The sequence below is a fragment of the Streptomyces sp. NPDC046465 genome, from assembly GCF_040646035.1.
Taxonomy (GTDB): Bacteria; Actinomycetota; Actinomycetes; order Streptomycetales; family Streptomycetaceae; genus Streptomyces.
In genome coordinates this window covers 1-57,671 of sequence record NZ_JBEYZK010000003.1, presented here as the reverse complement: position 1 = coordinate 57,671, position 57,671 = coordinate 1, and the positions used below count along the sequence as shown (strand labels likewise).

The 57,671-nt window shown below is 72.3% G+C and carries 39 protein-coding genes and 2 pseudogenes (1 of these 41 running past the window's edge); 22 read left to right on the top strand and 19 right to left on the bottom strand.

What is annotated here, in order from left to right; genetic code table 11:
* The 3 genes in view from ABZ953_RS05640 to ABZ953_RS05630 are tightly spaced (at most 52 nt apart) and all read left to right on the top strand, a layout consistent with a single transcriptional unit that may run on beyond the window.
* A protein-coding gene (locus tag ABZ953_RS05640) for an amino acid adenylation domain-containing protein (RefSeq protein ID WP_361717214.1) crosses the window boundary here: on the top strand, positions 1-1,456 show its end. The gene continues 2,507 nt to the left of window position 1, outside the view; the window shows 1,456 of its 3,963 coding nt (coding positions 2,508-3,963); the start codon falls outside the window, past its left edge; its stop codon occupies positions 1,454-1,456.
* Positions 1,456-10,827 (top strand): amino acid adenylation domain-containing protein, encoded by a 9,372-nt coding sequence (locus ABZ953_RS05635; RefSeq protein ID WP_361717211.1) that lies wholly within the window; start codon positions 1,456-1,458, stop codon positions 10,825-10,827. The genes ABZ953_RS05640 and ABZ953_RS05635 overlap by 1 nt, the downstream gene beginning before the upstream one ends.
* 52 nt (positions 10,828-10,879) lie before the next feature.
* Complete coding sequence (locus ABZ953_RS05630; RefSeq protein ID WP_361717208.1) at positions 10,880-11,749, top strand: TauD/TfdA family dioxygenase; 870 nt, start codon at positions 10,880-10,882, stop codon at positions 11,747-11,749.
* Between the two features lie 45 nt (positions 11,750-11,794).
* Here ABZ953_RS05630 and ABZ953_RS05625 read toward each other — a convergent pair whose 3' ends face one another.
* Entirely contained in the window at positions 11,795-12,556 is a 762-nt protein-coding gene (locus tag ABZ953_RS05625) for a DeoR/GlpR family DNA-binding transcription regulator (RefSeq protein WP_361717205.1), read from the bottom strand.
* A gap of 271 nt (positions 12,557-12,827) precedes the next feature.
* Between ABZ953_RS05625 and ABZ953_RS05620 the strand changes: the two genes are divergently transcribed.
* The 8 genes from ABZ953_RS05620 to ABZ953_RS05585 all read left to right on the top strand — a co-directional run bounded on the left by ABZ953_RS05620 (position 12,828) and on the right by ABZ953_RS05585 (position 21,113).
* Positions 12,828-13,646 (top strand): endo alpha-1,4 polygalactosaminidase, encoded by an 819-nt coding sequence (locus tag ABZ953_RS05620; RefSeq protein WP_361717202.1) that lies wholly within the window; start codon positions 12,828-12,830, stop codon positions 13,644-13,646.
* A gap of 83 nt (positions 13,647-13,729) precedes the next feature.
* Positions 13,730-15,058, top strand: coding sequence for an ABC transporter substrate-binding protein (locus ABZ953_RS05615; protein WP_361717200.1), 1,329 nt, complete (start codon positions 13,730-13,732; stop codon positions 15,056-15,058).
* A gap of 9 nt (positions 15,059-15,067) precedes the next feature.
* Positions 15,068-16,018, top strand: coding sequence for a sugar ABC transporter permease (locus ABZ953_RS05610; RefSeq protein WP_361717197.1), 951 nt, complete (start codon positions 15,068-15,070; stop codon positions 16,016-16,018).
* Positions 16,015-16,902 carry a carbohydrate ABC transporter permease gene (locus tag ABZ953_RS05605; protein ID WP_361717194.1) on the top strand — a complete coding sequence of 296 codons (888 nt, stop codon included), beginning with the start codon at positions 16,015-16,017 and terminating at the stop codon, positions 16,900-16,902. Before ABZ953_RS05610 ends, ABZ953_RS05605 begins: the two co-directional genes overlap by 4 nt.
* A gap of 34 nt (positions 16,903-16,936) precedes the next feature.
* Entirely contained in the window at positions 16,937-17,893 is a 957-nt protein-coding gene (locus ABZ953_RS05600; RefSeq protein WP_361717191.1) for a carbohydrate kinase family protein, read from the top strand.
* A complete protein-coding gene (locus ABZ953_RS05595) occupies positions 17,890-19,203 on the top strand; it encodes an alpha-glucosidase/alpha-galactosidase (protein WP_361717188.1) in 1,314 nt (437 codons plus the stop codon). Before ABZ953_RS05600 ends, ABZ953_RS05595 begins: the two co-directional genes overlap by 4 nt.
* 65 nt (positions 19,204-19,268) lie before the next feature.
* Positions 19,269-20,147: an SIS domain-containing protein gene (locus tag ABZ953_RS05590; protein WP_361717185.1), complete on the top strand. Its 879-nt coding sequence runs from the start codon at positions 19,269-19,271 to the stop codon at positions 20,145-20,147.
* A 120-nt stretch (positions 20,148-20,267) separates the two neighbouring features.
* Positions 20,268-21,113, top strand: a complete 846-nt coding sequence (locus ABZ953_RS05585; RefSeq protein WP_361717182.1) for a class II fructose-bisphosphate aldolase — start codon at positions 20,268-20,270, stop codon at positions 21,111-21,113.
* Between the two features lie 171 nt (positions 21,114-21,284).
* Here the strand turns inward: ABZ953_RS05585 and ABZ953_RS05580 are convergent, their stop codons facing one another.
* Positions 21,285-21,944: a 1,4-alpha-glucan branching protein gene (locus ABZ953_RS05580; protein WP_361717179.1), complete on the bottom strand. Its 660-nt coding sequence runs from the start codon at positions 21,942-21,944 to the stop codon at positions 21,285-21,287.
* Between the two features lie 256 nt (positions 21,945-22,200).
* Between ABZ953_RS05580 and cseB the strand changes: the two genes are divergently transcribed.
* The 4 genes from cseB to ABZ953_RS05560 all read left to right on the top strand — a co-directional run bounded on the left by cseB (position 22,201) and on the right by ABZ953_RS05560 (position 27,810).
* Positions 22,201-22,917 carry a two-component system response regulator CseB gene (cseB, locus tag ABZ953_RS05575; RefSeq protein WP_361717177.1) on the top strand — a complete coding sequence of 239 codons (717 nt, stop codon included), beginning with the start codon at positions 22,201-22,203 and terminating at the stop codon, positions 22,915-22,917.
* Between the two features lie 6 nt (positions 22,918-22,923).
* Entirely contained in the window at positions 22,924-24,195 is a 1,272-nt protein-coding gene (locus ABZ953_RS05570) for a HAMP domain-containing sensor histidine kinase (protein WP_361717174.1), read from the top strand.
* Between the two features lie 159 nt (positions 24,196-24,354).
* Entirely contained in the window at positions 24,355-25,134 is a 780-nt protein-coding gene (locus ABZ953_RS05565) for an ABC transporter ATP-binding protein (protein ID WP_361718232.1), read from the top strand.
* Positions 25,135-25,248: 114 nt separating this feature from the next.
* On the top strand, positions 25,249-27,810 hold the full coding sequence (locus tag ABZ953_RS05560) for an FtsX-like permease family protein (protein ID WP_361717171.1): 2,562 nt from the start codon (positions 25,249-25,251) through the stop codon (positions 27,808-27,810).
* Between the two features lie 22 nt (positions 27,811-27,832).
* On the opposite strand, the gene ABZ953_RS05555 is transcribed toward ABZ953_RS05560, so the two are convergent.
* Together ABZ953_RS05555 and ABZ953_RS05550 are read right to left on the bottom strand one after the other, a co-directional pair.
* A complete protein-coding gene (locus ABZ953_RS05555) occupies positions 27,833-29,704 on the bottom strand; it encodes an RICIN domain-containing protein (protein WP_361717168.1) in 1,872 nt (623 codons plus the stop codon).
* Positions 29,705-29,760: 56 nt separating this feature from the next.
* On the bottom strand, positions 29,761-31,905 hold the full coding sequence (locus tag ABZ953_RS05550; protein ID WP_361717165.1) for a hypothetical protein: 2,145 nt from the start codon (positions 31,903-31,905) through the stop codon (positions 29,761-29,763).
* 143 nt (positions 31,906-32,048) lie between these two features.
* Here ABZ953_RS05550 and ABZ953_RS05545 point away from each other — a divergent pair, with 143 nt between their 5' ends.
* From ABZ953_RS05545 to ABZ953_RS05530, 4 genes are all read left to right on the top strand, one after another.
* Entirely contained in the window at positions 32,049-33,341 is a 1,293-nt protein-coding gene (locus ABZ953_RS05545) for an ROK family transcriptional regulator (RefSeq protein ID WP_361717162.1), read from the top strand.
* Positions 33,342-33,377: 36 nt separating this feature from the next.
* A complete protein-coding gene (locus ABZ953_RS05540) occupies positions 33,378-33,746 on the top strand; it encodes a hypothetical protein (protein ID WP_361717159.1) in 369 nt (122 codons plus the stop codon).
* Positions 33,747-33,929: 183 nt separating this feature from the next.
* On the top strand, positions 33,930-36,317 hold the full coding sequence (locus tag ABZ953_RS05535) for a SpoIIE family protein phosphatase (RefSeq protein WP_361717156.1): 2,388 nt from the start codon (positions 33,930-33,932) through the stop codon (positions 36,315-36,317).
* 265 nt (positions 36,318-36,582) lie between these two features.
* Positions 36,583-37,641 carry a sulfotransferase gene (locus ABZ953_RS05530; RefSeq protein WP_361717153.1) on the top strand — a complete coding sequence of 353 codons (1,059 nt, stop codon included), beginning with the start codon at positions 36,583-36,585 and terminating at the stop codon, positions 37,639-37,641.
* Between the two features lie 46 nt (positions 37,642-37,687).
* Here the strand turns inward: ABZ953_RS05530 and ABZ953_RS05525 are convergent, their stop codons facing one another.
* Both ABZ953_RS05525 and ABZ953_RS05520 read right to left on the bottom strand, forming a co-directional pair.
* A complete protein-coding gene (locus tag ABZ953_RS05525) occupies positions 37,688-38,149 on the bottom strand; it encodes an SPW repeat protein (RefSeq protein ID WP_361718229.1) in 462 nt (153 codons plus the stop codon).
* Between the two features lie 211 nt (positions 38,150-38,360).
* Entirely contained in the window at positions 38,361-39,203 is an 843-nt protein-coding gene (locus tag ABZ953_RS05520) for an AraC family transcriptional regulator (protein WP_361717150.1), read from the bottom strand.
* Positions 39,204-39,252: 49 nt separating this feature from the next.
* On the opposite strand from ABZ953_RS05520, the gene ABZ953_RS05515 reads away from it, so the two are divergent.
* Entirely contained in the window at positions 39,253-39,708 is a 456-nt protein-coding gene (locus ABZ953_RS05515) for a DUF2000 domain-containing protein (RefSeq protein WP_361717147.1), read from the top strand.
* A gap of 135 nt (positions 39,709-39,843) precedes the next feature.
* On the opposite strand, the pseudogene ABZ953_RS05510 reads toward ABZ953_RS05515, so the two are convergent.
* Positions 39,844-40,386 (bottom strand): annotated as a pseudogene (locus tag ABZ953_RS05510) (serine hydrolase domain-containing protein); the annotation flags it as partial.
* A 405-nt stretch (positions 40,387-40,791) separates the two neighbouring features.
* Between ABZ953_RS05510 and ABZ953_RS05505 the strand changes: the two are divergent.
* Positions 40,792-41,940, top strand: a complete 1,149-nt coding sequence (locus ABZ953_RS05505) for a PQQ-dependent sugar dehydrogenase (RefSeq protein WP_361717144.1) — start codon at positions 40,792-40,794, stop codon at positions 41,938-41,940.
* Between the two features lie 109 nt (positions 41,941-42,049).
* Here ABZ953_RS05505 and ABZ953_RS05500 read toward each other — a convergent pair.
* The 4 genes and pseudogenes from ABZ953_RS05500 to ABZ953_RS05485 all read right to left on the bottom strand — a co-directional run bounded on the left by ABZ953_RS05500 (position 42,050) and on the right by ABZ953_RS05485 (position 45,374).
* A pseudogene (locus tag ABZ953_RS05500) lies at positions 42,050-42,955 on the bottom strand (hypothetical protein).
* Positions 42,956-43,012: 57 nt separating this feature from the next.
* Positions 43,013-43,903: a fumarylacetoacetate hydrolase family protein gene (locus ABZ953_RS05495; protein WP_361717141.1), complete on the bottom strand. Its 891-nt coding sequence runs from the start codon at positions 43,901-43,903 to the stop codon at positions 43,013-43,015.
* The gene (locus ABZ953_RS05490; RefSeq protein ID WP_361717138.1) at positions 43,900-44,265 is read right to left on the bottom strand and encodes a hypothetical protein; all 366 of its coding nucleotides are present in this window, start codon (positions 44,263-44,265) and stop codon (positions 43,900-43,902) included. Before ABZ953_RS05490 ends, ABZ953_RS05495 begins: the two co-directional genes overlap by 4 nt.
* Positions 44,265-45,374, bottom strand: a complete 1,110-nt coding sequence (locus ABZ953_RS05485) for an epoxide hydrolase family protein (RefSeq protein WP_361717135.1) — start codon at positions 45,372-45,374, stop codon at positions 44,265-44,267. Before ABZ953_RS05485 ends, ABZ953_RS05490 begins: the two co-directional genes overlap by 1 nt.
* 94 nt (positions 45,375-45,468) lie before the next feature.
* On the opposite strand from ABZ953_RS05485, the gene ABZ953_RS05480 reads away from it, so the two are divergent.
* Positions 45,469-46,395 carry a LysR family transcriptional regulator gene (locus tag ABZ953_RS05480; RefSeq protein ID WP_361717132.1) on the top strand — a complete coding sequence of 309 codons (927 nt, stop codon included), beginning with the start codon at positions 45,469-45,471 and terminating at the stop codon, positions 46,393-46,395.
* 275 nt (positions 46,396-46,670) lie between these two features.
* Here ABZ953_RS05480 and ABZ953_RS05475 read toward each other — a convergent pair whose 3' ends face one another.
* The 8 genes from ABZ953_RS05475 to ABZ953_RS05440 all read right to left on the bottom strand — a co-directional run.
* Positions 46,671-48,137 carry an APC family permease gene (locus ABZ953_RS05475; protein WP_361717130.1) on the bottom strand — a complete coding sequence of 489 codons (1,467 nt, stop codon included), beginning with the start codon at positions 48,135-48,137 and terminating at the stop codon, positions 46,671-46,673.
* Positions 48,134-49,702 (bottom strand): GMC oxidoreductase, encoded by a 1,569-nt coding sequence (locus tag ABZ953_RS05470; protein WP_361717127.1) that lies wholly within the window; start codon positions 49,700-49,702, stop codon positions 48,134-48,136. The genes ABZ953_RS05475 and ABZ953_RS05470 overlap by 4 nt, the downstream gene beginning before the upstream one ends.
* Before the next feature lie 29 nt (positions 49,703-49,731).
* Positions 49,732-51,198, bottom strand: coding sequence for an aldehyde dehydrogenase family protein (locus tag ABZ953_RS05465; protein WP_361717124.1), 1,467 nt, complete (start codon positions 51,196-51,198; stop codon positions 49,732-49,734).
* Positions 51,199-51,363: 165 nt separating this feature from the next.
* Entirely contained in the window at positions 51,364-52,524 is a 1,161-nt protein-coding gene (locus ABZ953_RS05460) for a Vms1/Ankzf1 family peptidyl-tRNA hydrolase (RefSeq protein ID WP_361717121.1), read from the bottom strand.
* 99 nt (positions 52,525-52,623) lie between these two features.
* On the bottom strand, positions 52,624-53,157 hold the full coding sequence (locus tag ABZ953_RS05455; protein ID WP_361717119.1) for a GNAT family N-acetyltransferase: 534 nt from the start codon (positions 53,155-53,157) through the stop codon (positions 52,624-52,626).
* A 73-nt stretch (positions 53,158-53,230) separates the two neighbouring features.
* The gene (gene glgB / locus ABZ953_RS05450; protein ID WP_361718226.1) at positions 53,231-55,390 is read right to left on the bottom strand and encodes a 1,4-alpha-glucan branching enzyme; all 2,160 of its coding nucleotides are present in this window, start codon (positions 55,388-55,390) and stop codon (positions 53,231-53,233) included.
* Between the two features lie 216 nt (positions 55,391-55,606).
* Entirely contained in the window at positions 55,607-56,947 is a 1,341-nt protein-coding gene (locus tag ABZ953_RS05445; protein ID WP_361717116.1) for a maltokinase, read from the bottom strand.
* Positions 56,948-56,960: 13 nt separating this feature from the next.
* The coding region (locus tag ABZ953_RS05440; protein ID WP_361717113.1) for an alpha-glucosidase C-terminal domain-containing protein at positions 56,961-57,671 on the bottom strand (711 nt) is incomplete at its 5' end.

The window sequence follows — 57,671 nt, the reverse complement described above, 5'->3', positions numbered from 1 at the left end:
CGACCCCTTCGTACCGGGTGAGCGGGTCTACCGTACGGGCGACCAGGCACGCCGACTGCCCGACGGCACCTACGAGTTCGTCGGCCGCGTCGACGACCAGGTGAAGCTGCGCGGGTTCCGCATCGAGCCCGGCGAGGTCGCGGCGGCCCTGCGGGAACTGCCGGGCGTCCAGGAGGCCGCGGTCCTCTCCGACCGGGACGAGAGCGGCGAGCTGTGCCTGGTGGCGGGCATCGGCCGGGGTGAGGCCCCGGAGTCCACTCCCGCGCAGTGGCGCGCCGCCCTCGCCGAACGGCTGCCGGACTACATGATTCCGGCGCTCTTCGCTGAGTTCCCGCGGCTCCCGCTGAACCGCAGCGGGAAGCTGGACCGGGCGGAGGTCGTCGAGCGCGCCCGCGCGTCCCGGTCCGACCAGGTCAACACCCTCGCGCCGCGCGACCGGGTCGAGATGGCGGTGTCCCGGATATGGCGGCAGGTGCTCGTGCACCGCGACCTCGGCATCACGGACGACTTCTTCGCGGTGGGCGGCACCTCGCTGTCGGCCATCAAGGTGGCGCATCTGATCCGGGAGGAGTTCGGCCAGACGCTGGCGCCCCGCGACGTCCTGCAGTACCCCACCGTGGAACGGCTCGCCGCGCGGCTGCGCGGGCAGGCACCGGCGGCGCCCGACAACGGCCTCCTGGAGATCAGGGCGGGGCGGGACGGACAGCGGGTCGTCTGCGTCCACCCGGCGGGCGGCACCGCGTTCTGCTACCTCCCGCTGGCCGGGGCCCTGCCGGACGGGATCCGCGCGCAGGGCATCCAGGCGCCGGGCATCGACCCGGGTGAGGAACCGCTGCGCTCGGTGGAGGCGATGGCGGAGCACTATCTGACGTTGCTGCGGCCCGATCCTGACGAGGCCCTGGTGATCTGCGGTCTCTCCTTCGGCGGGCTCGTCGCGCACGAGATGGGGCGGCGGCTCGCGCTGACCGGGCACCGCGGGGTGTCCGTGGTGCTCCTGGACACGCACGGGACGAACGACCCGGCGGAGCGGGAGCGGTTCGCGCCGGTCGACTTCGCCGAGTTCCGCGACAAGCTGGTCCGCTTCAACGGCATGTACCCCGGGATCGACGACGCGCAGATCGACCGGTACTTCCGGATCTACAACCATAACCGGGAGGCCGCCCGCGACTACGTGCCGGGGGCCTCGGGCGCCCCGCTGCTCCTCGTACAGGCCGCCGACGCGGAGGTCGCCGAGGGCGGTGACCCCGTGGCGGCGGGTGAGGCGCTGCGGCGGTTCTGGCGCGACCGCGCCGCCGCCGGGCTCACCGTGGAGATGGTCGACGGCGGCCACTGGGACGTCCTGGAGGGCGAGCGAATACCCCGGATCGCCGGTCTGATAGCGGAGCGGCTCACCCGGCCCGCCGCCACGGCTGCCGCCCCCGCGGCAACCACCGTCACCATCACCACCGAGGACTGATGCGCACCTCATCCCGTTCCGCCGGCCTGGCCCAGGCGGTGCACGAACAGAGCCTGCGGACCCCACAGGCCCCGGCCGTCAGCGACGGCGGCCTGACGTTGAGCCATGCCACGCTCGACGCCTCGGCCGCCGCCGTCGCGGCTGCCCTGCGCGCACGCGGGATCGGGCCCGGCGACGCCGTCGCCGTGGGACTGCCCCGGTCCTGGCAGCTCGTCTGCGTCATGCTCGGCGTGCTCCGGCTCGGCGGCCGGGTCGTGCCCGCCGACCGGCTGAGCCCCGCCGACCGGCTCGCGCACATCCTCACCGACTCCGGCGCCCGGATCCTGGTGCACGACGAGCACGATGAGGACGACGAGAACGACGAGAACGACGCCCGCACCAACGGCACGTTCCCGTACGGCCTGCCCGACGGGGTGGCCGCGCTCCCGGTCGACACCCTGCTCGACGCGCCGGTCCGCACCGCGGACGGGCCCCCGCCCGCGCCTCCCGCACCGGTCTCCTTCGTCTTCTACACCTCGGGCACCACCGGCCGTCCCAAAGGCGTGGAGGTGCGCGACGCCGGGATCATGCGCCTGGCCGACCCGGGGTTCCTCCCAGAGGCGGCGGGCGCCCGCTTCGCCTGCCTGTCGAACCCGGCCTTCGACGCGCTGAGCTTCGAAGTGTGGGTGCCGCTGCTCACCGGCGGATGCTGCGTCGTCATCGGCGACGAGGACGTGCAGTCCCCGGAGCGGCTCGCCGCCGTGCTGCGGCGGGAGCGGGTCCACAGCGCCTTCGTCACCACATCGCTGTTCAACGCCGTGGTGGACACGGAGCCCGGCTGCTTCGCGGGGATGACGGAACTGCTGGTCGGCGGCGAGCACCTCAACGCGCCGCTCGTCAGGCGCTGGTACCGCCACAACCGGGACAGCCACACCCGCATCCATAACGTCTACGGCCCCACCGAATGCACGACGTTCGCGCTGCACCACCCGATCCCGCGGGACTTCGACAACGCTGTCGTGCCGCTCGGCCGCCCCCTGCCCGAGACCGGCGTGGCCCTGCTCGCGCCGGGCACCGACCGCCCTGCCGCCCCCGGCGAAGTAGCCGAACTGCTCCTCTCCGGCACCGGTCTGGCCGCCGGGTACCGCAACCTTCCCGAGGAGACCGCCAGCCGCTTCGTGACCCTCCCGGCCGACGAGGCCGACGAGGCCGACGAGGCCGACAAGACCGACGACGGCACCGTCACCCTCACCGCGTACTACCGCACCGGAGACCTGGTCCGGCGCTCGGCCGACGGCGACCTCACGTACGTCGGCCGCGCCGACCGGCAGGTCAAGGTCCGCGGCTTCCGCATCGAGCCGGGCGAGGTGGAGCGGCACATCGCCGAGCACCCGTCCGTACGGCAGGTACACGTGTGCGCCCGGCGCGACGGCACCGGCGGGCCCGCGGAGTTGCTCGCCTACCTCGTCGCCGAACCCGGTCTGACCTGGGACGAGTTCGAGGAACACCTGGCCGCGGGGCTGCCCGGCTACATGCGCCCGCACCACCTCTACCGCGTCCCCGCGCTGCCGCGCACCGCCAACGGCAAACTCGACGAGGCGGCCCTGCGCGCGAGCGGCGCCGCGCCGTGGCGGCCCGACGCCATGGGCCGCCCGACGGCCGCCGTCCCGGAGCCGGTGGACGAACCGATGCGCGTGGTCCTCGACCTCGCGGGCGAGATCCTGGGCGTGCCGGGGCCCCGGCCCGATGACCGGTGGATCGCGTGCGGCGGCGACTCGTTGAAGGCGCTGCGGCTGCGTTACGGGATCCGGCGCCGCCTGGGCTGTGAGGTGCCCGCGCACCGCGTGCTCCACGGTGACCTCGCCGACGTCGCGGACGCGGTGCGCTCGGCACGCCGTGCCGACGCGCCCGCCCTGCCGGAAGCCACCGCGGCGGGCGGCCTTTCGGGCCCGGCCACCGGCGAGCAGGAACGTCTGTGGTTCCTGCAGCAGCGGTCGCCGGACTCCCGGGCCTACGACGTCCGGCTGGCCTTCGCCCTCACGGGGCCGGTGTCCCGGGACGCCCTGCGGACGGCGCTCACCGCGCTCGTCGCTCAACACCCGGCGCTGCGCACCGCGTTCGCGGCGACGGCCGACGGGCTGCGGCAGCAGGTGGGCGAGGACTACGACCCGTGGGAGGAGACGCCGGGAGAAGCAGCGGAAGCAGCGGAAGCAGCGGGGACAGAGGCGCACGATCCGCATGACGCCTTCTTCGCCGCGCCCACCTTCTTCGCCACGCCCTTCGACCTGTCCCGCCCCAGGATGCTGCGCGCCTGCTGGCTGCCCTCCCGGGACGGCGGCACGCTGCTGCTGCACCTGCACCACGTCGCCGTGGACGGCTGGTCGGTCAACGTGCTGCTGCGCGACCTGTCCGCCGCGTACGCCGCGGCCGTCACCGGCGACGCGGTGCGGAACCCGTCCGCCGGAACACCCACACCCGTTGACTTCGCCGACTGGCAGCACCGCTGGCACGCGAGCCCCGAGTACGCGGCGCAGCGCGACGAGCTGTCGGCCCTCTACGCCACCGACGGCGCCGACGCCGCGAGCAGCGCCGGAGCGCAGCCGCTCCCGCTGCCACGGCCCGGCCGCGACGCCACGGGCCGACTGCTGTGCGACGCGCTCGACGGGACCGACCGCGCGGCCCTGGACCGGCTCTGCGGTGAGCTCGGGCTGACGCGCTTCGAGCTGTTGGCCGCTGTCTACGCCTGGGCGCTGTACGGCGTGACCGGCCGGACCCGGCTGCGCGTCGCGGCGCCGGTCGCCCACCGGCCCGTGCGGGAGTTCACGGACAGCGTGGGCATGTTCGCCAACACGGTGCTCCTCCCGCTGTCCGTGACCCCGAGGGCGACCGTGCGGGACGAAGTGACGCGGACCGCCGCCTCCGTACGGGAGTTGATGGAGCATCAGGATGTGGCGCTCGCCGATGTCCTGGCCGCGCGTTCGCACAGCGCCGCGGACACCTCGCCCTTCGACTTCCTCCTCGTACTGGAGAACACCGACTACGACTCCCTCGCGCTGCCCGGATGCACCGCCCGCCCGCTCTGGCCGGTGCCCGCGGAGGCCAAGTGCCCGGTGACCCTGACGGTCGTCGAGCGCCCCGACGGCCTGGAGTGCCTCTGGGAGTACGCCGACGACCGCCTCGACGCCGATCAGGCCGCCACCCTGGCCGCCCTCTTCCGGCACGGTCTGGCCGCGCTGACCGAGGCCCCGGACACCACCCCGGCGGAGCTCGTCGCGCCCTACCGCGGCTCACTGCCCGAGCCGGGCCGGGGCGCGCCCGCCGAGCTGCCGTGGACTACGGTCGCCGAGGGCTTCGCCCGCCAGGCGACCCGCACCCCGGCGGCTCCGGCGCTGCGGACGGCGGCGGGCACCGTCACCTACGCGGCGCTCGACGGGTACGCCGCCGCGCTCGCGGCGGAGCTGGCCGCGCTGCCGCAGCCGCCCGACGCGGCCGGGCAGAGCCATGTCGCGCTGTTCCTCGAACCGTCCGTCGAGCACGTGGTGGCCCTCCTCGCGCTGGCCCGGCTGAACCTGACGGCGGTGCCGCTCGACCCCTCCTATCCGCCCGCGCTGCTGCGCCAAGTCCTGGCACAGACCGACCCGTTGTGCGTGCTGCTCCCGCCGGGCGACGGGACGGCGTTCGACGCGGTGGACCCCGGCGGCACGCCCCGCCTGCACGTCACACTGTCCGACGCCGCCCCCGACGCGCCGCCGGTCCCCCCGCACCGGGGCACGCGCCCCCTGTACACCCTCTTCACGTCCGGCTCGACGGGTCGGCCGAAGGGCGTGCGGGTCTTCGACCGCACGCTGTGCAACCTGCTGCACTGGCAGGCGGGCCCCGGCGGTCTCGGCGCGCCCGCGCTGACCCAGCAGTTCGCCATGCTCTCCTTCGACGTCTCCTTCCAGGAGATCTTCGGAACCCTGTGCACCGGAGGCTGTCTGCGGCTGATCGACCCGGCCCTGCGGCGGGACGTCCCCGCGCTCCTCGACCGCCTCGACACGGAGGGCGTCGAACGGATCTACCTGCCGTACGTGGCCCTGCAGTTGCTCGCCGAGCACGCCGTGCACCTGGGCCGTTACCCCGCCCGGCTGCGCGACGTCGTCACCGCGGGCGAGCAGTTGGTCTGCACCGACGCCGTACGCCGGTGGTTCACCGGCCTGCCGGGATCACGTCTCTTCAACCACTACGGCCCGACCGAGACGCACGTCGTCAGCGCCCTGTGCCTGGACGGCGACCCGGCCGACTGGCCGGACCGCCCGGCGATCGGACACCCGGTGAGCGGCGCGGTGCTGCGCGTCGTCGACGAGGCCGACCTGCCGCTGCCGCCCGGCTGCGCCGGTGAACTCCTCATCGGCGGCGTGCCGGACGAGCCCTGCTATCTGGGCGAGACCCCGCTGAACGAGGAACGGTTCGTCCGACTCCCCGGCGACGGCCTCTTCTACCGCAGCGGCGACCGCGCCCGGTTCGACCACGCCGGGCTCCTGCACTGCCTCGGCCGCGCGGACGAGCAGATCAAGCTCAGCGGCCACCGCCTCGAACTGGGCCAGGTCGAGGCCGCGCTGCTGCGGCACGACGCCGTCCTCGGGGCCGTCGTAGCCGTCGACGGATCCTCGCTCGTCGCCTGCCTCCAGTGCCGCGGCGACGCACCGGCACCGGCGGAGTTGCGGGAGCACCTGGCCGGGCTGCTCCCCGGGCACGTCCGCGTCGAGCGCTTCCGGCTGCTCGAACGGCTGCCGCGCACCCCGAGCGGCAAGCTCGACCGGGACGCCGCGCTGCGCGCGCCGGGCCGCGACCTCGCAGGGCAGCCCGCCCGGGGCAGCACCCATGCGCCGTCCGCGCGGGAGGCCCAACTCGCCGCCGTCTTCGAGGAGGTGACCGGCGCGCCCATCGCGCCGGACCAGACCTACTTCGCGGCGGGCGCCTCCAGTCTCGGCCTGATGCGCTTCCAACTGCGCTGCACCGCCGGGCTCGGGCTCCGCTTCTCCGTCGCCGACCTCTTCGAGCACGTCACTCCCAGGGAACTGGCGCGCTTCATCGACCGCACGGAACCGGCGGCGGCCACGTCGCAGCCGGTCGGCTCCACCGCGGCGGCGGCGGACAACGCTGTCGCCGTCGTCGGGATGGCCGTCCGCGCACCCGGCGCGCCGGACCTCGCGGCCTTCTGGGACCTGGTGGTCTCCGGGCGGAGCGGCATCGAGTACTTCGACGCGCCGGACGGCCTGGTCGGGGCGCGCAGCCAGTCGGATGGGCTGCTCTCCTTCGACCCCGCGCGGTTCGGCATCAGCCGTCAGGAAGCCCGGCTGATGGACCCGCAGCAGCGCCAGTTGCTCATGACCTGCGTCGAGGCGCTCGCCCACGCGGGTATCGCCGACCCCGGCGCGCTGCGGACCGGCCTGATCGCGGGCGCGGGCGAGAACACCTACTTCCGGTCGATGCTCCGCGAGGGCGACCCCGACGCGCTGCCCGACGACTTCCAGCTGGCCCTCCACCACGAGAAGGACTTCCTCGCCACCAAGGCCGCCTTCCACCTCGGGCTCACAGGACCGGCGCTCACCAGCCAGACGGCGTGCTCCAGTTCGCTCGTCGCCGTGCACCTCGCGGCGGCCCTGCTGCGGCAGGGCGACGCCGACGTGATGCTCGCGGGCGGCGTCCTGGTCGACCCGGAGCTGACCGGCGGATACCGCTACCGGCCGCAGCACCTCTTCTCCGCCGACGGCCACTGCAGGCCCTTCAGCGACGACGCGGGCGGCACCGTAGGGGGCAGCGGCGCCGGAGTGCTCGTACTCAAGCCGCTCGCCCGCGCGCGCCGCGACGGCGACACCGTCTACGCGGTGCTCAGCGGCTCGGCGGTCAACAACGACGGGGCGGCCAAGCTCAGTTACAGCGCGCCGTCGCTCGCCGGTCAACGAGCGGTGATCCGCGGCGCGCTGGCCCGCAGCGGCCGCACGGGCGCCGATGTGGCGTACGTCGAGGCGCACGGCACCGGTACCCGGCTCGGCGACCCGGTGGAGGCGGGCGCGCTGCGCCAGGCCCTCGGAGTGGACGAGCCCGACCACTGCGCCCTGAGTTCGGTGAAGAGCCAGATCGGCCACCTGGGCGCGGCCGCCGGTGCCGTGGGCCTGATCAGGGCCGTCCTCGCGGTCCACCACGGCCGGATACCGCCGACCCGCGACTTCCGCGCCCTGAACCCGGAGATCGGCCCCGACCCCGCGCCCTTCTACATACCGACGCGGGCGCTTCCCTGGCCGCAGGGCCGGGACCGGGTCGCCGCGGTGAGCAGCTTCGGCATCGGCGGCACCAACGCGCACGTGATCGTGGAGGGGGCAGCCCCCTCCACGGCAGAGGCGCCGGAAACGGTGCCGCTCGTCGTGCTCTCGGGCGTCAGTGAGGCCCAACTCGCCGCGGACGCCACTCGTATCGCCGCCCATCTGACGCGGCACCCCGACAGCTACGCCCGCACGCTGCGGCACCTTCAGGCGGGCCGCCCGCAGGGCGCGCTGCGGACGGCCGCCGTCTGCCCGGACGCGGCGACCGCGGTGGCCTGGCTGCACACGGCTGCCGCGGCCGCCACGCGCCCCGAGCCCGTTCCCGGGCCCGCCCTGGAGACCAGCGGCCACCCGGCGGCCGACCTGGCCGCCGCCTGGCTGGCGGGCCGCACGCTCGCCTGGCCGGAGGGCCCCGCACAGCCGCCGTGGGACTTCCCCGCCCCGGCGTTCGACCTCGCCGACTACGCGTTCCCCCGCGCGGCCGTCCGGCCCGCGCCGGAAACCATGGCGGACACCGCGCCGGACACGTCGCCGGACACCGTGTCGGTGCCCGAAAGGCTGCCGGAGGCGGACTGGCTGCACCAGCCGCAGTGGACCCGGCTGCGGCGGGCCGCGACGGGCGCCGCGCAGCGGTGCGCGCGGACGCTGGTCGTCGTCGCCGACGGCCCGGCGGACGGCGCGGCCCCCGCCGAGCTCGCCGCGGGCCACCGCCGCGTGGTGTGGATCAGGGCGACGGAACACTTCGACCGCCCGGAGCACGACCGGTTCGAGGCCGACCCGGCCGACCCCGGGCAACTCCTTCGCGTCATGCGGACCCTCGCCGATGAGGGCTGCACGGAGGTCGACTGGCTGCACGCGCTGCCGCTCGGCATCGACGGGCCGGTCGGCGACAAGGCGCTCGACCGGGCGGTCTGGGCCTGCCTCGACACCCCCGCCGCCGTGGTCCGCGCCCTCCAGGAGGCGCCGCGTGAGCTGACCGTACGGCCGTGGTGGCTGTCGTGCGGAGCGCGGCCGGTGCTCGGCGCGGTCAGCCGCCCGGAGGCGGCGCTGCTCGCCGGTGTCACCGAGGTGGCGCCGCAGGAGGGCGCCCCGGACGGGCACTGGGTGGACGTCGAGGACCCGGACGGCTGGGCCCCGCACCTGTCCGCGCTCCTTGCCGCACCGGTCTCCGCGCCGCCGCCACGCCATCTGGCGCTGCGTGCGGGCTATTGGTGGGAGCAGGTGACGCTGCCCCTGCGCGAGACGGCTGCGGCGGGCGGGGCACCGGCGGGCGCGGCGGCTCCTGCGGGCGGCGACCACGTGGTCCTCGGCGGTACCGGCGGCCTCGGCACCGGCATGGCCGCCTGGCTCCTCGAGCACACCGAGGGGCGGGTGCTGCTGCTGTCCCGACGGCCCCTGCTGCCCGCGGAGTTGACCCGCTGGGCGGACCGCGTCGACCTCGTCGAGGCGGATCTCGCCGTCACACCGCCGAAGGAGGTGGCGGCCCGGATCGCCGCCCGCACGGCGGCCCTTGCCTCCGTGGTGCACGCCGCCGGGGTACCGGCGGGTGGTCTGCTGTCCCGCCGCGAGGCGGGCTCCGCGCACCTGGCCCACGCCGCCAAGGTGCGCGGCGCCCTAGTGGTGGAACTCCTCGTCGAGCAGTTCCGGCCAGACATCGCGGTCTACTGCTCCTCCATGTCGGCGCGGCTCGGCGGCGTCGGCCAGTACGACTACGCGGCGGCCAACGCCCTGCTCGCCGCCTTCGCCCAGTACGGCGGGGACGGGACGGAGAGGACCGCGCGGATCGGCATCGACTGGGACGTGTGGCGGGAGACCGGCATGGCGCTGCGCGCGCCGCGGGGCGACAGTCGGCACCGGGCGCACCTCGGGGTCGGCCTGACCGTGGCCGAGGGCTTGCGCACGTTCGCGCGGGCGCTCGAACTACGGCTGCCGCACGTGCTCGTATCCACTACGGACCTCGTCCGCTCGCGCGCCTTCTACGCGGGACCGGTGCCCGGCACCCCGCGGCCCGCCGCACCCGCCGAGACCCCGGCCGAGGAGCCCGCCGAGCTCCTTGCCGGGTGGGCGCGGGCCGCACTGGACGTCGACGAGCTCGCCCCCGACGCGTCGCTGTACGACCTCGGCGCCGATTCGCTGACCCTCCTCGACCTCATCGAGACGATCGACAAGGAGTACGGCGTGGAGCTGGACCTGGCCTCCTTCGGCCACCGGGCCAGCCTCACCGAGATCCTGGAGCTGCTGGCCGAGCAGCGGGGCGAACCGGCGGCCGCGCACCGCACTGCCATCGACAGCGACAGCGACAGCGACAGCGACAGCGACTCGGAAGAGGTCACGCTGGAGGTGTGGCAGGAGGGCACCGGCGCCGACGTGGTGTGTCTGGTGCACCCGGTCGGCGGGGACATCCAGTCCTACCGTCCCCTGGTCGCCGCCCTCGACCCACGGCTCACCGTCGTCCTGATCGCCGATCCCGGCCTGCGGCTGGCGTCCCCTCCCGGGTGGACGCTGCGCGAACGCGCCCGGCGGTACGCGTCGGCGCTGCGGGCCCGCTTCCCGCAGACCGCGTGGCGCTGGCACCTGGCGGGCTGGTCCTTCGGGGCCTGGGTGGCCGCCGACATGGCGGCCGAAGCCGAGACGGCCGGGTCCCCGGCCCGCTCGCTGCACCTGGTCGATCCGCCGCCACCCGGCAGCGGCCCGGTCTTCGAGGAGTACGACGACACGCAGCTGAGCACGGTGTTCGCCGCCGAACTCGGCCTCGGTGGAGGCGACTCGGCGAGTGGCCGGGCTCGCGCGTACGCCGAGCGGCTCGCCCGGTGCTGCCGTGCCAACCTGCGCAGCATGGCCACCCACGAGGTGCCCTCGATCCGTGCCACCGCCACCCGGCTCTGGCAGGCCGAGGAGCCGTTCGCCGGACTCCCGGCGCTCGGCAGCCCGGCGGAGCAGCGCGCCCGCTGGCGTGCCCGGCTGCCGGAAGGAACGCAGTGGCGCGTGCTGGCCACGGACCACTACGGCGTCGTCCGGCCGCCGCACGCCGGGGCGGTGGCGGAGGCGGTCAACGCCGCGAGCGAAACCTCACCGCCCCGCCCCTGACACCCCGACACCACCCCGAACAACCCGAACCGCCGCACCCCAGGAGGACGCTGTGGAGCAGTACGAGCTGGATGCCCTCGAAGCCATCACGACCAGGCCGCCGAGGGACTACCGGGAGATCTCCGTGGCTCCCCTGACACCCCTCACCGGCGCCGAGGTCTCCGGTGTGGACCTCGGCCGGTTGTCCGACACGCAATTGGCCGAGATCAAGACGGCCTTCCTCGACCATCACGTGCTGGTCTTCCGCGACCAGGAGATCACCGTCGAGGAGCACAAGCGCTTCGCCGGCCAGTTCGGCGAGCTGCGCCCGGTCAATCCCCCGCCGCCGGAGGGCGACCCGTGCGTCCTGGAGATCAAGACCAGCACGGCGGCGGCGAACGTCGCGGGGAACGCCTGGCACGCGGACGGCACCGCGGACGCCGAGCCCTCCCTCGGCTCGATGCTCTACATCACCGAGACCCCGGAGGGCGGCAGCGGTGGTGACACCCTGTTCGCCAACATGCACCTGGCCTACGAGATGCTCTCCCCCACCTGGCGCGGGCTCCTCGACGGGCTGACCGCCATCCACGACGGACTGCAGAGCTTCCGCGGCTACAGCGTGCCCGCGAACGACGAGGTCCCGGTCAACGAGCACCCGCTCGTGGTCCGTCACCCCGAGACCGACCGCCCGATCCTCTATGTGAACCAGGCCTACACCTCGCGTATCCCGCAGCTGTCGGAGGACGAGAGCCGTGCGGTGCTCGACATGCTCTTCGCCCTCGTCACCCAGCGCCCGCTGCTCACCTGCCGGGTCCGCTGGACCCCGAACACCCTGGTCTTCTGGGACAACCGGTGCGTCCAGCACCACGCGACGTACGACTACTACCCGCAGACCCGTTACGGCCGACGCGTCGCGATCAACGGCGGGCCGCTGAAGGGCTGACCCGGGCAGGCCGGGCCGGGCCGATCCGGCCCGGCCTGCCATGCCTCAGCCGACCACGGTCACCCGCACCCCGAGGTCACCCATGGCCGACAGCTCCCCCGCGGGCGCTTGTGAGTCGGTGATCAGCGTGTGCACGTCGCGCGTCGGGCAGATCTTGGCGAAGGTGGTCCTGCCGATCTTGCTGTGGTCGGCGACCACGACGGTCCGGCTGCCGTGGAAGGCGAAGGCACGGTCGGTGGCGGCCTCCAACTGGTCGTGCGTGGTGCAGCCGTGGGCGGCGCTGATGCCGTCCACGCCGAGGAAGGCGATGTCGGTGTGGTGGTCGGCGAGGGTCTTCTCGGCGATGGGGCCGACCAGTTCATAGCTCTGGCTGCGGGCGGTGCCGCCGATCACGATGAGGGTGACGGTGGGGCGGAGCACCAGGTTCGCCGCGATGTTGACGGCGTTGGTGACGATCGTGACCGGCCCCCGGTCAGCGAGGATGCGGGCCACTTCCGTGGTGGTGGTGCCGCCGGTCAGACCGACCACGGCCCCCTCGGGAACGAGAGCGGCGGCGGCTCTCGCGATGGCCCGCTTCTGCGGGGAGCGCTGGTCCGCGCGGTGCTGGAGCGGCACCTCGATGCTCAGCCCGCTGGGGAGCGCCCCGCCGTGCGTGCGGTCGAGGAGCCGCTGTTCGCTCAGGTGCCGCAGATCGCGCCGCACAGTGGCCTGTGAGACGTCGAGCAGCCGCGAAAGCTGCGTCACGTCGGCGCTGCCGTGCACGGCGACGTGGTCGAGTATCCGCGCGTGGCGGTCGCTTCTGAGCACGCAGTGAGCATAGCCCTGACGAGCACGTTCGCTCACGGTTCGCGCAGAGAATGCGCGTAGTGATGCGCGGGTCAACGGCAGTTCAGTCAAAACCGATCTCTTGACATGGCCGAATGCGCTCGATTTACTCCCTGGCAACGCCGGTGTCGAGCACTCGGCGCAGAGGTACGCCCAGCCGGTAGTTGGCCCCCGCCACGAGCCCGGACTGAGTCGCCAGGGCCCTTCGCGGGTTCCGAGGCGGGGACGTGCCCTCCACAGCTGGAGCTCACCGATGAGCCTCAATCGTGTTGTGCGCAGGTGTATGACGGCGGCCGCGGCCCTCTCGGCCACCGCGGCGGCCTGCCTGCTCGCCCCCTCCTCCGCCTCGGCGGGCCCGTCCGCCGTCGAACTGCCGTCGCCGCGGGCCGGGTTCGACTACCAGATCGGCGGCGCCTACACCCCGCCCGCCGGAGTGAAGACCGTCAGCCGCGACCGCGGCGCCACCCCCGCCCGCGGCCTGTACAACCTCTGCTACGTCAACGCCTTCCAGGCGCAGCCGGGCGCCGAGAAGGAGTGGGATTCCGACCTGCTCCTTCGGAACGCGAACGGTGACGTCGTCTACGACGGCGAGTGGGGCGAGGCCGTCCTCGACATCCGCACCGCGGGCAAGCGCAAGCGGATCGCCGCCAAGGTCAACGGGTGGATCGACTCCTGCGCCGCCAAGGGCTTCCAGGCCGTCGAGCCCGACAACTACGACACGTACACCCGTTTCCCGGGGCGCCTGAAGGCGAGCCAGGCCAAGGCCTTCATCTCGCTCCTGTCCGCGCACGCCCACGACAAGGGGCTTGCCATCGCACAGAAGAACACGCCGGATCTGGCCGCCGACCGCAAGGAGACCGGACTGGACTTCGCCGTCGCCGAGGAGTGCGGGCAGTGGGACGAGTGCGGGAAGTACACGGCGGCGTTCGGCAACCGTGTCCTGGTCATCGAGTACTCGGCCGATGGCCTGCGCAAGGCCTGCGCCGGCTGGGGTGACCGGCTGAGCATCGTCCGCCGTGACGTCGGGGTCTCGCCCGTGGGCAGCAGCGGATACCTCCGCAGGACCTGCTGAGCAGGACGCCGGGTTCCGGCCGTCCGGAACCCGGCGCACCGCGCACGCGATACCTCTCCCCTCTCCCGCCCCTGGAGGCAGTGATGACAGCAGTCCCCCGAGCGCCGGGACCACCGTCGCGGCGCGGTGTGCTGCGCGCAGGCGGTGCCGGTGCGCTCGCGGTGGCCGGTGGCGCCCTGACGGGCTGCGGCTCGGGCACGGCCGACGGGGTCGGCTCCGACGGCCGCGTCACGATCCAGATGTGGCACGGCCAGAACGACACCGCGGCGAAGGTCATCAAGAGCCTGGCCGCCGAGTTCGAGCGCACCCACCCGGACATCCGCGTGGACATGGGCGGCGGCGTGCTGTCCGACGCCATGCTGCAGAAGGTCACCGCCGCGCTCGCCTCCGGCGCCTACCCCGACATCGCGTACATCTTCGGCTCCGACCTCGCGAGCGTGGCCCGCAGCCCGCAGGTCGTCGACCTGACCGAGCACGTGCGGCAGGGCCCGACGCCGTGGCGCAACTACCACGCCCCGGCCCGGGAGGCCGTCACCGTCAACGGCAGGGTCCGCGCGATGCCCGCGCTCCTGGACGCCCTCGCCGTGGTCTGCAACAAGAAGGTGTTCGCCGAAGCCGGGGTCGACCTGCCCGAGCCGGGCTGGACCTGGCGGGAGTTCACCGACACCGCACGCCGCCTCACCGACTCGGCCAAGGGGCGGTTCGGCACCGGCTGGCCCGGCACCGGCGACGAGGACACCGTGTGGCGGCTGTGGCCGCTGATCTGGGACCTGGGCGGCGACGTCATCGCCGGGGACGGGCGGAGCATCGGCTTCGAGAAGCAGGGCGTGCGCGCCCTTGAGGTCGTCCAGGACCTGGTGCGCGACAAAAGCGTCTACATCGACCCCAAGCCGGGCAGCGAGCAGATGTACCAGGTCTTCCTCTCCGACCGGATGGGCATGGTGCCGACCGCCCCCTGGCAGCTGCCGGACATCAGGCAGGCGAAGGTCGACTACCACGTCGTGCCCCTGCCCAGCTTCAGCGGCCGTCCCATCACCATCTCCGGGCCCGACACCTGGACGCTCTTCGACAACGGCGAGGCCCGTGTGAAGGCCGCGCGCGCCTTCGTCACGTGGCTCGCCCAGCCCGCGCAGGACAGCCGGTGGGACGTGCAGGCGGGCAGCCTGCCGCTCAGCCGCCGCAGCGAGGACCGCCCGGACTGGCGCGAGCACTCCACCCGTACGCCCGGCCTGTCCGTGTTCACCGAGGCGGTCACCTCGGCGCGCGTACGCCCGGTGCACCCGGCCTACCCCCGCGTCTCGCGCGCCCTGGGGCAGGCCATCGTCGCGGTGCTGCTCGGCCGCAAGAGCCCCGCCGACGCGGTGCGCTCCTGCGCCGAGGAGTCCAACGCCGCCCTGCTGATACCGCGTTGAGGACCTGACATGCCCCGACTTCCCGCACCGCTGACCCTGCCGCAGAACCCGCCGGAGCCGCGCGCCCTGCGCCGTCGGCGCCGCAAGGAGGCGGCCACCGCCTGGGCGTTCGTCTCGCCCGCCGTGCTCGTCATCCTCGGCCTGAGCGTGCTGCCGGTCATCTGGTCGCTGCTGCTTTCCTTCCAGGCCAACGACCTGGTCACGCCCAGCCGTTGGGTGGGCCTCGACAACTACCACGCCCTGCGCCAGGACCCGAACTTCCACCAGGCCGTGCGGAACACCGTCCTCTACACGGTCCTGTACGTGCCGTTGAGCATCGCCATCGGACTGGCCCTGGCCCTCGTGCTCAACCGGCGCATCCGCTTCGTCGGGCTCTACCGGACGCTGTTCTTCATCCCCTTCGTCATCTCCGCCACCGCGCAGGGCGTGCTGTTCTCCTTCATCCTCGACCCGGAGTTCGGGGCCGCCAACTCCGTCCTGCACCGGCTCGGCATCTCGCCGCAGGGTTTCCTCACCGACCCCTCGCAGGCGCTGATGGTCCTGGTCGTCATCACCCTGTGGAGCGGTACGGGGCTGTGCACCGTCATCTACCTCGCGGCGCTGCAGGACGTCGACCACTCGCAGGTGGAGGCCGCCCGCCTGGACGGCGCGGGGCGGGCGCAGATCCTGCGGCACGTGACGCTGCCCGCGCTCACGCCGGTGAGCGTGTTCCTGCTCCTGTGGCAGACCATCCAGTCCCTGCAGGTCTTCGACCTCGTCTACGTGACCACCAAGGGCGGGCCCCTCGGCTCGACCACCGTGATCGTCTACTTCATCTGGGAGCAGGCCTTCAAGGAGTTCACCGCCGGGTACGGCGCGGCCGCCGCCTACGTCCTCGCCCTGGCGCTGATGGTCGTGGCCGTGCTGCTGCGCGTGGTCCGCCGCGAGCGCACCCCTCGTACGAAAGCAGCCGCCTCATGACCGCGACCACGACCGAGCCGTCCCGGATCAGCTCCCGTCCCGCGTCGGTGCCGGCCGCCCGGCGGCGCCTCCGGCTCCCGTTCAGCGCCTGGCACCTGCTGCTCGCGCCACTGGCCGCGCTGTTCGCGGTGCCGCTGGTGTGGCTGCTGCTCAGTTCGCTGATGAGCAACGCCGAGATCAACCGCTTCCCGCCCGCGCTTTGGCCCTCGAAGATCGACTTCGGCGGATACAGCTACGTCCTCGGCAACGCCATGTTCCCCCGCTGGCTGCTGAACTCGGTGATCGTCTCCGCGGTCGCCGTCACCTCCAACCTCGTGTTCGGTGTGCTCGGCGGCTACGCGTTCGCCCGGATGCGGTTCGCCGGGTCGCGGCTGCTGCTCGTCCTGATGCTCGCGACGATGGCGATCCCGTTCCAGCTCACGATGATTCCCACCTTCCTCGTCATGAAGAAGCTCGGGCTCATCGACACGCTCGGCGCGCTCATCGTGCCCGCGCTCGTCACGCCGTTCGCGGTGTTCCTGCTGCGGCAGTTCTTCCTGTCCCTGCCGAGGGAGCTGGAGGAGGCCGCCTGGATCGACGGCTGCTCCCGGCTGCGGGTCATCGTCTCCATTGTCCTGCCCCTGGCCCGGCCCGCGCTCGCCACGGTCGCCGTGCTCACCTTCCTGACCACGTGGAACGACCTGACCTGGCCGCTGATCGCCATCAACCACGACACGCAGTACACGCTGCAACTGGGCCTGACCACCTTCCAGGGCCAGCACCACACCCGCTGGTCGGCGGTGATGGCGGGCAACGTCCTGACGGTCCTTCCGGTGCTCGTCGCGTTCCTCTTCGCCCAGAAGGCCTTCATCCGCTCCGTCACCTCCAGCGGCCTCAAGGGCTGACCACCCGCCGCCCGCACCCGTTCAAAGGACCGCGATGCCCACCGCGTACGACCTGCTCGTCATCGGGGACGCCAACCCCGATGTCGTCCTCGGCCCGCTCACCGAACCGCTCGCCTTCGGCCAGCGCGAACAGCTCACCGAATCCGGCTCCCTCGTCGTCGGCGGCTCCGCCGCGATCATGGCCTGCGGCGCCGCGCGACTCGGCCTGCGCGTGGCCTTCGCGGGGCGCGTCGGCGACGACGACGCCGGCCGCTATATCCGCGACGCCCTCACCGCCCACGGCGTCGACACCCGGGCCCTGGCCACGGACCCGGACCGCGCGACGCCGCTGACCGTCGTCCTCACCCGTGGCGACGACCGCGCCATCCTCACCTCGCCCGGCACCCTCACCGCGACCTCGGGACGTGACGTGCCCGCGGAACTGCTCGCCGCCAGTCGGCACGTCCACGCGGCCTCGTACTTCTTGCAGCCGAAGCTCGCCGATGACCTGCCGGACCTGCTGCGCGCCGCCCGTGCGCACGGCGCCACGACGTCCCTGGACACGCAGGACGATCCGTCGGGACGCTGGGACGGGGCCGCCCTCGACGCGGCCCTCGCGCAGACCGACATCCTGCTGCCCAACGCCCAGGAAGCGATGGGCCTCGCGGGGTGCGGGGAATCCCCCGAGGCGGCCGCCGCGCTCCTCGCCGCGCGCGTCCCCCTGGTGGTCGTCAAGAACGGGCCCCAGGGCGCCCTGTGCCACGACGGCCGCACGCTGATCAGCGCGGAGAGCATCGCGGTGACGCCCGTCGACGCGGTCGGCGCCGGGGACAGTTTCGACGCCGGATTCATCGCCGCCACGCTGCGGCACCAGCCTCCGCACGAGGCCCTGCGGTTCGCCGCCGTGTGCGGCGCCCTGTCCACGCGGGCCCACGGAGGCACCGCGGCCCAGCCCACCTGGGACGAAGCCCTCGTCCACACCACCTCTCCCACCGGAGCGCACGCATCATGACCCAGCCCAAGATCGTCTTCATCGGCGCAGGAAGCGTCGTCTTCACCCAGGGGCTGCTCGCCGACCTCTTCGCCTTCCCCGAGCTGAAGAACGCGCACATCGCCCTGCACGACATCGACGCCGAGCGGCTGGCCACCGCCGAGGCCGCGGCCCGCTACATAGCGCGTGAACGCGGCGCCGACGCCCGTATCACCGCCCACGCCGACCGCCGCGCATCCCTGGCGGGTGCCGACTTCGTCATCAACATCGTGCAGATCGGCATGGGCGAGTCCACCCGTACCGACTTCGACGTCCCCGCCCGCCACGGCCTTCGCCAGACCATCGGCGACACCCTCGGCATCGGCGGCATCTTCCGCGCCCTGCGCACCTTCCCCTTCCTCAAGCAGCTCGGCGCGGACATCGCCGAACTCTGCCCCGACGCCTGGCTGCTCAACTACACCAACCCCATGGCCATGAACGTCCAGTACCTCACCGAGGCCACCGGCCTGACCAAGGTGGTCGGCCTGTGCCACTCGGTGTACTGGACCATGCAGGACCTGGCCAAGCTCGTGGGCGTCCCCTACGAAGAGATCACCTACCGGGCCGCCGGAGTCAACCACCAGGCCTGGGTGCTGCGGTTCGAGCACCAGGGCACCGACCTCTACCCCCGCCTCGACGAACTCATCGCCGAGGACGAGCAGTTGCGGCGCCGCGTGCGCGTCGACATGTACCGACGTCTCGGCCACTACCCGACCGAGACCAGCGAGCACTCCTCGGAGTACGTGCCCTGGTACCTGCACCACGACAGCGAGATCGAGCGGCTGCGCCTCCCGATCGGTGCCTACGTCGGCATCGTCGACGAGAACGTCGCCGAGTACCGCCACACCCGCGACGCCCTCGCCGCCGGAGACCCCCTCACCGTCGAGGGCACCATGGAGTACGCGCCGCAGATCATCCACAGCATGGTCACCGGCACCCCGCGCACCGTCTACGGAAACGTCCCCAACCGCGGCCTGATCGACAACCTCCCGGCCCACGGCGTGGTCGAGGTGCCCTGCCTGGTCGACGCGGCGGGCGTCCAGCCGACCCGCGCCGGATCCCTGCCGCCGCAGCTCGCCGCCCTCAACCGCACGTATCTGAGCATGAACGACCTCGTCGTACGCGCCGCCGTCGACGACGAGCCGCGGCACATCCGGCACGCGGCCATGACCGACCCGGCCACCGCCGCCGCCCTGACCGTCGATCAGATCTGGCGCCTCTGCGACGACATGGTCCGCGCCCACGCGGACCTCCTCCAGCCGTCGCTGCGGGTCACGCTGGCCGACAGCTGACCCGGGCCACCCGGACCCAGTACCCGGGCGCACCACACTCCGACCAAGAACGGGAAACCACACGCATGTCCCTCACCAGCCAAGAGATCGCCACGCAGCCGCAGTGCTGGGAGAGCGTGCTCGGCCTGCTCCCCGACGTCGCCGCGGCGCTGCCCGCGAAGGGCGAGCACGTCGCCGTGATCGGCTGCGGCACCTCGCTCTTCATGGCCCAGGCCTACGCCCACCTGCGCGAGGAGGCCGGGCACGGCCCCACCGACGCCTTCCCCGCGTCGGCTGCCCGGCTGCACCGCCGCTACGACCGGATCATCGCCCTCACCCGCTCCGGCACCACCACCGAGATCCTCACCGCGCTCGCCGCCGCCGACCCGGCCGCCCGCGTCACGACGATCACCGCGGTGCCCGGCTCACCGGCCGCCCGCGTCGCCCACGACGTGATCGCGCTGGCGGAGGCCGACGAGCGGTCCGTCGTCCAGACCCGCTATCCGACCACGCAACTGATCCTGCTCCTGGCCCACTTGGGCCACTCCGTCGAGCAGGCGCGCGCCGACGTCGTGACCGCGCTCGAAGCCCCCCTCGACGCGGGCCTGCTCGGCGCCGAGCAGATCACGTTCCTCGGCGAGGGCTGGCATGCGGGGCTCGCCCACGAGGCCGCCCTGAAGGTGCGCGAGGCCGCGGCCCACTGGACGGAGTCCTACCTGGTCCCGGAGTACCGGCACGGGCCCATCGCCGTGGCGGGGCCGGGGCGCGCCGTGTGGAGCCTGTCCCCGCTGCCCGAGGAGCTTGCCGAGCGGATCGAGGCCACGGGCGCCTTCCTGCGCCGGCCGAGCCTCGATGCGCTCGCGGAACTCGTGCTCGCCCAGCGCCTGGCCGTGCGGCTCGCCGAGGACGCGGGGCGCGACCCCGACAGCCCCGCCCACCTGACCCGGTCCGTGGTCCTCGCCTGACGGACCCCATGACCGGCGGGGACCGCCCTCTCTCCCCCGACTCGGCGGTCCCCGCCTCTCCTTCGCCCCGACCTCGCCCGGCCGACTCGTCCGGTCGGCCACCGACCCTGGAACGCAGCCATGCCTCTGGTCACCCCGTACGACATGCTCCACACCACCTCCGCGGCGGTGGGAGCCTTCAACGTCGCCCTCATCGAGCAGTTGGAGGCCATCCTCATCGGAGCCGAGCGTGCCCGGCTCCCCGTGATCGTGCAGATCAGCGAGAACGCCGTCGCCCATCACGGCTCCCTGGCTCCCCTCGCGGCAGCGGCCCGTACCGCTCTCGCCGCCTCGTGCGTCCCCGCGGCCCTGCACCTGGACCACGCCACCCGCCCCGAGCTGATCGAGGAGGCCGTCGCCCTCGGCTTCACGTCCGTCATGTACGACGGCGCCGCCCTGCCCTGGCAGGAGAACGTCGCCCACACCCGTCGGATCGCGCGCCACTGCCGGGAGCACGGCGTGTTCCTGGAGGCGGAGCTGGGCGAGATCGGCGGCAAGGACGGCGCGCACGCGCCCGGGGTGCGCACGGACCCCGCCGAGGCCGCCCAGTTCGTGCGGGACACCGGCGTGGACGCCCTCGCGGTGGCCGTCGGCACCTCGCACCACATGACGGAACGCACCGCCCGACTCGACCTGGAGCTCGTACGGGAGTTGCGTGCCGCGGTGCCGGTGCCGCTCGTCCTGCACGGTTCGTCGGGGGCCGACGACGCGACCCTGGCCGCGGCGGCGGCCGCCGGTATCCGCAAGATCAACATCTCGACGCACCTCAACGCGGTCTTCACCGAGGCCGTGCGCGGCGTACTCGACTCGGGGCCGGTCGTCGACCCCCGGCGCTATGTGAGCCGGGGCCGCGAGGCGATGGCCGCCGAGGTCGCCCGGCTGCTGCGGCTCTTCTCCTCTTCGGTTCCGGCGGCCGTGACTTCGTAGCCGGGGAGCGGATGCGACAAGGCCATCAGCAGCAAGCGGACACAGCAGCCGGAATGGAATGATCCCTGGGAAAGCCAAATAGGCCCGAACGGGATATGGCACGGAATCTACGTGCCGGACTACAAAATCGAAGTCGCCCTCGCCTACCGGAGTCCGCGAAGTGACCGACTCTTAGTTCCCGGGTCCTCGCAGGACGGCGAACAGCCCCCGGGCCCGTTCGCCTTCGGGGCCTCGCCAGGAACCGTGGACGTGGCCGGTGGCCCCTTGCGGAACCAGGGGCTCGTCGTCGGGGACGGGCCGCAGAACCCGCTGCAAGCGCAGGAGCGCGCCGTGCGGGAGGGCAAGCACCGTGCCCTCCCGATCGTCGGTGGCAGGGGCGGGAGAGGCCGAAGAGGCCGCGCCTTCACCGGTGAAGGATGAGGTGACCTCCCGGTCGGGAGCGTCGCTGATGTTCTGGGCCTGGGCGTGGACCCTGCCCTCGATGAGCGCGAGCAACTGGGCGACCAGTACCGGGTCGTGGCAGCCGTCGTACGCCCAGCGACGGCCGAGGACCCCGTGCTCCATCGTGCCCACGAGGGCGTGCTCCGCCCCGTCGAGCGGGGCACCGCGATAGGTGAGCGGCACCAGGTACGCGGTCGCCTCGGCGCCGGACGTATCGGTGACCACGATGAACTCCATGCCCACCTCCCCCGCCGGGTCGTCGAGGCGGAAGCCGCCGGACGTGACCAGCTCCGGTTCGCCCTTGCCCCTGAACCACGGGCGTGCGGGGAGCCAGGAACCGAGCAGTTCCAGTTTGGTCGGTTCAACGGAGGTGCGGTGGATGACGGCCATGCCGGGACTCTCTTCCGTCGAGCGGATGCGGTCCCGCCCACCTTGCCACCCGTGCGACGGCGGTAGAGCGGCGAGGCCCTCGGGCCGGTTTGTATCCAGTGGGTATCAGGGGGCGCTTGGTCTGCCATCGGTTGGGGGATACGGCCCCGGTGGAAGTTGCCGGGTCCGTTGTCTGCCATATCGTTCCTTTCAGGTCGCTGGTCACCCCACCACCCGTCCGCCCCACTAGACCCGCCCGTGCAGGAGTGATCCCCCCGTGTCGTCGTCCACCCCGGCTCCGGCCTCCCCGCAGCCCGTCCGTGTGCTGCTGGTGGAGGACGACGACCTGATGCGGCGGTCCTTCGCCGTCGCTCTGGAGCGCTACGGGTACGGGGTCGAGGTCGCGGCCGACGGGCTCGCGGGGCTCGAACTCTTCCGCGACGAGACGTTCGACCTGCTGATCCTGGACGTCATGCTGCCCGGTCTCGACGGGATCGGGCTGTGCCGCAGGGTCCGCGAGACCAGCCTGGTGCCGGTCCTGATGATGTCGGCGCGCGGTGACGGACTCGATGTCGTCGCCGGTCTCGAGGCCGGGGCGGACGACTATGTGGTCAAGCCCGTGGACACGTACGTCTTGGTGGCCCGCATCCGCTCGCTGCTGCGTCGGGCGACGTACGCGCCCGCCCCGGCGTCCGTCCCGTCCGAGGAGAATGTGCTGGTCTTCGGGGATCTGAGCATCGACACGGGTGGCCTGGAGGTGACCGTGTCCGGGCGTCCCGTGGCGCTCACCCCGACCGAACTGAAGCTGCTGCTCGAGTTCGCCGCCCACCCGGGGATCGTGCTGGAGCGGCACACGCTGCTGCGCAACGTCTGGGACTACGGCTGGGACGGCGACAGCCGGGTCGTGGACCTGTGTGTGCAGCGGCTGCGCGGCAAGCTGGGACGGGACCGCATCGAGACGGTCCGCGGCTTCGGCTACAAGCTCAGGCGCTGAGAGCCTGTGTCACCGTTCCGCGGGCCGACCCGTGTGGGCCTGCGCTGGAAGATCGCGGCACTGGCCGCTGCCACGGCGTGTCTCGTCGCGGCGGTGGTGGGCGTACTGGTGCATCTGTGGACCGCGCGGGACATCCGCGACCGGGCCGACGCGAACGCCTTCAACACCGTCTACTCCGCGATGGGCACCTACCGGCGCACCGGCACGCTGGCCGACGGTGCCGAGCTCGATCCACGCGACCTGCCCGGCGCACTGCGCCACCCGGCCGACGGCGAGCGGCACACGGCCTACGACGGACGCGTCGACGGCAACCTGGGGCCCAGCTACTGGGGCGCCCAGCGGGTCGGCGGTCCGGGCAGCCGGGTCCTTGCCGTCCGGATCAACATGAGCCCGGAACTGCACGAGCTGCACCGGCTCGACGTGGTCATGGTGGCGGCCTCGCTGGTGGCGCTCGGGGCGGCCGTTCCCCTCGCCGTGTACGGGGCCGGGCTGCTCGGCCGACGGCTGCGGCGGGTCTCCGAGACGGCGGGCCGGATCTCCGCGGGGGATCTGGACGCCAGGACCGGGCCTGCCGCGGGCCGCGACGAGGTGGACGACATCGCCGCCACCGTCGACCTCATGGCCGATACCCTCGCCCGGCAGCTCCGCTCCGAGCGCCGTTTCACCGCGGACGTGGCCCACGAACTGCGTACCCCCGTCGGCGGTCTGCTGGCCGCCGCCGACCTGCTGCCCGCGGGTGAGACGGAGGACCTGCTGCGGGCCCGGGTGCGCGATCTGCGCGGCCTGGTCGAGGACCTCCTGGAGATCTCCCGCCTCGACGCGGGGGCCGAACAGCCGGTCCGGGCCCATGTCCCGCTCGGGGCGGTCGTCTCCGAAGCGGTGGTGCGCACCGGCCTCGCAACCGAGGTCACCATCGGCGGCGGACAGACGGACGCATCTGCGCGGGAGCAGGCACCGCAGACCGTCGAGACCGACCCGCGCCGCCTCGAACGCATCGTCAGCAACCTCGTCGTCAACGCCCACCGGCACGGTGGATCTCCGGTGCGGGTCACCGTCGAGGGGCGCACCGTCGTCGTACGCGACCACGGCCCGGGCTTTCCCCCCGAGGTACTCCGCGACGGGCCGCGGCGCTTCCACACGGGCGCGGCGGAGCGCGGCTCGGGCCACGGCCTCGGCCTGACCATCGCGCTGGGCCAGGCGCGGCTGCTCGGCGCCGAACTGCGCCTGGACAACGCCCCGGACGGCGGCGCGGTCGCCACCCTGCGCCTGCCGAACTGAGCCACCCACTGCACGGGCCGCACAGCCGCTGCACAGTAGAGCCGCCACCGATACGTCACGGCCCAGACGCCGATACGTTCCCCGGACACCCTTCGACGTGCACCCACCGCACCGACGAGGAGTCCCCCTGTGAGCCCCGGCCCCTTTGCCCAGCACGAACTGCAGGAACTGCAGGAACTGCACGGACTGCACACGACGACCGGAATAGCGGCCTCCACCACCGACCTGTCGAAGGTCTACGGCAGCGGCGACACCCGTGTCGTCGCCCTGGACCGGGTCAGCATCTCCTTCCGCGAGGGCGAGTTCACCGCGATCATGGGCCCCTCCGGCTCCGGCAAGTCCACCTTGATGCACTGCGCCGCCGGGCTCGACTCCGTCAGCTCCGGCTCCGTACGCATCGGCACGACCGAGTTGAGCACGCTCGACGACCGGCAGCTGACGGAGCTGCGCCGTGACCGGATCGGCTTCATCTTCCAGGCGTTCAACCTGCTGCCGACCCTGACGGCGATGGAGAACATCACGCTGCCGCTCAGCATCGCGGGCCGTCGCCCCGACGAGGAGTGGCTGCGGCGCGTGGTGTCCATGGTCGGTCTCGCCGAGCGTCTCGACCACCGTCCCGGGCAGCTGTCCGGCGGGCAGCAGCAGCGCGTGGCGGTGGCCCGCGCCCTGGCTTCCCGGCCGGGGATCGTCTTCGGCGACGAGCCCACCGGCAACCTCGACTCGCGTGCGGGGGCCGAGGTGCTCGGCTTCCTGCGCGACGCGGGGCGCGACCTTGGCCGGACCGTGGTCATGGTCACCCACGACCCGGTCGCCGCCGGCTACGCGGACCGCGTGGTCTTCCTGGCCGACGGGCGGCTCGTCGACGAGATGAAGCAGCCGACGCCGGAGCGCGTCCTGGACCTGATGAAGACGCTCGACACTGGCCCGCGCACCAGCTGAGGCACCGCGCCCTTTCTGACAGCTGCCCCACCGGTGCCGCAAGCCCCTCCCCGCACCGCCCCGCACCACCCACCCGCTCGCCTCGCCGAGCCCTCCTCCCAGGATTCGCCCCGTATGTTCCGTACCGCTCTGCGCAACGTCTTCGCGCACAAGGCCCGGCTGGCCATGACCGTCCTCGCGGTCTGCCTGGGTGTCGCGTTCGTCAGCGGCACCCTCGTCTTCGCCGACTCCTCGGCCGCGGCCTACCGCGCCGCCGCGTCGCAGAACTTCGCCGGGATCGCCGTCAGCGTGACCCCGAAGGACCCGCCCCCGGGCACCGCCGTCGACGAGCACTCTCCCGCCCTGGACGACGCCCTGGTCAGGAAGTTGGCGGGCGTGCCCGGCGTCGCCGCCGTACGCCCCACGGCCGACGGATCGGCCGTCCTGAACGCGGCGGACGGCACGCCGCTGCGGGCCGACAAGGCGTGGGCCAACCTGGGCGCCGCCTACGTGCCGGGCAAGGGCGGCAAGGACAGCCGATACCCCCTGGCCGAGGGCCACGCCCCGCGTGACGGCAAGGAGCTGGCCGTGGACAGCGGGACCGCGTCCGCCGGGCACCTCCGCATCGGTGACATGGTCACGGTGGCCACCGACGGACCGGTCATGAAAAAGCGACTTGTCGGCATCGTCACCACCAAAGACACGCGGGTGACGGCCGGGGGCACCCTGGTCCTGTTCGACAAGGCGAGCGCCCAGCGCCTCTTCGCGTCCCCCGGCCACTACACCGGCATCGACGTGTCCGCCGCGGACGGCACCGGGCAGTCCGAGCTCTCCCGCCGCGTCGAGGACGTCCTGCCCGCCGACCGGGCCCAGGCCACCACCGGCAGCGCCCAGGCCGACCAGGAGGCGACGAACGTCGACACCATGACCCGCGGCTATCGGAAGATGCCCATGATCTTCGCCGGGGTCTCGCTGTTCATCGGCTCGTTCCTCGTCGTCAACACCTTCACCATGCTGGTGTCCCGGCGTACCCGGGAGATCGCGCTGCTGCGGGCGATCGGCGCGGGACGCCGCCAGATGGTGCGCTCCGTCCTCCTGGAGGCCCTGCTGATCGGCCTCACCGCGTCGGCGGCCGGATTCCTGCTCGGCCTCGGCATCGCCGCCGTACTGCCCGACGTCCTGAGCACCACCGGCGACACCCTGCCCGACGGGCCCCTCGTGATCGGCGCACGCCCCGTCCTCGCGGCGCTCGGCGTGGGGGTGGGCGTCACGGTGCTCGCCGCGTGGCTGCCCGCGCGCGGGGCGGCCGGGATCGCCCCCATCGAGGCGCTGCGGGCGGCCGAGCAGCCGCCCTCCGCCGCGCGTTCACGCAGGCGCGGCCTGGCGGGGCTCGCTCTCCTCGTCATCGGCGCCGGTCTGCTGGTGTCCCTCACCGGGGCCGAGGACGCCTCGGAGGAAAACTTGCGGAGCGCGATGCTCGGCTGCACCGTCCTGCTCTTCGCCATGATCGTCCTCTCGCCGCTGCTCGCCGCTCCCGTGATCCGCCTTGCCGGGCGCCTCACCGGACGCTTCGGTGTCATCGGCCGTCTCGCGCGGGAGAACGCGCTGCGCGACCCGCGGCGCACGGCGGCGACCGCCGCCACCTTGATGATCAGTACGGCGCTGGTCGCCGGGCTCGCCGTCATCGGGAACTCCACCGGCCAGGCCCTGGACCGCCAGGCCGCGGCAGGACTCGGCGCCGACTACGTGATCGGCACCCGCACCCCCACGACCGGCATCGACAAGGCCACTGTCCGGCGGGTGGCCGACGCCCCCGGGGTGCGGACCGCCGCGGCGGTCTCGGACTCCACCCTGTTCGTCGGCGGCCGCGTCCGGGAGATCTCCGGCGTCGACCCGCGGGCAGCCGCCGCCACCATGGAGCTCGACTTCGTCAGCGGCTCGCTCGACGACCTCGGGCCGGGCCGGATCGCCCTCTCCAGCACCCTCGCCCGGGAACAGGGTGTGGGCGTGGGCGGCAAGCTGACCGCGTCGATGGGCCGCAGCCAGAAGACCGGGACGTACACGGTCGTGGGCGTCTACCGGGACAACCCCACCGCGCACGACGCGCTGGGCGCCCGGAGCGAGGTGCGGCACAACAGCTTCAGGCCGGGCTCCGTGCAGCGGATCCTCGTGCGCACCGATGACGGCGCGACCTCACGGACTCAGGATCGGCTGCGTACGGCGGTGGGCGACAGCCCGCTCCTGAAGGTGCAGGACCGCGAGGAACTCGTGCGCGAGGCGGCCGGTGCCGTGGGCAACCTCCTGACGCTGATGTACGGGCTGTTGGCCATCGGTGTCGTGATCTCGGCGCTAGGCATCGTGAACACGCTGGCCATGTCGGTCACGGAGCGCACCCGCGAGATCGGTGTGCTGCGCGCCATCGGCATGGACCGCTCCGGAGTCCGGCGGATGATCCGCCTGGAGGCGGTGACTGTGGCCGCGTTCGGCACGCTCCTCGGCCTCGTGGGCGGGGTGTTCGGGGCGTGGGCGGTCGGCGCGCTGGCCAACGGCGCGATGGAGGGGTACACGCTGTCGGTGCCGTGGGGGACGCTGGCGCTCGTATGCCTGGCATCCCTGGTGATCGGCGCGCTCGCGGCGGCTCTTCCGGCCCGTCGGGCGGCGGCGCTGAGCCCGCTGGAGGCGGTCGCGGAGGCCTGACGGGCGGAAGACCGGCGCTCGCTCAGCCCACGGGCTCGAGCTTCAGCGTCTGCTCGGCCGCGGTCCTCCCACCGCCGACACCACCGCGGACGCCGCCGCCGGTCGTGTCGGTCCAGGCGCGGGTGGGTGTGGTCTCGGCCAGTCTGCCCTTGGCGTCGGACAGGGCGATGACGAGGCCGCTGTAGCGGTTGACCAGGCGCACGGTGTCCGTGGCGCGTCCCTTCGCGTCGCGGCCGGGCACGACGAACCACTGCTGGCCGACGGTGGGTCCGGCCTGGGGCGCCGCGGTCACGGTCGGCTTGGCGCCCCAGGCGCGGCCCGCGTTCGTGGTCGGGTCGACGCCCAGGAGCCGGCCGGTCGCGGCGTTGGCGATGCGGTACGAGCCGTCGGCGTTCGAGGTGAAGACCCAGTGGCCGCGTGGGGAGTTCTCGCCCGACGGGCGTGAGGTCGTGCCGCTGCCACTGGCCGCCTGGGCGAGGGCGCGGCCCGCGCCGCTGCCGATGGTGTAGGCGGTTCCGGAGTCGACGGGAGCGGCCGGGCCGCTGGTGTCGATGGTGGTGTCGTAGTACTCGCCGTCGGTGCCGCCCGAGCACTGGAAGGAGCAGTAGCTGCGGAACTTCTTCCCGACGACGGTGGAGCCGGTCTTGTTCACCGAGTCCAGCATCCAGCGGTACCAGGATCCGGAACGGTAGTCGCCGGTGTCGCCGATCAGCTTCCACTTCTGGGTGGAGAGGTCGTCGGTGGCGTAGAAGCGCTGCGGTTGGGTGCTGTCCTGGACGACGGCCTCGGGCTGGCCGATGTACGTGCCGAGGTGGGCGTCGTAGGCGATGTTCATGGTCAACAGGTCCGATTTGGCGGGCAGTTCACCGGCGTCCTGCTGTTCCTTGACGGAGCCTTCGTTGGCCGGGTCGTAGTCGTGCGCCACGGGGGTGTAGCCGGTGGCGTTGTCGGCGTCGACCGGTTCCATGTTGCTCTCCAGGCCGCCGATGCCGGGCTGCGACCAGGCGCCGTCGTACCACTTCCGCCAGGAGCCGGGGGCCAGCTTGCCGGACATGGGGGCGCGGGCGACATGGGCCCGGCTGCCGTCCGTCCACCCGCCCGGGACGCCGCCCTTGGGGATGACGCGGGAGTTGTAGTAGACGTAGAAGTAGCCGGACGCGGTGTCGGCGAAGAGGCGCGGGTCGCCGTTGCCGTAGTGGTAAGTGTCGTGCGGGAATGCCGAGTTGTCGCCGCGCTCGGTGCTGTACGGCGAGGTGAGGACGTGGTCCTTGATGGTCCAGGTCCTGCCCTGGTCCTTGGAGAGGGCGTAGTCGATCGCGTCGTAGTGCAGGCCGTCGCCGAAGGGCTGCGGGGTGAATTCGTTGTGGACCAGGCCGTACCAGTGGCCGGTGTCCGGGTCGACCCACACGCCCATCAGGTCGCAGTAGTTCTTCCGCGCGTAGTGCGAGGTGTCCGCGGCCCGGGTGGCCGCACGGCCGGTGGGGCTGTTGTCGCACCGCCAAGTGGTGTCGTTGTTGCGGTCCTTGGCGTTTGCGGGGTCGACCGCGTCGCTCAGTTTGGCGTCGCGGGTGGCGGAGTCGAAGTCCTTGCCCGTGTAGAACGTCCACTTGCGCGGGTCGTCGGCGCCGTACAGGGCGTGTGCGGACTGATAGTGGAACGACCCGTCCTTGTCGATGTAGGTCGCGGCGGGTGAGTCGTCGGGGTGGGTCCAGGGGCCCTTCTGTCCGACGGTGACCTGATACGCGGGGGCGGGGGCGTCTTGGGCTGCCGGTCCGGGCGCCGGTGTGGACGGTGCCGGTCCGGGCGCTGCCGGTACGGGTGCTGCCGCGCTGAGCAGGACGGCCGCGCCCACCGCGAAGGCGGCCAGGACTCGTGCTCTGGGACGGAGTGACACAGGTACTCCTCTCGGGGCCGGACACCTCGCGGGCGGCGCGCCCGCGCGGCGGTGGTTCACCATGCGAAGACCGCCCAGCCGCGGTGCGGCAGCGGGGCCCCCAGTTCGTGGACGGTGCGGGACCGCGCCCCGGCGACGGCTGCTTCGACGGCGGCATCGGCGGGCTCGGCCAGCGGTGCGAGCAGCGTCGCCCGTACGTCGCGGTGGGGACCGTCGCGGTGGGGACCGTCGTGGTGGGGATCCGGCAGGTGGATGCGGGGGTGCGCCGGGTCGGCGCTGCCGTTGGCGACCGCGAGCCGGTGGCCGTCGGCGGAGCGCGTCGCGTACGGGATCAGATGCGGGGCGCCGCTCACCAGCGGGAGCCGGGGCCGCTCACCCTCCAGGAAGCGGATCGTCGTGTGGAGCAGGCTGCGGCCCTCGTCGCTGCGGGCCAGGTCGGCGGGCGCGGTCGCGGCGAGGACCGCGACGCGCCCGCCGAGCGCGTTGACGAAGTGGCACCGGCCCGCACCCCAGGGGCGGCCGTCGGGCGTGCGGACCCGGGTGAGGACGTCGGCACCGGCCAGCGGTTCGACGCGGGCCAGCGCCGGCTGGACGTCGACGCTCAGGTCCGCGCCGCCGCCCTCGCCGCCGTCCGCGCCGCCGCCCTCGCCGCCGTCCGCGCCGCCGCCCTCGCTGCCGTCCGCTGCGCACGCGTCCGTGACCTGCTCGACCGCGTACGGCCCCGGCAGCGCCGGATCCTCGCGGCCGACCAGCTCACTCACCCGTACGCCGAGGAGGTCGGCGAACCCGCGCCGGGTCAGTTCGTGTGCCGCCACCCCGTCCAACAGCAGCCCGCCGCGCAGCAGTTCGCGTATCGCGTCGTCGTCGAAGGTGTGGACGAGGCTGCCGAACAGCGCCTGGACCGGGGCCGGTCGCGCGGTGACCGGAACGCCGTAGCCGAGCAGGAATTCGGCGGTCTGCGCGGGGTCGGCGACCAAGTCCCGCATCCGGCCCGCCCCCGCGGGCAGCCGGGCGGCGGTGTCCTGCCGCCACGGCAGCCCCACACCCAGCGGCGCCATGTCGTCCGCGTGCCGTGCGGCCAGCCAGTCCAGGGCCGGCCGGGAGCGCCGCAGCAGCCGGTCGATGCGCGGGAAGTTCTCCGCGCGCTCACCGTGGGAGGGGTGCAGGTTCAGCAACAGCGCGTCGGCGCCGGAGAGTTGGGCGGTCACCATCTCCGACCAGGTCTGGGTGTCCGACTTCGACCACGCGGTGTGCGGCCAGTTCTCGATCTCCGGCTCGCAGGCCGCGTGGCGCGGGCGGAGCGTGCGCTGCGCCTCCAGGGACCAGAGCGCGGCGGCGAGGCCACGGGCGGGGGTGTCCGAGTACGAGGCGAAGTGCGGCCGGTGGGTCACCTCGCGGCCGACGGACAGGGCGGCGAACAGCGCCTCCCAGTCGCGGCCCTCCACGGAGTGCATCGCGGGCAGCGAACTCATGAGCCCCAGCTGCGAGCGGCCCCCGGAGCGCCGCCTCACCACTTCGGCAAGGCCCTCCGCTACCTCCAACTGGGCCGTGCGCCACACCTGTTGGAGCAGTGGGCGCCAGGGGTGGGGCGGGCCGGGCGCGGTGACGGCGGCGACCACCTGCTCCCGGGTGACCGGCTCGCCGACGAGGGCTTCGAGCCGCTCCAGCATGAGCGGCTCGAAGCCGCCGCCCCAGTCGAGCGGGGCGTGGTTGTGGTAGCGGAAGTCGTCCTCGACCCACAGGACCCGGAAGCCCAGGTCGGCGAAGAGCCCGTAGTGCGCGTAGAGCCAGCGGCGCCAGACGGGGCAGGCGAAGGACGCCTGGGCGGCCGCCTGCTGTCCGGTGGGCGAGACCATGGGCGCGAAGCCGAGCGTGCCGATCCGGCCCCGGTCCGCGTGGCCGACGGTGACCCAGGGGTTGAGGCTGACGTCCAGCCCGGCCGCGCTCAGTACGTCGCGGGCCTCACCCGCCGCCTCGAACCACCTCGCTTCATCAATACCGGCGAGGTGCCCGGTGTACAGCTGCTCGGCTCCGAGGAGCAGCACCACCTCGTCCACGCCGTTCTCGCCGCACACCTTGGCCAGGGCGCGGGCCCGGTCCGCGAGATCGTCGCCGGGGCGCAGTTGGAACCGCAGGTGGTAGCGCGCACGCCGGGCGACGGGCCGAGGCTTCACCGATTCCTGTGCCGTGCCGGTGTCCATCGATGCGACTCCCTTGCCGAATTAGTTCGGCTAGGATCCAAAATAAAGAGAACCTCGTCAACAGGTTCACGACAAGAAATCGATGCGGGACGATCAGCACGGACCACGGCACGGACCACGGCACAGACCAAGGAGCGGCTCCGGTGACGGCAGACCTACGCGGCGCAGGCGTACGCGACTTGGGCGGGGCGGGGCCGCCACGGGCCGGTGATCGCGCCTCGCTGCGCCGGACCAACCTCAGCCTGGTCCTTCGCCTGCTGCGTGACGCCGGGCCGCGGCCCCGTGCCCAGATCGCGGCCGAGACCGGCCTGCCCAAGGCCACCATCACCCATCTGGTCGCCGAGCTCATGGAGAGCGGCCTGGTGCGCGAAGGGGAGGCGGAGCGCCACGGCTTCGTCGGCCGCCCCGGCCGCACCGTGGAGATCGACGGCCGTACCGTCTGCGGCATCGGCGTCGAGATCAACGTCGCCTACCTGAGCCTGATCGCCCTCGACCTGCGCGGCGAGGTCGTCGCCCGGCGCCGCACCCCACTGGACACGCGCGGCACCGAACCGGCCGCCGTGCTGGACCGGATGGCACAGGCCATCGCCGAAACGCGCACGGCCCTGTACGCGCGGGGCGTGACCCCGGTCGCGGTGACCGTCGCGGCTCCCGGCGTGATCAAGACCGGCTCCGGCGTGGTCTCGTACGCTCCCAACATCGGCTGGCAGGACGTCGCCGTCACCGAGGGGCTGTGTGAGCGGCTCGGCCCCGGGGCGCCGCCGATCGGCCTGGAGAACGACGCCAAGTCGGGCGCCATCGCCGAGTATCTCGTCGCCGCGTCGGCCGACATCCACGACCTGATCTACGTGACCGGCGAGACGGGCGTCGGCGGCGGCATCATCTCCGACGGCCGGCTGCTGCAGGGGTCGGCCGGATTCGCGGGCGAGATCGGCCATATGCCCCTGGACCCGGGCGGGTTGCCGTGCGTCTGCGGCCGGGTCGGCTGCTGGGAGACCCTGGTCGGCCTCGCTGCCCTGCTCGACCGTGCGGCGCCGCCGCCCGACCCGGTCCACGACCCCACCGTCGACCTGGAACAGCGGCTGACGGAGCTGCGCCGCCGCGCCGACGCGGGCGACGCCGCCACTCTCACCGCGCTGCGAGGGATCGCCGACGGCCTGGCTCTGGGCGTGGCCCTGCTCGCCGATGTGCTCAACCCCCGCGCCGTCGTCCTGGGCGGCTACTTCACCCACTTCGGCGACTACCTCATCGACCGCGTACGCGCCGAGTTCGCCGCCCGGGTCATGGCCCCCGAAGCCGGCGGCTGCGAGATCGTCCTTTCGTCCCTGGGCTTCAGCGCCGCGGCCCGGGGCGGCGCGTGCCTGGCGCTCGACCGGGTGTACCAGGACCCGATCGGGACGGCTGCTTCCGTGGGGGCCGGGCGTACGGGGCCGTAGGCGGCCCGCTTCCCCGAGCGAAGCCATGATGACGTCATGGCGGCAGGGAACGCAGAGAACGCTGGGAACGCAGAGAACACTGAGTACACCGAGGACGGCCACTTCATCGTCATCAAGGGCCGACGCTGGCGGGCCACCGACCCCCACGTGCCCGACGACGTGAAGGAGCGCCTCGTCCACCACCTGATGGCAGCCCGCAGGGCCGTGGCCGCCGCGGGCGACGACGAAGAGGCACGGAAGGCCGCACGGGCCCGCGTGCAGTTGGCGAAGACAGGTCTTGGGGAACGCGGCACCGCGTGGTGGGAACAGGAACTCACCGAGCGACGCGGGCGGTGGAACGACTGTCTGCGTCAGCTGGACGATGAGGAGCGGCCTACTTCGGGGAGCCGGTCCGCCGAGCGGTAGCGTCCCCTGATGCGGCGTCCTGTCGCTCCCGCGTCGTGCCGCTCCTACGGCGGCCGCACCCACGTCCGGTGGCTGCTCCGCGAGGGTGCTGGAGGGCGATGGAGGGCGATTGGGCGTGCCGCGGTTGTGCCCGTCCCGAGGACGGCGGATTCTGTAGGCAATGAACGGGGCTGGTGTGGCGCCATGACTGCAGGGAACCCGGAGCGGAGTGCCGACTTTCGTGGCCCCCTCGACATCACCAGGGCGGCTACGGCCATCATTGACGCCCAGGACACGGTCATCGGGTGGAGTACCGCCGCGACGCGGCTCCTCGGTCACCCGCAGCAGGAGATCCTCGGCCGGCCCCTGTCCACGTTCCTGTCGCCGTCCGGCCCAGCGCCCGCCCTTCCCCCGCTCTCCCCCGGGCTCCGGGGCGACGAGATCCGGGTGGCCCGGCACCGGGACGGGCGCGAGCTCATCGTCGCCGTAGCGGTGTGTCCGCTGGCGGGCGCCGATGCTCCGCTGCGCGTCCTCGTCGCGACGGAGCTGACGGAGCTCCGCGGGTGGGAAGCCCGGCAGGCCCTGTTGCACGGGCTTGCCACCCAGTCACCTGTCGGCCTCGCCATCTACGACACCGATCTGCTCCTGACCTGGTGCAATTCGGCGTACGAACAGGACATGGGGCGCCCTCTCGCCGAGTTCCGCGGCTCCCGGGCCGATGAGCTGTACTCGGAGGGGAGGTTCGTGACCAGGGGGCATCCGCCCACGCTCGACGCGGTCATGCGCCACGTCCTCGACACCGGCGAACCCTTTCTGGACCTGCACTTCCAGGGACGGCCGCCCAGCGATCCGGACACGGACCACCTCTGGTCCTGTGCCTACTACCGGCTCCAGGACGCCGACGGCCACGTCTTCGGAGTGTGCGAGGACGCCTTCGACATCACCGACCGCTACCGGGCGCAGCGGCGCCTCGCCCTGCTCGTCGAGGCGGGCCGCGGCATCGGGACCGCCCTCGATGTCCTTGCCACTGCCGAGAAGATCACCGAGGTGGCCGTGCCGGAGTTCGCCGTCGCGGTCACGGTCGACCTCGCGCGGGCGGTCCTGGAGGGCGAGGTGCCTGCCACCAGCGGCTCGGCGGCTACGTCCCTGGTGCGGGTCGCCCACAGCCCGGCCGCGCGGACCCGTGAGGAAAGGGGGCAGGAGCACCCGCCCGTGCGGTACCCGTCCGGGTCACCGCAGGGCCGCTGCCTCTCCTCGGGCGGGCTCGTGCTCCAGGACACCACTCTGGTCGTGCCGCTGCGGGCCGGGAACAGTGTCCTTGGACTCGTCACGTTCCTGCGCGGCCCATCGGCCACCTTCGACAGCGGCGAAGTGGCACTGGCCGACGAGTTGGCCGCCCGGACCGCCGTGTCCATCGACAACGCGCGCCGCTTCACCCGTGAACGCAGCGCCTCCCTGGCACTCCAGCGCCAGTTGCTGCCCCGAAAGGTGCCGCAGCAGTCAGCGGTCGACGTGGCCCACCGCTACCTGCCCACGGACGACGTCACCGGGGTGGGCGGTGACTGGTTCGACGTCATCCCGCTGTCCGGGACCCGGGTCGGCCTCGTGGTCGGCGACGTGGTCGGCCACGGTCTGCAGGCCGCCGCCACGATGGGCCGGCTGCGCACGAGCGTACGCGCGTTCGCCCAGATGGACCTGGACCCCGTCGAACTCCTTTCGCGGCTCGACGATCTGGTGGCGCAGACGGGGGAGGAACAGTGGAACGAAGAGGGGGCGCCCGACGGCGCGTACGCCGATGTGACCACCGGAGCGACCTGCCTCTACGCCGTCTACGACCCGGTGTCCCGGCGCTGTGTCATGGCCAGGGCCGGGCACCTGCCTCCGGCGGTCGTCGACCCGGACGGGCACGTGACCTTCCCCGACCTGCCGGCAGGACCGCCCCTTGGCCTCGGCGGCCTGCCGTTCGAGTCCATGGAGATCGAGTTGCCGGTGGGCAGCCTGCTCGCCCTCTTCACGGACGGTCTGGTCGAGGCGCGCGACCGCGACATCGACCACGGACTCGCCACCATGGGGCGCGTGCTCAGCGACCGGCACGCGTCCCTCGAAGAGCTGTGCGACCGGGCCGTGGCGGAGCTCCTGCCGGGCGGTTCGACCGCCGACGACACGGCGCTGCTGCTCGTCCGCACGCGTGAACTCGACACGTCGCAGGTCGCCGAGTGGGAGCTGCCCGCGGAGCCGGTCGCCGTCCGCCGCGCCCGGGACCTGGCCACCCGGCAGCTGTGCCGCTGGGGCCTCGAAGAGCTGACGTTCACGACCGAGCTCGTCGTGAGCGAGCTGGTGACCAACGCGGTCAGGTACGCGGAAGGGCCGGTCCAGGTGCGCCTCATCCGCGACCGCACCCTCCTGTGCGAGGTCGCCGACGCGGGCCACACCTCACCGCACCTGCGGCACAGCGGCGAGGAGGACGAAGGCGGCCGAGGCCTCTTCATCGTCGCGCAGCTCGTCCAGAGATGGGGTACGCGCTATATGCGCTCCGGCAAGACCATCTGGACCGAACAGGCCTTCCCCACGGCGGTACGGGACGGCCGGTGACAGCCGACGACGGCCGGGCTCACGCGTCGGCGAACGCCTCCATCAGGCTGTGGGGCGCCGCGGCGCCGAACATGAGCCCATAGAGCTCGGCGCCGTCCGGCCGCCGGGCGGGCCCCGGTGGCATCCCCGAAAACGTGCCAGGCCGCGCCGACAGCCCGCCGACGGCGACCCGACAACCTCCGACAGACGCCCGCCATCTGGCGCCCCCCACCCGAGTGTGCTGAGGTGCCCACAGCCCTGGATTTCCCGCCCGTGCTCCCGGAGAGTGACCTTGCGCAGCTTGACCTTCGTCATCGGTACGGGCCGCAGCGGCTCCACCGCGCTGTCCCGCATCCTCAACACGCACCCCGACGTACTCAGCCTCAACGAGTACCTGGCCTCGGTCGGCGAAGTGGCCTTTCCCGATTGGCAGTTGTCGGGTGCGGAGTTCTGGGACGCCCTCTTCCGGCCCACGTCGTACTTCGCGGGCATGCTCCGCAGCGGACTGCCGATGCCCGAGTTCCTCTACACGCGCCGCCCGGGCCGGTACACGGCGGAGACCACCGGCATCCCCGCGCTGTCCCTGATGGTGCTGCCCCACCTCACCGACGACCCCGACGGCCTGCTCGACGAGATCCACGCCGCGGTCGTCGACTGGCCCGTCCGGACCGCCGTACAGCATCACGAAGCCCTCTTCGAACTGCTCGGCACGCGGTTCGGACGCACCGCCGTCGTGGAGCGCTCCGGATACTCGACGGGGTGGGCCCCGGGGCTGCGGACCGCCTTCCCGTACGCGAAGTTCGTGCACCTCTTCCGGGACGGTCCGGACTGCGCCCTGTCGATGAGCCGCCACCCCGGCTACCGGGTGATCACCTTGATGCGCGAGATCAGGGAACGGGCGGGAGTGGAAAGCTTCGAGGAGCTGACGGCCGACCATATGCGTGCCCTGCCACCGGAGTTGGCGCCTCTGCTCGGCGAGCGCTTCGACCCCGCCCTCGTACGGGACCGGGAGCTCCCCCTGCGGCGCTTCGGCATCCTGTGGTCCGAACTCGTAGCCCAGGGCGTGCGGTTCCTCGACGGGCTGCCGGCCGCCCAGCGCATGACGCTCGCCTACGAGGACCTCATCGACGCGCCCCGCGAGGAGCTCACCCGCCTCGCCGCGTTCGTCGGGGTCGAGCCGTCCCCGCGGTGGCTGGACGGGGCGTGCGCCCTGCTCGACGGGGGCCGCCGCGGCTCCGCGGGCAAGCAGCTGTCCGCCGCCGAACTCGACGACCTGCGGGAGAGCTGCGCCGCTGGCACCCGCGCGCTGGCGGCGACACCGCGCACGGGCCGCTCGGCGCCATGAGAAAACGGGTCCCGCGGCGCCGCGGGACCCGTTCCGGTACGGCCGGTCAGGCGGGACCTGCTCGGTACATCCCTCCCTTGCCGCGGCTCGCGCCGGATTCTCCCTGCCGGGCTGCCGCGCTGGCGGCCAGGGCGAGCAGAAGAGCGACACAGCCGGTGATGACGTTGCTGACCACGGTCCTCGTGGTGCTGACGTCACCCGCCACGACCCACGGGGCCACGATCGTCCAGACGCCCAGCGCGCAGGCGGCCCACGCCATGCTGTGCGTGCGGTCGTAGGCACGGCCGAAGCCGCCGCTCATCAGGAGGGCGTAGGCGATGCCGACGATCACGTTGGTGACCGTGAGGCGGGTCAGGCCGTTGAAGCCCGCTATCCAGGGCGAGGCGGCCAGGTAGAGCCCCGTCAGGAAGGCCAGCGTGTCGATGGCCTGCACTTTCGGAGAGCTCGCCGCGCGTTCGGCGCTTTCGTGACGAGCGCGTATGTCGGCGATGTCCGGGTGCGTTTCCATGGAGGACGGGGACATGGGAGACGTTGCCACTGCGTCCACCTCCAGTTTGCAGACAGATGACTGCTGGAGTTCCGGGCCGAGCCGGGGCGGTCCGTCCCGCTCGGCCGGAGGGGGCTCGCGTCGTCCGTTCGAAGCGACGGGCCTTGAGAGGGCGCTGCTCTTCGGAGCCCGCTGCGGCGTCGGCTCCTACCTACCCCGAGAATACTCGCCCTCACCCGTCTTGTCGTACGGCGGAGGGTGCCGTTCCGGCCAGCCTTCCTGAGCGCTTTCCTGCGTAGCGGCCGGGGGGAATGCCCACGACGCGTTTGAAGTGCCGGCTCAGGTGGGCCTGGTCGTAGAAGCCGACCTCGGTCGCCACCTCGCTGGGCGGGTGGCCGTCGAGGAGCAGCCGCCGGGCGCGCTCGACCCTGCGGGCCATCAGGTACTGGTGCGGGGCGATGCCGAAGGCGGCACTGAACGCCCGGACCAGGTGGGTGGGGTGCGCGTGCACCTGCTGCGCGGCCTCGTCCAGCGTCACGCCGCTCAGCAGCCGCTCGTCGAGCAGCTCCCGCAGGCTGTGCGCCACGCCGCGGCCCTGCTCCGGGCGGGCCGCGGCGAGCCGGGGCCGGAGGTGGCCGCGGAGCCGCTCGCCGACCAGGGCGAGGCGGCTCTCGGCCTCCAGCTCGTCACCGCGCCGTGCCAGGGCCGCGTGCAGCTGCCCGATGCGCAGGCGCAGCAGCGGGTCGGTGATGTCCGGGTCGTCCACGGCCGCGCCGATGAGGCTCTTGTCGAGGAGCGGCACGTCCAGGTACAGCACCCGCTTGCGGAAGCCGTGCGCGGTGGCCGGGGAGCCATTGTGGGGCACCTGGGGCGGCAGCAGCGACACGGTGTCCTGCGGGGTGCCGCGTTCGCGGCGGCCCAGGTCGTAGCGGACGGCGCCGTCGTCGACGATGAGCAGCGTCCACACGTCGTGGACGTGCATCGGGTACGCGTGCTCGGTGAAGTGCGCGTGGAAGACCTCCACGACGCCCGGGACCTGCGGGCGCCACGCGGAGACCTCCTGCGGGGACGACATGCCAAGAACGTACAAGACCGGACGGCCCGGCCGTCGGCAGCCTGGTCACATGACGACCGACACGACGCAGACCGACACGGCGCAGAGCGCCCCCGTACGTTTCGACACCAAGATCGCAGTGATCCTGCGCGACGACCTGGAGACCTGGCAGCGGCTGAACGTGACCGCGTTCCTGGTCAGCGGCCTCGGCTCGCAGGCCCCCGAGGTGATCGGCGAGCCGTACGCCGACGCCGACGGCACCCCGTACCTGCCGATGTTCCGGCAGCCTGTGATGGTCTTCGAGGGGTCGAAGGAGGCGGTGACGGCTGCGCACAGCCGCGCGCTGAGCCGTGCGCTGCCCCGGTCGCTCTTCACCTCCGACCTCTTCGCCACCGGACACGACGGCGACAACCGGGCGGCGGTACGGGCCGTGCCGGGCGATCAGCTGGATCTGGTCGGCCTCGCCGTGTACGGGCCGCGCAACGCGGTCGACAAGGTGATGAAGGGCGCCCGCATGCACCCCTGAACAGCGCGGCTCCAGCCAGTCGCCGTTGAGGTGGAAGGTCAGGGTGTGCTTGCCGTCCGACGTGGTCGCCGTGCTGGTCAGGGAGGACCAGACGATGCCGTCGTGGCCGTACACCCGCACTCCGCACGACAGCGTGCGGACGATCAGACCGGCCCCGTAGGCGAAGGTGGTCCCCGTCTCGACCGTGTCGAGGAGCTCCTTCTGCTGGGCGGGCGGCAGCAGTCGGCCCTTCAGGAGGGCGCTGTAGTAGCGGTTGAGGTCGCCCGTGGTGCTGACGACCTCGCCGGTCGCGCCGGACCACGCCGGGTTGTACTCCGTGGCGTCGTGGATCTCGGGGCCGGGGTTCTCCGCGTACAGCTTGGAGTAGCCGACCGCGTAGGGCGCGGGCAGCTTCGGGTCGGTGCCGGGGAAGGTGGTCTCGCGCAGTTTCAGGCGCTTGATGATGCGCCGCTCGGCCTCATGGGCGTAGGTGTTGCCCGTGACCTTCTCGATGATCATGCCCGCGAGCACGAAGTCGGTGTTGGAGTAGTTCCACCTCGTGCCGGGCTCGAAGTCGGGCTTGCACGTCAGCGCCAGGTCGACGATCTGCTGCGGCGTCCAGGCGTCGTAGCGGTGGAGCAGGAAGCCCGGCCCGTTCATGTGCTTCCGCCACTCCGTCGTGGACACCATGTCGTGCACACCGCTGGTGTGGTTCAGGAGTTGACGTACCGTCACCTTCTTGCCGTCGTAGCCGTTCCCCCGCAGCACGCCCGGCGGACCGGACCCACTTGCCCTGTGGGCCGTTCACCTCGGCGGCCACGCCCGGTATGCCGGAGCGCTCCAGCGCGTCGAGGGCTCGCTGGGTGGCGTCGTGCTTGCCGGGCGCCTCGGCCGCGGTACCGGTAGCCGACTGAAGCCGACCGAACTCGGCAAGATACAACGCCCCTTGGTCTACGCCAATCAAGCCTGTCCCAGTATTCTCATGCGCAGCCAGTAGCACACCATCCCCCCACCCAGGTTGCGCTCCGGCGCGGGCGACACCCCTTCCCTCTGCCCCAGCAGCCGGGTGACCTCCCCCAATTCGCCGCCTCCAGGAGGATCACGGTGAACGTTCGCACCAGAAGCTCGGCGATCATCGGCTCCATCTGCCTCGTCGCCTCCCTCGCCCTGACCACGGCCTCCGCCGACGAGCCCGCCGCCCCGCGCAAGGCACCGAAGGTCACGCTCAGCCAGGTGGCCATGGCCAAGAACCCGATCGCCGGAACCACGGGGCCCGGCGGCACACTCTGGATAGCCGAACGGGCCGGAACCGTACGGATGTTGGGCAAGCAAGGGCTCAGCGAGCCCGTGCTCGACATTTCCGGTGAGACCACCACCGACGGTGAACGCGGCCTCCTTGGCATCGCGTTCGACAAGAAGTACGCGCACTTCTACATCTCGTTCACGAACCTCGAAGGCACCAGCACCATCGACGAGTTCGCCGTACGGGACGGCAAGATCCGGCCCAAGACCCGGCGCACCGTCCTCACCCAGACGCAGCCCTACTCCAACCACAACGGCGGCGACATCAGGTTCGGCCCCGACGGCTACCTCTACATCGCGCTCGGCGACGGCGGCTCGGGCGGCGACCCGCACGGCAACGGCCAGAATCTCGACACCCTGCTCGGCAAGCTGCTGCGCATCGACCCGAGGGGCGGCAAACCCGGCGGCAAGCCGTACGCGATCCCGTCGGACAACCCGTTCGTGGGCGACCCGAAGGCGAAGGGCGAGATCTGGGCGTACGGGCTGCGCAATCCGTGGCGGTTCTCCTTCGACGCGGGCACGGGCGACCTGCTGATCGGCGACGTCGGCCAGAGCTCCTGGGAGGAGATCGACTGGGCACCGGCGAAGAGCCGGGGCGGCGAGAACTACGGCTGGTCCCAAATGGAGGGCACTCATCCGTTCCGTGAGGGCACCGAGCCCGCGAACCACGTCCCGCCGGTGCACGAGTACGACCGGACCGGCCTCGGCTGCTCGGTGACCGGCGGCTACGTCTACCGGGGCAAGGCGATCCCGGCCCTCAGGGGTCAGTACCTGTTCAGCGACTACTGCGACGGCACCGTCCGCGCACTGCGGATGAAGGACGGCAAGGTCACCGGCGTGAGCGATCTCGGGGTGAACGGCGGTGAGGTCATCTCGTTCGTGCAGGGGCGCGGCGGTGAACTGTACGTGCTCGACATCGGCGGCGCCGTCTCCCGTATCGACCCGGCGTGACGACCGGTCTGCTGCTCCCGTGCTCGCGCAGCCGTGACCAGCCGCAGCCGCCCTCAGCCATGCCCAGTTCTCGATCCAGTCCGGATCTGCTGGCGTCCAGGAGACTGGCCTACCTGGCGGCCTCCGGGGCGGCGGACCGCGTGTCTCTGGTCTCCACGCGGAAGGGGTAGGTCCCGGCTGCGGTGAACGCGTCGTGGATCGGCCTGATGAGCGAGGTGAGGCGACGGACGCCGGCGTCGCCGATCGGCGTCCACAGCGCCGCGCAGTGCTCGTCGGTCTCGACCTCGATCTGCTCGCGCGCGGCGATGCCGGCATCGGTAGCGGTGCCGTCTGCGTCGAGCCAGCCGCGTGCGACGAGGCGTGTCGTTGCCGCGGCCACCTCCTCGTCGTCCCACAGCCGGGTGGCACGCGCGATGGCTTCCGGGAAGTGACCAGTCACGGTTTGCAGCACGTTGCAGTCACACGGCCCGAGGCCGCCCGCTGCGAGCACGGTGAAATGCGCGTCACCGCGCCACTCGCGCAGCACCGTGACCTGCTGCCACAGTGCGACGAGCGGATCGGCCGGGAGGGGGACCGAGGCATTGGCGGCGGCCATCGTCTTCCCGGCGTGGTCGGCGCTCGCGACGACCGGGTCGATCAGCGATCGTGCCTCGGCGATCTGATCGGCGGTGAGGCTCACGCCGACGCGCTGCAACGCACGGCCGACGGCTGTGAAGCGAGCGGCCTGCCACTCCTGTGGCGGCGCTGTGTCCCAGACGCCTGCCATGGCCTGCACCGACCGCGGGCTGAAGTTGTAGAAGGCCGCGAGCGTGACCTGCCATGGGACTGCGCCCATCGGGGCTGACCGGAACGCGAACTACGCCGGTCCGTACTCGGTCACGCCCAGCTTGGCGGCCTCTTCCGGCGCCTCGGGGATGAAGTAGACGAACAGGTGGGCCGCGTTGATGGTGAGGCTGACCTCGCGGACGGCGTTCAGATTCTTGTCGGCGCGAGCGAAGGTGCTGGCGTAATGCATCGTGGTGGTCTCCCGGCAAGTGGAATGATCAAGGTCGTTCTTGGTGCGTCCGGTAAGTCAGGACGGCTCTGGCGCGGTGATCCGTGCGGAGATCGCGCCGAGTTCCCGCACTTCGATCCGGACCGTGTCTCCCGGTGCCAGGTAAGGGCGGCGGCCGGCCAGCTCCTGGATGCAGCCGGTGCCCACAGGGCCGCTGGCGATGATGTCACCGGCTCGCAGCGAGGTGCCGCGCGACGCGTGCGCCAGCATCTCGCCGAACGACCAGTGGATCTCGTCCCAGCTGCCGCCGCCGTAATGCTCATCGTTGACGTACCCGTCCATCCGCAACGCATAGCCCCGCCTCGAGCGGTAGGGCTCCAGCTCGTCGGGGGTGACGAGGAACGGGCCGAGGCTGGTCGAGGCGTCCTTGCTCTTGGACGGGCCGTACACGAACCCCATCTCGCTCGCGGAGATGTCGCGTGCGCTCCAGTCGCAGTAGACCAGGTAGCCGGCGATGTGATTCTCCGCCGTGGCGGCGTCGAGGTTTGAGCAGTCCCCGGCGATCACCGCAGCGACCTCGACCTCGTAGTCCCACAACTGAGCGCCCGGGGCGATGGCGACCTCGTCGTGCGGTCCCTTGATCGCCGCCGGGTTGGAGAAATAGAAGAGCGGATACTCGTACCAGACCGGGCTGACCGTGCCGTCGCCGACGGCTGCCTTACCCGCGTTACTGATGTGACGTTCGAACGCGGCGAAGTCCCGGACCGCCGGGGGCACCGGTATCGGTGCCAGCAGGTCGGCGGTGGCCGGCTCGACGATCTCGGTCGGTTTCCTGGTCGCGGCGGCCTCCAGCCCGCCTTCGGCGCGCAGCAGCTCCAACAGGCCCGTGCCCACGGCGTGGATCTTGTTGTCGCGCATCACGCCGCAGCGCGTGGAGCCGTCGGCGGAGCGGTAGCTGACCCACTTCATCGGGCAAGCACCTCCCGGGTGCGGTCGTAGAGGCGTCGTGCGTCGGCGAGGGAGGATGCCTGAGGGTCCGGGATCTCCTTGACGGCGGTCTCGAAACGCCCGGCGCCGCGGAAGTCGAGCACGGCCGGATCGGCGGCGCGGCCGAGCAGGCCTGCCGGGCCGTGGCTGAGCGGGGAACGGCTGAGCGGGGAACGGCTGAGGCAGGTCGGCGCGGAGTCGGACGCCGGGCCGTCGGCGGTCTCCGTACGCCTGGGGCGCTGGAACCGGGCGCCGGGCTCGGCCTTGGCCCTGTCGGTCCCGACGGCCACGACCCGGTCCCTGCGCCCGATGCCGTCCGTGCCCCCGCTGATCTCGATCGTCATCACGCGGCCACCGTCCGCGCGAACTTGACGATCTCCTCGACGAACAGCTCAGGCTGCTCCAGGGCGGCGAAGTGGCCGCCCGCGGGGATGTCGTCGTTGAAGTAGCGCAGGTCGCGATAGGCGCGCTCGGCCCAGATGCGCGGGGTACGCGTCAGTTCGTCCGGGAAGACGCTGACCCCGACGGGAAGGTCCAGCTCGGTGGGAGCGAGCGGCTGCCGGGCGTACTCCCAGTACAGGCGGGCGGAGGAAGCAGCGGTGCCGGTGAACCAGTACAGGGAGATGTGGTCGAGGATCTCGTCGGGGGTGAGGGCGCCGGGCCGGGCCCAGTCGAGGAACTTCTCGTAGATCCAGGCGGCCTGCCCGGCCGGGGAGTCGGTCAGGGCGTAGCCGATGGTCTGCGGCCGGGTGCGCTGCACGACGTGGTATCCGGAATGGACGGCGAGGAAGCGGCTGCCCTGTTCGAGGGCGGCCTTCTCCTCAGGGGCCGGGTCGTCGCCGACCGGTGGTGCGGCGAGGAACTCGGGGAAGTTGACGTGGATCGCACGCAGGCCCGTCAGGCGCTGCGCCCCCATGCGGGTCGCGACGACACCGCCCCAGTCGCCTCCCTGGGCCAGGTAGGAGTCATAGCCGAGGCGTCGCATGAGCACGCCGTACGCGCGGGCGATCCGGTCCGGGCCCCAGCCTGTCGAGGCGGGTTGGTCGGAGAAGCCGTAGCCGGGCATCGAGGGGACGACGAGGTGGAAGCCGTGCTCGGTGAGCGGGCCGACGGTCTTGAGGAACTCCAGGAACGAGCCCGGCCATCCGTGCAGCAGCAACAGGGGGGTGGCGTCGGGGCGGGGTGAGCGTACGTGCATGAAGTGGAGGCCGAGACCGTCGATGGTCGTGCGGAACTGGCCCAGCTCGTTGAGCCGCCGCTCCAGATCGCGCCAGTCGTACCCGGTGGCCCAGTACTCCAGCAGCTCCTCCAGGTGCTCCCTCCGCACCCCCTGGCTGCTGTCCGGCGCTGTCTCCCGGCCGGCGAGGCGTACCCGGTGGAGCCGGTCCTTCAGATCCTTCAGGGCACTGTCCGCGATGTCGATACGAAACGGTGTCACGCTGTCCGATGTCATGGTCACCACGGTGCGGCCGCGACGAGCGCGCAGTCCAATGATTGTTCCGGTACAGGTAATACAGGCTGCGTATAAGGCCAGTTAGGGTGGGGTGGTGTCCGAACACTTCCCCGCACCCGTGGATCTCGATCTCCGGCTGGTGCAGTGCTTCACGGTGGTCGCCGAGTACCAGCACTTCGGCCGTGCCGCCGAGGCGCTGCACACCACCCAGCCGTCGCTGAGCCGACAGATCCGCCGCCTCGAACAGCAAGTGGGCGTCCGCCTGCTCGACCGCACCACGCGCGGCACCCGGCTGAGTGAGGCCGGCGAGGTTTTCCTGCCCCAGGCCCAGGGGCTGCTGCGCACCGCGGTCGAGGCGATGGCCCGCACCCGGGCCGCGGCCCGCCCCAGCAGCATCACCATCGGCTACACCAAGGGGCTGGTCATCACCGCGGCCGTGCGGGCCCTGCGGGACCGCGATCCCGATGCCGAGGTCCACACCCGCCTGCTCGCCTGGAACGACTCGCGCGGCGCGCTGCTGGAGCACCGCGTCGACGCGGTGGTGACGCGTCTGCCGTTCCCCACCGACCGGCTGCGCGTCACCGTCCTGTACGACGAACCGCGCGTACTGGTCGTGCCCCGGGACCACCGTCTGGCCGGCCAGGAGTCGGTCACCCTCGGCGACATCGCCGACGAGCCGATCCCCCACGTACGCCAGTCCGACCCGTTGCTGAACGCCTACTGGCGGCTCGACCCCCGGCCCGACGGGCGGCCCGCGCCCGACGGCCCCCTGGTCGAAGCCCTTGAGGACAAGCACGAACTCATCGCCGCCGGGCAGGCCGTGGCCATCGGGCCGCCCCTCGACCACGCGACCGGCCTGCATCCCAGCCTCACCACCGTCCCGTTGCGCGGAGTCGAACCGAGCCAGGTCGTACTCGCCACGCGCACCGGCGACCGCAGCCGTCTGGTCACCGCTTTCCGCAAGCATGCCGAAGCTCTGCTCACCGGAACCCACCGTGCGGGGCCGATCCGCACGACATGATCAGCGGCGGCTCCGCCCGCACACGCGAGCGATCATGGCCCGTGCCTGGTCTGCGGCCACAGCGTCTCGACGAGCTCGGGCTCTCTCCTCCGGGGACGTCCCGCGCACCGCTGAACCGGACGACGCCGAGCGTGCCGCGCTCGATCAGGGCATGGACAGTGCATGGACTGTACGGCGCGGTCAGGCCGTACCTCGCGTCCTCGCCGGTGAGTCCTATGGGCAGGACGCCCCCGACGACCGGGGGCGCAACTGGACGGGATCCGGGGCGAGCCCGGTCACTGCTCGTCGGGCACCGCGTTCCCCGAAGGGGCGTCGCCGCGGCCGTAGTGGTGGGTGGTGAACATGTACACGAGTCCCGTGCCGACCACGATGCCGCCGCCGAGCAGCACGATCCAGTTGTCGTACCAGGGGGCTTCGGGGGTGCGGGGCCAGGCGATGTTGACGATGGCGAAGATCCCGTAGGCCAGCGCCCCGATGTTGACCGCGAGGCCCCACCGGCCGAGGCGATACTCCCCGCTCGGCTTCCACCCCTTGAGGCGGGCCCGCAGGGCGGCAAGGACGACCATCTGGAAGGCGGCGTAGATGCCGAGGATCGCAAAGGAGACGATCTTGGTCAGGGCGTCCGCCGAGATCAGCGAGCCGAAGGCGATCAGCGTCGGCAGGACCGCGGCGACCAGCAGCGCGTACGGCGGCACCGCGCGGGCCTCGGAGAACTTCCGCAGCATCCGGTGCCCGATGATCATCTCGTCCCGGGCGTACGAGTAGATCAGCCGGCCCGCGGCGGCCTGGAGGCTGATCGTGCAGGACAGGAAGGAGATGAGGACGACGGCCATCACGGTGCGCGCGCCCGCCTCGCCGAGGGCGTCGAAGAGGACCCTGACCACCGGGTCGGCGTCCTCACCGGAGATGACCGCCTTGTAGTCGACGACGGCGAGGAGCAGCGTCAGACACGTGAACGTCGCCGCGATCCCGCCGACGTAGATGGTGCGGCGCATCGCCTTGGGGATCACCTTGCCGGGGTTCTCGACCTCTTCGGCAACGTCTCCGCAGGCCTCGAAGCCGTAGTACTGGTAGAAGCCGATGATCGCCGCGCCGAGGAAGACGGGCAGGTAGGAGCTGTCACCGGCCGCGCCGTAGTCGTCGAAGAGGACGCCGAGGCCGTGGAAGCGGTGCGTGGTCAGGAGGATGATGCCGACGACGATCGCGCCGAGCAGCTCCGCGCCGAAGCCGACCAGCGCCGCCCACGAAAGGGCCTTCGTACCCGCGTAGTTGATGAGCACGGCGATGACGATCAGCGCGACCGTGCACAGCACGGTGGTGTGCACGGTGGGGCGGAAGCCGAGCAGGATCGCGATGTAGGGTCCCGCGCCGTACGCGACGCTCGTGATCGTGACGAGCAGCGCCCACATGTAGACCCAGCCCGTCATCCACGCCCAGCGCTTGCCCCAGAGCCGCCGCGCCCACGGGTAGACACCGCCCGCGACCGGATACTGCGCGACGACCTCGCCGAAGACCAGCGCGACGAGGAACTGCCCGCAGCCCGCCATCACGAAGGCCCAGATCATCGGGGGGCCGCCGTCGGCGAGAGCCGTGCCGAAGAGGGTGTACGTGCTCACCACCGGCGAGAGGTAGGTGAAGCCGAGGGCGAAGTTGGCCCAGGGCCCCATCTCCTTGCGGAACTCCGATTTCGGTTCGTCCGACGCGGCGTCCGCGGTGCTGTCCGGTGTTCCTGGAACGGTCACTGGTCGCCCGCCTCCGTGCCCACGGGGCCGGGGCCCGGCCGGGCGGTGATGAGATCGGCCGCGCGCTCGGCGGCGAGCAGCACCGTGACCATCGGGTTGATGGACGGCATGGTGGGGAAGATGGACGCGTCCACGATGCGCAGGCCGTCGTGGCCGCGCAGCCGCAGCTGCGGGTCGACCACCGCCATCGGATCGTCCTCGGCGCCCATCCGGCAGGTGCCCGCCGGGTGGTAGACGGTGTGCGCGGCGCGGCGGCCGTACTCCGAGAGGTCCTCGTCGGACTGCACGTCCGGGCCCGGCGCCACCTCGCGCAGCAGCCAGTCGCTGAGCGGGGCGGTGGCGGCCACCTCACGGGCGATGCGCAGGCCGTCGACGATCGTGCGCTCGTCGTGCCCCTCCGGATCGGTGAAGTAGCGGAAGTCCAGGGCGGGTTTGACGGTCGGGTCCGCGCTGCGCAGCCACATGCGGCCGACGGAGCGGGCGCGCGGCACGTTCGGCGTCATGCAGACACCGTGCTCGGGGACCGGGTAGCCGAGACGTTCCGTATTGACGGTGAACGGCACTTGGTAGAAGTGGAACATCAGGTCCGGGCGCGGGCCGCCCGCCGCGTCGCGGCGCAGGAAGAGACCGGCGTCGGAGTCCATGGCGGAGTTGGGCGGCAGCGGGCCGCGGGTCTCCCACACGATCACCGACTCCGGGTGGTCGAGGAGGTTCTCGCCGACCCCGGGCAGATCGGCGCGGACCTCGATGCCCAGGTCGCGCAGGTGGTCGGCGGGCCCGATGCCGGAGAGCATGAGCAGCCGCGGCGTGTCGATGGCCCCGGCGCACAGCAGCACCTCCGCCTCGGCCTCGAGCGTCGACACCGAGCCGTCGGGGTTACGGACCTCCACGCGGGTGAACCGGCCCTCGCTGTCGGGCAACAGGCGGTAGGCCCAGGTCTCCAGACGGAGCGTCAGGTTGGGGCGGTTCATGATCGGGTGGAGATAGGCGACCGACGCGGAGGAGCGCTTGTTGGTCTCCGGGTCGTACGCGAGGGAGAAGAAACCGGCGCCGTCGGTGAAGGGGCGGGCGTTGAAGTCCTCGACGACCGGCACGCCGAGGCTCGCGGTCGCCGCCGTCACGAAGTCCTCGGCGATGGCGTTGCGGTCGGCGGCGCCGACGGGCACGATGTTGTTCTGCAGCCGCGACCGGTACGGCAGGATCGTCTCGGGACCCCAGCCCTCGCAGCCGCTCGCCACCCACTCGTCGAGGTCCTGCGGGAACGGCAGGAAGCTGATCAGGGTGTTGTGCGACGAGCAGCCACCGAGCACCCGGGCCCGGGAGTGCAGGATGTGGGAGTTGCCGCGCGGCTGCTCCTCGGTGGTGTAGCCGTAGTCGAATTCGGAGTCGAGCAGGTTGATCCAGTTGCGCAGGCGCAGGATGCGGTCGTCGCCGACGTCGCTCGGCCCGCCCTCCACCACGCACACCCGGCAGGCCGGGTCCTCGCTCAGCCGTGCGGCCAGTACGGAGCCCGCCGTACCGCCGCCGATGATCAGATAGTCGTAGGTCGTCGTCTCGTCGGCCATGCCGTCGCCCTCTCTCTCGCCCTGCCCGCTCAGCCCTTGAACCAGCCGGAGGGTGCCGGCCTCAGGTTCTGATAGATGTGCTTGGCCTCCTGGTACTCGCGCAGGCCGGTGGGGCCGAGCTCCCGGCCGAAGCCGGAGCGGCCGAAGCCGCCCCACTCCGCCTGCGGCACATAGGGGTGGAAGTCGTTGATCCAGACAGTGCCGTGGCGCAGCGCCGCCGCGACGCGCTGGGCGCGGCTCGCGTCGCTCGTCCAGACGCCGCCTGCCAGGCCGTACCGCGTGTCGTTGGCCAGCTCCACGGCCTCTTCCTCGGTACGGAAACGTTCCACCGTGACCACCGGGCCGAAGACCTCCTCCTGGACGATGCGCATGGAGCGGTCGCAGTCGGCGTAGACGGTGGGCAGCAGGAAGAACCCGCGCGACAGTTCCGGGTCGTCGGGGCGGCGGCCACCGCAGACGAGGCGGGCGCCCTCCTCGGCGGCGATCTCCAGATAGCTCTCGACCTTCTCCCGGTGCCCGGCGGAGCTGAGCGGCCCGCTCTCGGTCGCCGGGTCCAGCCCGTTGCCGAGCCGGATGGTGCTCGCGCGGGCGGCGAGGCGCTCCACGAACCGGTCGTGCAGGGAGTCCTCGACGAGGAGCCGGGAGCCTGCCGAGCAGACCTGGCCCGAGTGCAGGAACGATGCCTCCAGGGCGTGGTCGACGGCGGCGTCGAAGTCGCAGTCGGCGAAGACCACGTTGGGATTCTTGCCGCCGAGCTCCAGGGCGAGGTTCTTCACGCCCGGTGCGGCCGCCTCCATGATCCGGCGCCCGGTGGCCAGGCCGCCGGTGAAGGAGACCAGGTCCACCTCGGGGTGGGCGGACATGGCCGCGCCCACCGTGCCGCCGGGGCCGAGCACCAGGTTGGCGACCCCGGCCGGGGCGCCCGCCTCGGCGATGAGCCGCATCATGTGGATCGTGGAGAGCGGGGTGATCTCGCTGGGCTTGAGCACGAAGGTGTTGCCCGCGGCCAGGGCCGGGGCGACCTTCCAGGAGGCCTGCAGCAGCGGGTAGTTCCACGGCGCGATCAGCGCGCAGACCCCGACGGGGTGGTAGGTGACCCGGCTGAGCACGTCGGGGCCGACGTCCACGACCCGGCCGCCGTCCTTGTCGGCGATCTCGCCGAAGTAGCGGAAGGCGTTCGAGACGTCCTCGACGTCGATCCGCGCCTCCGCGAGCGTCTTGCCGGTGTCCAGGGACTCGACGTGGGCGATCTCCTCCTGGTCCCGCAGGAGGAACCGCGCGACTTTGAGCAGCACGTCCGCCCGCTCCCGGGTGGGTGCCCCTGGCCACTCGCCACGGTCGAAAGCACGCCGGGCGGCCTGTACGGCGAGGTCGACGTCCGCCTCGTCCGCCTCGTCGACCGGCTGGACGACGGACGCGTCGTACGGATTGATCACGTCCCGCCGCGCACCTCGGACGGCTCCGGTCCACTCCCCGTCGACGAACAGTTCCGGCATCGTCGGCTCCCTCGCTCTCGTACCTGTCCGGTGCCGAGGTCACCCACCGGCACGTACGCCGCGCACCAACATCGTCCGATCGGCGCGCCCCGGCCATGGGGACGCACCGGCCGGGCGAGGGTTGGGGGGCAGATGTGACCTGGTTGGGCTAGGGCCTGCCGCGGTTCAGTACGACCAGCGCAGCAGGGCGCCGAGGCCGCCCGCCGGGACATCGGTGTCCGCCGCTTCCGGCCGGGCGGGTCCGTCGGACGCGGGCTCGTCGGGGAGCGGGATGACCCGTACGTCGGCACCGGTCATCGCGGCCGACCGCAGGAGCGCGTCGTCCGCGCGTACGGACACGGGGTCGGTCTCGCCCAGCGTCCGCGCGTCGCCCCGGCGCACCGCGGCCTGGTCCGGCTCGGGGCCCACCCAGAGCTCGCGGCTCAGGTCCGGCCCGTCGGGGCGGACAAGGAGCGTGTCGATGCGGTGCTCGCGGGCGGCCGCCACCACGGCCGGGACCCCCTCGACCGCGTCCGTCGGCCTGTCGGTGCCCACGCGTCCGGCGCGGAATCGGTCGAGGGCCTCCTCGACGCGGCGGTCGGTGTGCTGGAGGCGGGCCTGTGCGATGGCCTCTTCCAGGGCCGGGGAAGCGGATCCGGCGGCCCGGCCACCATGCTCGGTCTCCACGGTCACCGCGCGGACGGCGTCAGGGAGCTTCGCGTGCACCGCGGGCCGTTCGCGGGGGTCGCCCACGAGGACCACGAGCTCGGCGCCGGACTTCTCGTACGCTGCGGCCAGCGCTTCGGCGATCTCGCCCGCGTTGTGCTCCCACGTGTTCTCGACCTTGAGCCGGAAGCGCGGTTCGGACCAGTCGCCGGAGGCACCGCGGTGGACCGGCCGCTGCTGGCCCTCCACTCCCCCGGCGTCCTGCGGCCCGGCAGCGCAGCGGAGCTCGAAGTCGGCGCCGGTGCGGTCGATGTACGCCACGAGACAGGCGGGGTCCTGTCCGGCCAGCTCCAGCAGGGGCGTCAGGCGGGGCAGCGGGGCCCAGGTCGCGAGCTGGCCCTGCGGCGGCCGGGCGAGACGGTGGCCGAGCACCACCTCACCGCCGGTGGCGAAGACCACGCGGCCCGCCGGGAACTCCGCGGCGGACGTGCGGGTCAGGACGTCGCCGACCGCCCGGGTGGTGGCGGTGTCCGCCCCCTGTTCCGTCAGCGTCCGGCACACTTCCCGTACGGACAGTTCGCGCCGCTTGACACCCGCCTCGTCGGTCCGGCCGGGATCGAGGTAGACCGTGGCCCACGGGCCGGGACGGTCGAAGAGTGGTCCCAGAAACGACAGCTGCATGCTTCCTCCTCGTTCATCCCAGTTGATCCGGGTTCACCCCGGTTCGAGGGGCGCGTACCCGGATGATCGAGGGCAAACACGCGCGGAGGAGCTCGCCCGTCAGGCCTGGTACTCGGTGAGGTCGATCGCGTGGACGCGCAGCGGATAGCCGTACACCGGGTGCGTCGTCTCGCGTTCCGGCGCCATGCCGAGCTTGCGGATGACGTTCGCGGAGGCCTGGTTGTCCAGCCGGTCGATGCTGATGACGCGGTCGAGGTTGCGGTCCTGGAGGGCGAACTCCAAGGTGGCCTGGGCGGCCTCGGACGCGTACCCCTGGCCCCAGAACTGGGAGCCGAGCCGCCAGCTGATCGCCACCTCGGACGCCGCCTCCGGCAGGAACCCGGGCACGTACAGACCCGTGAAGCCGACCAGTTCACCCGAGGCCAGGAGCTCGACGGCGAAGAGGCCGAAGCCCTCGTCGTCCCACTCCTCCTCCCAGCGCTCGATCTCCTCCGCCGTCCGGTCCAGGTCGTGCACCGAGCCGTCGTCGATCCAGTGCATCACGCGTGGGTCCGCGTTGATCTCCGCCATCGGCGCGAGGTCGTCGTCGTGCCAGCGACGCAGGAGGAGGCGGGGGGTGCGGATCTCGGTCATGGGCCCATCCTGCCGAAAGCAGGCGCCTCAGTGGTAATCAGACCGGCGGTGGCCTGCGCCGATCGCGTTCCGGTCAGGCCGGGCCCAGCCACAGGGTGGCCAGTGGCGGCAGCGTCACGCTCAGGCGGCAGGAGCCGTCTCGGGCCGCGTGCGGCTCGGGCTTCAGCGGGCCCGGGTTGCCGACGTCGCCGCCGCCGTACCGGGCCGCGTCGGTGTTGAGCGTCTCCCGCCAGGCGCCGACCGAGTCCGGCACGGTCAGCTCGTAGTCGCGGCGGACCACCGGGGAGAAGTTGCTCACGGCGAGGAGCGGAGCGCCGTCCTTGGCCCAGCGCAGGAACGCCACGACGTTGTCCTGCGCCGCGTCCACCACGACCCACGAGAACCCCGCCGGGGTCGTGTCCTGCTCCCAGAGGGCGGGGGCGGCCCGGTACCGGTGGTTCAGGTCCCGCACCAGCTCCCGCACGCCGTGGTGGTCGGGCCACGCAGGCCAGACCTCGTCAAGGAGCCCCCAGTCGAGCCCGTGCTCCTGCGACCACTCGGCGCCCTGCGCGAACTCCTGCCCCATGAAGAGGAGTTGCTTGCCGGGGTGGGCCCACATGTAGGCGAGGTAGGCGCGGTGATCGGCGCGCTGCTGCCACCAGTCGCCCGGCATCTTCGACACGAGCGAGCGCTTGCCGTGCACGACCTCGTCGTGCGAGACCGGCAGGAGATAGTTCTCGCTGTACGCGTAGACCATGGCGAAGGTCAGGTCCGAGTGGTGGTACTCGCGGTGCACGGACTCGTGCCCCATGTACTCCAGGGAGTCGTGCGACCAGCCCATGTTCCACTTCAGGCCGAAGCCCAGACCGCCGACGCCGTTCGGCCCGGTCTCATGGGTGGCCCGGGTCACGCCGTCCCACGCGGTCGACTCCTCCGCGATGGTGACCACCCCGGGGCAGCGGCGGTAGACCGTGGCGTTCATCTCCTGGAGGAAGGCGACGGCGTCCTCGTTCTCCCGCCCGCCGTGGGCGTTGGGCGCCCACCGGCCCTCTTCGCGGGAGTAGTCGAGATAGAGCATCGAGGCCACGGCGTCGACGCGCAGCCCGTCGATGTGGAACTCCTCGCACCAGTACGTGGCGTTGGCGACGAGGAAGTTGCGGACCTCCGTACGGCCGTAGTCGAAGGTGAGCGTCCCCCAGTCGGGGTGTTCCGCGCGGCGGGGGTCCGCCGGTTCGTAGAGGTGCTCCCCGTCGAACGCGGCGAGCGCCCAGTCGTCGCGCGGGAAGTGCGCGGGCACCCAGTCCATGAGGACGCCGATCCCCGCCCGGTGGAACGCGTCGACGAGGCGCTTGAAGTCGTCGGGGGTGCCGAGCCGCGAGGTCGGGGCGTAGAAGCCGGTGACCTGGTAGCCCCAGGAGCCGCCGAAGGGGTGCTCGGCGACCGGCATCAGCTCGACGTGCGTGAAGCCCAAGTCGCTGACATATGCGGGGAGTTGCTCGGCGAGCTGCCGGTAGGTCAGCCCCGGGCGCCAGGAGGCGAGGTGCACCTCGTACACCGAGAACGGCGCCTCGTGCACGGGTACGTCGCCGCGCCGCCGCAGCCACTCCTCGTCCCGCCACTCGTACCGCGAGGCCTCGACGACCGAAGCCGTCGCGGGCGGCACCTCGGTACGGCGGGCCATCGGGTCCGCGCGCACGGTGTGGGTGCCGTCGGGGCGCGTGATGTCGAACTTGTAGAGGGTGCCCTCGTCGAGCCCGGGCACGAACAGCTCCCACACGCCGGTCGAGCCGAGGGAGCGCATGGGGTGGGCGACACCGTCCCAGTGGCAGAAGTCGCCTGCCACCCGCACTCCCCTGGCATTCGGCGCCCAGACCGTGAAGCGGGTGCCCCGCGTGCCCTGGTGGGTCATCGGGTGCGCCCCGAGCGCCTGCCAGAGCTGCTCGTGGCGGCCCTCGCCGATGAGGTGCAGATCGAGTTCGCCGAGAGCGGGCAGGAAACGGTAGGGGTCCCCCAGCTCGACCTCCTGGCCCTCGTACGTCACGTGCAGCTCGTACGCGGGCAGGGGGGCGCCCGAGGTGAGAGGCAGCACCCCCGAGTGGAAGCCGTCGCCCACGTCGTTCAGCCGCACGCTCCGCCCGTCCACGACGACCCGCACCGCCTCGGCGCACGGGCGCAGGACCACGAGGGCGACGCCGCCGGGCACCGGGTGCGCGCCGAGCACGGCGTGCGGATCGTGGTGCGTACCCGACAGCAGCCGGTGGCGGTCTTCCGCATCGAGCGGGGTCTCCGGGCAGGGGTGGTCGAGGAGGGCGGCCGCAGGTTCGGGAGTGGACGTGTCGATGCTGGCCACGGATGAGCTCTCCTCTGAAGAGTGGATCGTGAAGAGGTGAAGAGGTGAAGAGGTGAATCGGGGAAGCGGTGGGCGCGGTGGTGAAGAAACGTTTCGGCGCGGCGGGTGAAGGCGTCGGCGTCAGGGGCCCTCCGCGAGCCGGGCGAGCGCCGCCATGGGCACCGGCAGCCACTCGGGGCGGTGACTTGCCTCGTACAGCGCTTCGTACACCGCCCGGTCCGTCTCGTGGGCGCGCAGCAGCGCGGGCTCCGCGCGCGGGTCCCACGCGGCCTCGGCGGCGTAGCCCGCGCAGTACGCCTCCCGGCAGCTCCGCGCCCACTGCGGCTGCCACGGCTGCTCGGAGTGCGCCGCGTAGTCGAACGAGCGGAGCATGCCCGCGATGTCGCGTACGGGAGCCTGGAGCTGTCGGCGTTCGGTGAGCGGCCGGGCCGGTTCGCCCTCGAAGTCGATGACGAACCACCGCTGTCCGGCGCGCAGCACCTGGCCCAGGTGCAGATCGCCGTGGATCCGCTGGTCCGCTCGGCCCTGGCCGCCCGCCGCGACGGCGTCGTAGGCCGCGCGCAGCCTGGGCACGTACGGCGTGAGCGCGGGGACCTGGCTCGCGGCGGCCTCCAGGCGTTCGGTCATCGCGGCGGCGAGCTCGGCGCCCGCGCGGCGGTCGGGCGTCCGGGGCGGGAAGACCTGGGCGAGGGCCAGGTGCACCTCGGCGGTGGCGCGCCCGAGTTCGTACGACTCGGCGGTGAAGTCGTGGCCCGCCGCGAGGGACTGCAGCGCCAGCGTCCAGCCGTCCGTCGCGTCGCGCAGGAAGGGCTGGAGGACCCCGAGTGTGGTTCTGCGCGGCTGTGTGGTGCCGAACCAGGCCACGGGGGCGGGTACGCGTGCGCAGCCCGCACCGGCGAGCGCCCACGGAACTTCCAGGTCCGGATTGATGCCGTACTGGATGCGGCGGAAGAGCTTCAGGATGAAGCGGTTGCCGTACACCAGCGAGGTGTTGGACTGCTCGCCGTCGAGGAGCCGGGGGGTGAGCCCGGCGGGCACCGCCGTCCGCGCGTCGCACTCGAAGCGCAGCGGTCCCGCCTCGCCCGGAGTCCGCAGACGTTCGAGGAGCAGTCCCGCCGACCGGGGGTCGAGCAGGGCGTCGTACACGCTGAGTCCCGCGAGGGGGCCCACGGACGGCCTGCCGATGACCGCGTGGTGGAGCCGTGGCGGCAGCTCCTCGCGGATGCCGAGCACGAGTTGGTAGCAGTGCGGCGAGGTGCCGTCGTGGCGGGTGCTGATCAGCAGGTGCAGGCATCCCGGGTGCAGCGTCGTCATCGACACCACGGAGAGGTCCGTGATGGGCCAGCCCTTGGCCGCGAACCACCGCTGTTTCGGGAGCCACTCCCGAAGCAGTCCGGCCAGCGACCTCAGCACCACGGGTGGGCTGAGGCTGTCGTGCGAGAGCGGTGCGGTCTTGAGCATGCGGCACATCCCTTCAGAGGCGTACGGCGGTGTCCACCGGACGGGGCGGGGGGAGGTCGCGCAGGCGGAACCAGTAGAAGCCGTGTCCAGCGAGGGTGAGGAGGTAAGGGAGTTCACCGATGGCCGGGAAGCGCACCCCGCCGATCAGCTCCACGGGGTGGCGTCCCTCGAAGGTCTGGAGGTCGAGTTCGGTGGGCTGGGCGAAGCGGGAGAAGTTGTGGACGCACAGGACGAGGTCGTCGCCGTCCTCTTCCGTCGGAGGGGCTTCGCGCAGGAAGGCGAGGACGGCCGGGTTGGAGGAGGGCAGTTCGGTGTAGGAACCGAGGCCGAAGGCGGGGTTCTGCTTGCGGATCTCGATCATCCGGCGCGTCCAGTGGAGCAGGGAGGACGGGGAGGACATGGCGGCCTCGACGTTGGTGACCTGGTAGCCGTGGACCGGATCCATGATCGCGGGCAGATAGAGGCGCCCGGGGTCGCAGGAGGAGAAGCCCGCGTTGCGGTCGGGCGTCCACTGCATCGGTGTGCGCACGGCGTCGCGGTCGCCGAGCCAGATGTTGTCGCCCATGCCGATCTCATCGCCGTAATACAGGATCGGCGAGCCGGGCAGCGAAAGGAGCAGGGCGAGGAACAGTTCGATCTGGTTGCGGTCGTTGTCCAGGAGGGTGGCCAGGCGGCGGCGGATGCCGATGTTCGCGCGCATGCGGGGGTCTTTGGCGTATTCCGC

Bases quoted from the DNA above. Each gene is read 5' to 3' on its own strand.
- ABZ953_RS05635 (WP_361717211.1), top strand. From the start codon at position 1,456: ATGCGCACCTCATCCCGTTCCGCCGGCCTGGCCCAGGCGGTGCACGAA.
- ABZ953_RS05620 (WP_361717202.1), top strand. From the start codon at position 12,828: ATGAGCCTCAATCGTGTTGTGCGCAGGTGTATGACGGCGGCCGCGGCC.
- ABZ953_RS05615 (WP_361717200.1), top strand. From the start codon at position 13,730: ATGACAGCAGTCCCCCGAGCGCCGGGACCACCGTCGCGGCGCGGTGTG.
- ABZ953_RS05610 (WP_361717197.1), top strand. From the start codon at position 15,068: ATGCCCCGACTTCCCGCACCGCTGACCCTGCCGCAGAACCCGCCGGAG.
- ABZ953_RS05605 (WP_361717194.1), top strand. From the start codon at position 16,015: ATGACCGCGACCACGACCGAGCCGTCCCGGATCAGCTCCCGTCCCGCG.
- ABZ953_RS05600 (WP_361717191.1), top strand. From the start codon at position 16,937: ATGCCCACCGCGTACGACCTGCTCGTCATCGGGGACGCCAACCCCGAT.
- ABZ953_RS05595 (WP_361717188.1), top strand. From the start codon at position 17,890: ATGACCCAGCCCAAGATCGTCTTCATCGGCGCAGGAAGCGTCGTCTTC.
- ABZ953_RS05590 (WP_361717185.1), top strand. From the start codon at position 19,269: ATGTCCCTCACCAGCCAAGAGATCGCCACGCAGCCGCAGTGCTGGGAG.
- ABZ953_RS05585 (WP_361717182.1), top strand. From the start codon at position 20,268: ATGCCTCTGGTCACCCCGTACGACATGCTCCACACCACCTCCGCGGCG.
- ABZ953_RS05580 (WP_361717179.1), bottom strand. From the start codon at position 21,944: ATGGCCGTCATCCACCGCACCTCCGTTGAACCGACCAAACTGGAACTG.
- ABZ953_RS05560 (WP_361717171.1), top strand. From the start codon at position 25,249: ATGTTCCGTACCGCTCTGCGCAACGTCTTCGCGCACAAGGCCCGGCTG.
- ABZ953_RS05550 (WP_361717165.1), bottom strand. From the start codon at position 31,905: ATGGACACCGGCACGGCACAGGAATCGGTGAAGCCTCGGCCCGTCGCC.
- ABZ953_RS05540 (WP_361717159.1), top strand. From the start codon at position 33,378: ATGGCGGCAGGGAACGCAGAGAACGCTGGGAACGCAGAGAACACTGAG.
- ABZ953_RS05535 (WP_361717156.1), top strand. From the start codon at position 33,930: ATGACTGCAGGGAACCCGGAGCGGAGTGCCGACTTTCGTGGCCCCCTC.
- ABZ953_RS05525 (WP_361718229.1), bottom strand. From the start codon at position 38,149: ATGGAAACGCACCCGGACATCGCCGACATACGCGCTCGTCACGAAAGC.
- ABZ953_RS05520 (WP_361717150.1), bottom strand. From the start codon at position 39,203: ATGTCGTCCCCGCAGGAGGTCTCCGCGTGGCGCCCGCAGGTCCCGGGC.
- ABZ953_RS05515 (WP_361717147.1), top strand. From the start codon at position 39,253: ATGACGACCGACACGACGCAGACCGACACGGCGCAGAGCGCCCCCGTA.
- ABZ953_RS05495 (WP_361717141.1), bottom strand. From the start codon at position 43,903: ATGAAGTGGGTCAGCTACCGCTCCGCCGACGGCTCCACGCGCTGCGGC.
- ABZ953_RS05490 (WP_361717138.1), bottom strand. From the start codon at position 44,265: ATGACGATCGAGATCAGCGGGGGCACGGACGGCATCGGGCGCAGGGAC.
- ABZ953_RS05485 (WP_361717135.1), bottom strand. From the start codon at position 45,374: ATGACATCGGACAGCGTGACACCGTTTCGTATCGACATCGCGGACAGT.
- ABZ953_RS05470 (WP_361717127.1), bottom strand. From the start codon at position 49,702: ATGGCCGACGAGACGACGACCTACGACTATCTGATCATCGGCGGCGGT.
- ABZ953_RS05465 (WP_361717124.1), bottom strand. From the start codon at position 51,198: ATGCCGGAACTGTTCGTCGACGGGGAGTGGACCGGAGCCGTCCGAGGT.
- ABZ953_RS05460 (WP_361717121.1), bottom strand. From the start codon at position 52,524: ATGCAGCTGTCGTTTCTGGGACCACTCTTCGACCGTCCCGGCCCGTGG.
- ABZ953_RS05455 (WP_361717119.1), bottom strand. From the start codon at position 53,157: ATGACCGAGATCCGCACCCCCCGCCTCCTCCTGCGTCGCTGGCACGAC.
- ABZ953_RS05445 (WP_361717116.1), bottom strand. From the start codon at position 56,947: ATGCTCAAGACCGCACCGCTCTCGCACGACAGCCTCAGCCCACCCGTG.